This window comes from Nitrospira moscoviensis (genome assembly GCF_001273775.1).
Classification (GTDB): domain Bacteria; phylum Nitrospirota; class Nitrospiria; order Nitrospirales; family Nitrospiraceae; genus Nitrospira_D; species Nitrospira_D moscoviensis.
The window spans coordinates 2,114,967-2,170,149 of the sequence record NZ_CP011801.1; the positions used below are offsets into that span (position 1 = coordinate 2,114,967).

At 62.2% G+C, this 55,183-nt stretch carries 59 protein-coding genes and 1 rRNA gene (2 of these 60 only partly in view); 21 read left to right on the plus strand and 39 right to left on the minus strand.

Features of this window, described 5'->3' with window-relative positions:
• From NITMOv2_RS10455 to NITMOv2_RS10520, 17 genes are all read right to left on the minus strand, one after another.
• Positions 1 to 142 carry the 5' portion of a PD-(D/E)XK nuclease family protein gene (locus tag NITMOv2_RS10455; RefSeq protein ID WP_053379816.1) on the minus strand. Its footprint begins 3,038 nt before the window's first position, so 142 of the gene's 3,180 nt are visible here — the first part of the coding sequence; its start codon is at positions 140 to 142; its stop codon lies off the left edge, out of view.
• Positions 143 to 161: 19 nt separating this feature from the next.
• Positions 162 to 323 carry a hypothetical protein gene (locus NITMOv2_RS23875; RefSeq protein ID WP_187299428.1) on the minus strand — a complete coding sequence of 54 codons (162 nt, stop codon included), beginning with the start codon at positions 321 to 323 and terminating at the stop codon, positions 162 to 164.
• 11 nt (positions 324 to 334) lie between these two features.
• A complete protein-coding gene (locus NITMOv2_RS10460) occupies positions 335 to 598 on the minus strand; it encodes a glutaredoxin family protein (RefSeq protein WP_053379817.1) in 264 nt (87 codons plus the stop codon).
• Positions 599 to 703: 105 nt separating this feature from the next.
• Positions 704 to 1,090, minus strand: coding sequence for a hypothetical protein (locus tag NITMOv2_RS23445; RefSeq protein WP_145976269.1), 387 nt, complete (start codon positions 1,088 to 1,090; stop codon positions 704 to 706).
• 16 nt (positions 1,091 to 1,106) lie between these two features.
• Positions 1,107 to 1,673, minus strand: coding sequence for a peroxiredoxin (locus NITMOv2_RS10465; protein ID WP_053379818.1), 567 nt, complete (start codon positions 1,671 to 1,673; stop codon positions 1,107 to 1,109).
• Positions 1,674 to 1,701: 28 nt separating this feature from the next.
• On the minus strand, positions 1,702 to 2,040 hold the full coding sequence (locus tag NITMOv2_RS23450; RefSeq protein ID WP_145976270.1) for a hypothetical protein: 339 nt from the start codon (positions 2,038 to 2,040) through the stop codon (positions 1,702 to 1,704).
• A 77-nt stretch (positions 2,041 to 2,117) separates the two neighbouring features.
• Positions 2,118 to 3,725, minus strand: coding sequence for a DEAD/DEAH box helicase (locus NITMOv2_RS10470; RefSeq protein WP_053379819.1), 1,608 nt, complete (start codon positions 3,723 to 3,725; stop codon positions 2,118 to 2,120).
• Between the two features lie 156 nt (positions 3,726 to 3,881).
• A complete protein-coding gene (locus tag NITMOv2_RS10475) occupies positions 3,882 to 4,808 on the minus strand; it encodes an aldo/keto reductase (protein ID WP_053379820.1) in 927 nt (308 codons plus the stop codon).
• 205 nt (positions 4,809 to 5,013) lie between these two features.
• Positions 5,014 to 6,117 (minus strand): DNA topoisomerase IV subunit A, encoded by a 1,104-nt coding sequence (locus tag NITMOv2_RS10480; RefSeq protein WP_053379821.1) that lies wholly within the window; start codon positions 6,115 to 6,117, stop codon positions 5,014 to 5,016.
• Positions 6,118 to 6,122: 5 nt separating this feature from the next.
• The gene (locus NITMOv2_RS10485; protein ID WP_238590507.1) at positions 6,123 to 8,168 is read right to left on the minus strand and encodes a DNA topoisomerase VI subunit B; all 2,046 of its coding nucleotides are present in this window, start codon (positions 8,166 to 8,168) and stop codon (positions 6,123 to 6,125) included.
• Between the two features lie 925 nt (positions 8,169 to 9,093).
• Positions 9,094 to 10,062: an aldo/keto reductase gene (locus NITMOv2_RS10490; protein WP_053379822.1), complete on the minus strand. Its 969-nt coding sequence runs from the start codon at positions 10,060 to 10,062 to the stop codon at positions 9,094 to 9,096.
• 7 nt (positions 10,063 to 10,069) lie between these two features.
• Positions 10,070 to 10,474, minus strand: coding sequence for a hypothetical protein (locus tag NITMOv2_RS10495; RefSeq protein ID WP_053379823.1), 405 nt, complete (start codon positions 10,472 to 10,474; stop codon positions 10,070 to 10,072).
• Positions 10,475 to 10,546: 72 nt separating this feature from the next.
• The gene (locus NITMOv2_RS10500) at positions 10,547 to 10,876 is read right to left on the minus strand and encodes a hypothetical protein (RefSeq protein WP_053379824.1); all 330 of its coding nucleotides are present in this window, start codon (positions 10,874 to 10,876) and stop codon (positions 10,547 to 10,549) included.
• 301 nt (positions 10,877 to 11,177) lie between these two features.
• Positions 11,178 to 11,693 (minus strand): general stress protein, encoded by a 516-nt coding sequence (locus tag NITMOv2_RS10505; RefSeq protein WP_053379825.1) that lies wholly within the window; start codon positions 11,691 to 11,693, stop codon positions 11,178 to 11,180.
• A 49-nt stretch (positions 11,694 to 11,742) separates the two neighbouring features.
• Positions 11,743 to 12,357: a BON domain-containing protein gene (locus NITMOv2_RS10510; protein ID WP_053379826.1), complete on the minus strand. Its 615-nt coding sequence runs from the start codon at positions 12,355 to 12,357 to the stop codon at positions 11,743 to 11,745.
• 103 nt (positions 12,358 to 12,460) lie between these two features.
• On the minus strand, positions 12,461 to 12,673 hold the full coding sequence (locus tag NITMOv2_RS10515) for a hypothetical protein (RefSeq protein ID WP_053379827.1): 213 nt from the start codon (positions 12,671 to 12,673) through the stop codon (positions 12,461 to 12,463).
• Complete coding sequence (locus NITMOv2_RS10520) at positions 12,670 to 13,074, minus strand: PilZ domain-containing protein (RefSeq protein WP_145976271.1); 405 nt, start codon at positions 13,072 to 13,074, stop codon at positions 12,670 to 12,672. The genes NITMOv2_RS10515 and NITMOv2_RS10520 overlap by 4 nt, the downstream gene beginning before the upstream one ends.
• Positions 13,075 to 13,106: 32 nt before the next feature.
• Between NITMOv2_RS10520 and lnt the strand changes: the two genes are divergently transcribed.
• From lnt to NITMOv2_RS10555, 7 genes are all read left to right on the plus strand, one after another.
• Positions 13,107 to 14,720, plus strand: a complete 1,614-nt coding sequence (gene lnt, locus NITMOv2_RS10525; RefSeq protein ID WP_053379829.1) for an apolipoprotein N-acyltransferase — start codon at positions 13,107 to 13,109, stop codon at positions 14,718 to 14,720.
• Between the two features lie 25 nt (positions 14,721 to 14,745).
• A protein-coding gene (prfB, locus tag NITMOv2_RS10530) for a peptide chain release factor 2 (protein WP_202967348.1) occupies positions 14,746 to 15,898 on the plus strand; the annotation gives its coding sequence in 2 pieces (ribosomal slippage) (positions 14,746 to 14,814 and positions 14,816 to 15,898; 1,152 coding nt in all).
• 80 nt (positions 15,899 to 15,978) lie between these two features.
• Positions 15,979 to 17,463: a lysine--tRNA ligase gene (gene lysS, locus NITMOv2_RS10535; RefSeq protein WP_053379830.1), complete on the plus strand. Its 1,485-nt coding sequence runs from the start codon at positions 15,979 to 15,981 to the stop codon at positions 17,461 to 17,463.
• Entirely contained in the window at positions 17,463 to 18,740 is a 1,278-nt protein-coding gene (locus NITMOv2_RS10540; protein WP_145976272.1) for a lipoprotein-releasing ABC transporter permease subunit, read from the plus strand. Before lysS ends, NITMOv2_RS10540 begins: the two co-directional genes overlap by 1 nt.
• Before the next feature lie 85 nt (positions 18,741 to 18,825).
• A complete protein-coding gene (locus NITMOv2_RS10545) occupies positions 18,826 to 19,488 on the plus strand; it encodes an ABC transporter ATP-binding protein (protein ID WP_053379831.1) in 663 nt (220 codons plus the stop codon).
• Positions 19,489 to 19,607: 119 nt separating this feature from the next.
• The gene (gene traF / locus NITMOv2_RS10550) at positions 19,608 to 20,651 is read left to right on the plus strand and encodes a conjugal transfer protein TraF (protein ID WP_145976273.1); all 1,044 of its coding nucleotides are present in this window, start codon (positions 19,608 to 19,610) and stop codon (positions 20,649 to 20,651) included.
• Positions 20,652 to 20,781: 130 nt separating this feature from the next.
• Positions 20,782 to 21,360 (plus strand): hypothetical protein, encoded by a 579-nt coding sequence (locus NITMOv2_RS10555; RefSeq protein ID WP_053379833.1) that lies wholly within the window; start codon positions 20,782 to 20,784, stop codon positions 21,358 to 21,360.
• A gap of 105 nt (positions 21,361 to 21,465) precedes the next feature.
• Here NITMOv2_RS10555 and trpA read toward each other — a convergent pair whose 3' ends face one another.
• The 9 genes from trpA to NITMOv2_RS23455 form a co-directional block, all read right to left on the minus strand.
• The gene (gene trpA, locus NITMOv2_RS10560) at positions 21,466 to 22,290 is read right to left on the minus strand and encodes a tryptophan synthase subunit alpha (protein WP_053382055.1); all 825 of its coding nucleotides are present in this window, start codon (positions 22,288 to 22,290) and stop codon (positions 21,466 to 21,468) included.
• 107 nt (positions 22,291 to 22,397) lie between these two features.
• Positions 22,398 to 23,591 (minus strand): tryptophan synthase subunit beta, encoded by a 1,194-nt coding sequence (gene trpB / locus NITMOv2_RS10565; RefSeq protein WP_053379834.1) that lies wholly within the window; start codon positions 23,589 to 23,591, stop codon positions 22,398 to 22,400.
• A 47-nt stretch (positions 23,592 to 23,638) separates the two neighbouring features.
• The gene (locus NITMOv2_RS10570) at positions 23,639 to 24,274 is read right to left on the minus strand and encodes a phosphoribosylanthranilate isomerase (protein WP_053379835.1); all 636 of its coding nucleotides are present in this window, start codon (positions 24,272 to 24,274) and stop codon (positions 23,639 to 23,641) included.
• Between the two features lie 9 nt (positions 24,275 to 24,283).
• The gene (locus NITMOv2_RS10575) at positions 24,284 to 24,598 is read right to left on the minus strand and encodes a hypothetical protein (RefSeq protein ID WP_053379836.1); all 315 of its coding nucleotides are present in this window, start codon (positions 24,596 to 24,598) and stop codon (positions 24,284 to 24,286) included.
• Positions 24,599 to 24,600: 2 nt separating this feature from the next.
• The gene (gene trpC, locus NITMOv2_RS10580) at positions 24,601 to 25,434 is read right to left on the minus strand and encodes an indole-3-glycerol phosphate synthase TrpC (RefSeq protein ID WP_053379837.1); all 834 of its coding nucleotides are present in this window, start codon (positions 25,432 to 25,434) and stop codon (positions 24,601 to 24,603) included.
• Positions 25,431 to 26,450 (minus strand): anthranilate phosphoribosyltransferase, encoded by a 1,020-nt coding sequence (trpD, locus tag NITMOv2_RS10585; RefSeq protein WP_053382056.1) that lies wholly within the window; start codon positions 26,448 to 26,450, stop codon positions 25,431 to 25,433. The genes trpC and trpD overlap by 4 nt, the downstream gene beginning before the upstream one ends.
• A 24-nt stretch (positions 26,451 to 26,474) precedes the next feature.
• The gene (locus NITMOv2_RS10590; protein ID WP_053379838.1) at positions 26,475 to 27,038 is read right to left on the minus strand and encodes an anthranilate synthase component II; all 564 of its coding nucleotides are present in this window, start codon (positions 27,036 to 27,038) and stop codon (positions 26,475 to 26,477) included.
• 99 nt (positions 27,039 to 27,137) lie between these two features.
• Positions 27,138 to 28,634 carry an anthranilate synthase component I gene (gene trpE, locus NITMOv2_RS10595; RefSeq protein WP_053379839.1) on the minus strand — a complete coding sequence of 499 codons (1,497 nt, stop codon included), beginning with the start codon at positions 28,632 to 28,634 and terminating at the stop codon, positions 27,138 to 27,140.
• A gap of 14 nt (positions 28,635 to 28,648) precedes the next feature.
• A complete protein-coding gene (locus tag NITMOv2_RS23455; RefSeq protein ID WP_053379840.1) occupies positions 28,649 to 29,305 on the minus strand; it encodes a LysM peptidoglycan-binding domain-containing protein in 657 nt (218 codons plus the stop codon).
• Positions 29,306 to 29,590: 285 nt separating this feature from the next.
• Between NITMOv2_RS23455 and ligA the strand changes: the two genes are divergently transcribed.
• The gene (ligA, locus tag NITMOv2_RS10605; protein WP_053382057.1) at positions 29,591 to 31,588 is read left to right on the plus strand and encodes an NAD-dependent DNA ligase LigA; all 1,998 of its coding nucleotides are present in this window, start codon (positions 29,591 to 29,593) and stop codon (positions 31,586 to 31,588) included.
• Here the strand turns inward: ligA and NITMOv2_RS10610 are convergent.
• From NITMOv2_RS10610 to NITMOv2_RS10635, 6 genes are all read right to left on the minus strand, one after another.
• Entirely contained in the window at positions 31,575 to 32,849 is a 1,275-nt protein-coding gene (locus tag NITMOv2_RS10610) for a hemolysin family protein (protein ID WP_053379841.1), read from the minus strand. The two genes, ligA and NITMOv2_RS10610, sit on opposite strands and share 14 nt — an antisense overlap.
• A 227-nt stretch (positions 32,850 to 33,076) precedes the next feature.
• The gene (locus tag NITMOv2_RS10615) at positions 33,077 to 33,751 is read right to left on the minus strand and encodes a septal ring lytic transglycosylase RlpA family protein (RefSeq protein ID WP_053379842.1); all 675 of its coding nucleotides are present in this window, start codon (positions 33,749 to 33,751) and stop codon (positions 33,077 to 33,079) included.
• Positions 33,752 to 33,754: 3 nt separating this feature from the next.
• A complete protein-coding gene (locus NITMOv2_RS10620) occupies positions 33,755 to 34,165 on the minus strand; it encodes an ACT domain-containing protein (RefSeq protein ID WP_053379843.1) in 411 nt (136 codons plus the stop codon).
• A gap of 143 nt (positions 34,166 to 34,308) precedes the next feature.
• Positions 34,309 to 34,671, minus strand: coding sequence for a hypothetical protein (locus NITMOv2_RS10625; protein ID WP_053379844.1), 363 nt, complete (start codon positions 34,669 to 34,671; stop codon positions 34,309 to 34,311).
• Positions 34,672 to 34,705: 34 nt separating this feature from the next.
• Entirely contained in the window at positions 34,706 to 38,236 is a 3,531-nt protein-coding gene (locus tag NITMOv2_RS10630; protein ID WP_053379845.1) for a vitamin B12-dependent ribonucleotide reductase, read from the minus strand.
• Between the two features lie 286 nt (positions 38,237 to 38,522).
• On the minus strand, positions 38,523 to 38,894 hold the full coding sequence (locus NITMOv2_RS10635) for a DUF4359 domain-containing protein (protein WP_053379846.1): 372 nt from the start codon (positions 38,892 to 38,894) through the stop codon (positions 38,523 to 38,525).
• Between the two features lie 130 nt (positions 38,895 to 39,024).
• Here NITMOv2_RS10635 and NITMOv2_RS10640 point away from each other — a divergent pair, with 130 nt between their 5' ends.
• Positions 39,025 to 39,315, plus strand: coding sequence for a hypothetical protein (locus tag NITMOv2_RS10640; RefSeq protein ID WP_053379847.1), 291 nt, complete (start codon positions 39,025 to 39,027; stop codon positions 39,313 to 39,315).
• Between the two features lie 17 nt (positions 39,316 to 39,332).
• On the opposite strand, the gene NITMOv2_RS10645 is transcribed toward NITMOv2_RS10640, so the two are convergent.
• The gene (locus tag NITMOv2_RS10645; RefSeq protein ID WP_053379848.1) at positions 39,333 to 40,595 is read right to left on the minus strand and encodes an AmpG family muropeptide MFS transporter; all 1,263 of its coding nucleotides are present in this window, start codon (positions 40,593 to 40,595) and stop codon (positions 39,333 to 39,335) included.
• A gap of 114 nt (positions 40,596 to 40,709) precedes the next feature.
• Positions 40,710 to 41,114 carry a hypothetical protein gene (locus NITMOv2_RS10650; RefSeq protein WP_238590510.1) on the minus strand — a complete coding sequence of 135 codons (405 nt, stop codon included), beginning with the start codon at positions 41,112 to 41,114 and terminating at the stop codon, positions 40,710 to 40,712.
• Positions 41,115 to 41,251: 137 nt separating this feature from the next.
• Between NITMOv2_RS10650 and mtaB the strand changes: the two genes are divergently transcribed.
• The 4 genes from mtaB to NITMOv2_RS10665 all read left to right on the plus strand — a co-directional run bounded on the left by mtaB (position 41,252) and on the right by NITMOv2_RS10665 (position 45,440).
• Complete coding sequence (mtaB, locus tag NITMOv2_RS10655; RefSeq protein WP_053379850.1) at positions 41,252 to 42,577, plus strand: tRNA (N(6)-L-threonylcarbamoyladenosine(37)-C(2))-methylthiotransferase MtaB; 1,326 nt, start codon at positions 41,252 to 41,254, stop codon at positions 42,575 to 42,577.
• A gap of 7 nt (positions 42,578 to 42,584) precedes the next feature.
• Positions 42,585 to 43,916, plus strand: a complete 1,332-nt coding sequence (miaB, locus tag NITMOv2_RS10660) for a tRNA (N6-isopentenyl adenosine(37)-C2)-methylthiotransferase MiaB (protein ID WP_053379851.1) — start codon at positions 42,585 to 42,587, stop codon at positions 43,914 to 43,916.
• A 373-nt stretch (positions 43,917 to 44,289) separates the two neighbouring features.
• Positions 44,290 to 44,421 carry a hypothetical protein gene (locus tag NITMOv2_RS24670; protein ID WP_274519517.1) on the plus strand — a complete coding sequence of 44 codons (132 nt, stop codon included), beginning with the start codon at positions 44,290 to 44,292 and terminating at the stop codon, positions 44,419 to 44,421.
• 50 nt (positions 44,422 to 44,471) lie between these two features.
• On the plus strand, positions 44,472 to 45,440 hold the full coding sequence (locus tag NITMOv2_RS10665) for a hypothetical protein (protein WP_053379852.1): 969 nt from the start codon (positions 44,472 to 44,474) through the stop codon (positions 45,438 to 45,440).
• 37 nt (positions 45,441 to 45,477) lie between these two features.
• On the opposite strand, the gene NITMOv2_RS10670 is transcribed toward NITMOv2_RS10665, so the two are convergent.
• Genes NITMOv2_RS10670 through NITMOv2_RS10680 form a run of 3 tightly spaced genes read right to left on the minus strand, consistent with a single transcriptional unit; the run spans position 45,478 to position 47,316 of the window.
• Positions 45,478 to 46,191, minus strand: a complete 714-nt coding sequence (locus tag NITMOv2_RS10670; protein WP_053379853.1) for a 3'-5' exonuclease — start codon at positions 46,189 to 46,191, stop codon at positions 45,478 to 45,480.
• On the minus strand, positions 46,188 to 46,583 hold the full coding sequence (locus tag NITMOv2_RS10675) for a (deoxy)nucleoside triphosphate pyrophosphohydrolase (protein ID WP_053379854.1): 396 nt from the start codon (positions 46,581 to 46,583) through the stop codon (positions 46,188 to 46,190). Before NITMOv2_RS10675 ends, NITMOv2_RS10670 begins: the two co-directional genes overlap by 4 nt.
• A gap of 10 nt (positions 46,584 to 46,593) precedes the next feature.
• Positions 46,594 to 47,316, minus strand: a complete 723-nt coding sequence (locus tag NITMOv2_RS10680) for an A/G-specific adenine glycosylase (RefSeq protein WP_053382058.1) — start codon at positions 47,314 to 47,316, stop codon at positions 46,594 to 46,596.
• Positions 47,317 to 47,496: 180 nt separating this feature from the next.
• Here NITMOv2_RS10680 and NITMOv2_RS10685 point away from each other — a divergent pair, with 180 nt between their 5' ends.
• The 3 genes from NITMOv2_RS10685 to NITMOv2_RS10695 are packed head-to-tail and all read left to right on the plus strand — an operon-like array spanning position 47,497 to position 48,346.
• A complete protein-coding gene (locus NITMOv2_RS10685) occupies positions 47,497 to 47,823 on the plus strand; it encodes a PilZ domain-containing protein (RefSeq protein WP_053379855.1) in 327 nt (108 codons plus the stop codon).
• A 54-nt stretch (positions 47,824 to 47,877) separates the two neighbouring features.
• Complete coding sequence (locus NITMOv2_RS10690) at positions 47,878 to 48,081, plus strand: hypothetical protein (RefSeq protein ID WP_053379856.1); 204 nt, start codon at positions 47,878 to 47,880, stop codon at positions 48,079 to 48,081.
• Between the two features lie 4 nt (positions 48,082 to 48,085).
• Positions 48,086 to 48,346, plus strand: a complete 261-nt coding sequence (locus NITMOv2_RS10695) for a type II toxin-antitoxin system RelE family toxin (RefSeq protein WP_053379857.1) — start codon at positions 48,086 to 48,088, stop codon at positions 48,344 to 48,346.
• 16 nt (positions 48,347 to 48,362) lie between these two features.
• Here NITMOv2_RS10695 and NITMOv2_RS10700 read toward each other — a convergent pair whose 3' ends face one another.
• Entirely contained in the window at positions 48,363 to 48,899 is a 537-nt protein-coding gene (locus NITMOv2_RS10700) for an NUDIX hydrolase (protein ID WP_053379858.1), read from the minus strand.
• Between the two features lie 27 nt (positions 48,900 to 48,926).
• Between NITMOv2_RS10700 and NITMOv2_RS10705 the strand changes: the two genes are divergently transcribed.
• The 5 genes from NITMOv2_RS10705 (at position 48,927) to rrf (ending at position 54,378) form a co-directional block, all read left to right on the plus strand.
• Positions 48,927 to 50,099 (plus strand): THUMP domain-containing class I SAM-dependent RNA methyltransferase, encoded by a 1,173-nt coding sequence (locus NITMOv2_RS10705; protein ID WP_053379859.1) that lies wholly within the window; start codon positions 48,927 to 48,929, stop codon positions 50,097 to 50,099.
• An 80-nt stretch (positions 50,100 to 50,179) separates the two neighbouring features.
• A complete protein-coding gene (gene lon / locus NITMOv2_RS10710; RefSeq protein ID WP_053379860.1) occupies positions 50,180 to 52,564 on the plus strand; it encodes an endopeptidase La in 2,385 nt (794 codons plus the stop codon).
• Positions 52,565 to 52,681: 117 nt separating this feature from the next.
• On the plus strand, positions 52,682 to 53,101 hold the full coding sequence (gene msrB, locus NITMOv2_RS10715) for a peptide-methionine (R)-S-oxide reductase MsrB (protein ID WP_053379861.1): 420 nt from the start codon (positions 52,682 to 52,684) through the stop codon (positions 53,099 to 53,101).
• A gap of 234 nt (positions 53,102 to 53,335) precedes the next feature.
• Positions 53,336 to 53,713, plus strand: a complete 378-nt coding sequence (locus NITMOv2_RS22720) for a cupin domain-containing protein (protein ID WP_083447932.1) — start codon at positions 53,336 to 53,338, stop codon at positions 53,711 to 53,713.
• 549 nt (positions 53,714 to 54,262) lie between these two features.
• Positions 54,263 to 54,378: ribosomal RNA gene (gene rrf, locus NITMOv2_RS10720) — 5S ribosomal RNA — on the plus strand.
• 111 nt (positions 54,379 to 54,489) lie between these two features.
• Here the strand turns inward: rrf and NITMOv2_RS10725 are convergent.
• Positions 54,490 to 55,183, minus strand: the 3' portion of a protein-coding gene (locus NITMOv2_RS10725) for a tetratricopeptide repeat protein (protein ID WP_053379862.1). Its footprint extends 428 nt past the window's final position; 694 of the gene's 1,122 nt are visible here — the last part of the coding sequence; its start codon lies off the right edge, out of view; the stop codon is at positions 54,490 to 54,492.

Below are 55,183 nucleotides of genomic sequence, written 5' to 3' on the forward strand. Positions count from 1 at the left end.
GCGCCAGCCGCTCGACGAGCGGCTGGGAAGGTACCAAGACGGCCAACGCCGCGAAGGGATCGGCGGCTTTGGCCCGGCTGATGTGGTCGACCAGTGCGGCTTCGAGGTGCGGGTGGAATCGGCCGGTGACGACGTGGAGCATTAGAAGACGTGATGCATCACTATCCGGTTTCCGGTCCCAGCAACTCTCCGTTGCAATCGACGCAGGCCCAGTCGCCGTCGATGAAGGACATGGGATCACCGCAAATCGGACAGTCCGGCGGCGGGCCCTTGTCGAGGACGGGCAGCGGCGGCAATTCGAAATCGTCGTCGTCGGGAACCATCGGTGTGCCCCTCACTCTCTGGGCTTCATTTTCAACTGCAGCGCCTTTTCCGCGCTCTCGCGGCTCGGCACGCCGACGAACGTCAGGCGCCCGTCGATGATCGTCGCGGGCACCGCCCGGACGGAATGGCGGTTGGCCAACTCCTGCCCGTCCTGCGTGGTGATGTCCACTTCGCGGTAGGAAAAGCTGTATTTCACCCGCAATTGTTTCCACAGGCTTTTCGCCGACGGACAGGCTCCGCAGGTTGGCGACACGAGTAACGTGATGTTGGGCATCTGAAATCCCGCTGGCCTGAGGGCTAAGGATGCAGTTAAGGTCACGGCCGGGCTCAATCCTTAACCTGAGCCGTAACCTAGATCTTCTTCACGGGGCGGGGAATTCTAACACCAGCCGAAAAGCCGGCGCAAGGAGAGGCGCCAGCCTTCGACTTCATCGCACCGGATGTCTCGTTTCACCGGGTAGAGCTGGCGCGCCGTGGGCCACCCGCTGGTCTGATTCATTGTGCCGCCCACGATCGGGGGAGCGAGGGCTGGGTTGCCGGCGGGATAGCCCGGCGGACCGACGATGTTGCCGGCGGAGTTAGGGTAATACGGCGGTCGGGACCGTGGGATGGTACTGCCGGCTTCACCCAAGTGCTGGTGGAGGGAGTTTTGCGGCGCTGGTTTCGTTTCGGCACAGCTTATACAGGTCATCAGCAGCATCGCGCCGGCACAGGCCGCCGACGCTCTTAGTCCGGGGAACATCGGCATGCCGGATCGGACTGACATCGCGTCCACCATTACGTCAAATCTTCCCGACTAGATCGAGCCCCGGCTTGAGCGTTCGCTCTCCCGGCTTCCACCCGGCCGGGCAAACTTCGACGCCGCCGTTCTCGCGGACGAAGGCGGCCGCTTGCAGCTTGCGCAACAGCTCTTCCATGTTCCGGCCGATCGAATTGTTGTGCACTTCGTAGGCGCAGAGCTTCCCGTCTGGATCGAAGATGAAGCTGCCGCGCAACGCGACCCCCTCTTGGGCGAGATACACGCCGAGCTTTTGCGCGAGCCGGCCGCCTGAATCGGCGACGAGCGGAAACGGCAGGCCCTTCACCGCCGGGGACGTATCGTGCCAGGCCTTGTGGACGTACACCGAATCGGTGCTCACGCCGAGCACCTCGGCGTCCAATTTCTGAAACTCGCCGTAGAGCGAACCCAGCTCTTCCAGTTCCGTGGGACAGATGAACGTGAAATCGCCGGGATAGAACACGAGCACCAGCCAGCGCCCCCGATAACTTTGCAAGGTCACCGGCTGGATGTCTTGCCGGTGATACGTTTGATATGTGCCCTCGGGAATCGTTTGACCGATCATCGGCATGGGCCCAGCCTCCTTCGTGGTTGTCTTGCTATTCCTGTTGTGGCGGTTGAGGGACGTCGGCCGGCGGCCGCGCGTCCCGCTTACGGGAGTCGGAGCCGCCTTCCTGTGCACGTTCTTCGGGATTCACCGCGATCTGCGGGTCGACGACCGGTGGCGTGACCACGGCGCCGGGCGGTCCCGTCACTTCCGGTTCCTTGACCATGCCGGGATCCCGCGGGCTCGGCGCCGGGTTCGATGGCTCTCCGGACGGAGGTGCGGAACTCTCCGGCTGCGATGGAGCGGGCGCCGATTCCATGGTCGCAGCGGAGACCCAGGCCGCCGGTGCGAGTGCCGCTGCCAGAATCAGGATCGGGATTCGCACAGGCATGCAGAAAGCCTATCCCCCGACGGGCTTTCCGAGTACTAGGTGATCCCCAAGACGCCGTCTCACGGCCGGGCCGGCACTCACCGCTTGCCGTCGTAGCCGCGGTCGCGCCAGCGCTCCAAAAGTTGAATGCGCTTCCGCAGTTGTTCGACGGTGGCTTGATCGACCCGGCTGCCCGTGCGGGCGATCAGCTCGGCGTTCAACCGCCGGTGGTCGACGCCGCTGGCGCGCGCCACCGATCCGACGAGCAAGCGGTGCAGATCCCGGAGCTCACGCTTCCGATCGTGAAGCGAGATCGGCATATCCGCCGCCACGACTTGCCCTTCGGGCGGCGCTTCATCTTCTCCAATGAGCGTATCGACGCGGGCGACGGCATGCAGGGGCGCATATTCCTTCGCCGACACGGTCACCCGCCCGAACAGATCGCGCTGACCGGCCGGCATGACCTCTTCCAGGACGTGATCTCGCTCGGCCTTGATCTGCCTGGCGTAGTGCACCAGGATCGGATCTTTCGGCAGATAGAGCCAGGCCCGCTGCGGCTTGGGCACATGCTCCTGCATCCGCACGAATCGACCGACGACCTGCCGGAAATACATTTCGGTCAGGACGTTCGTGCCGTAGACGCCGACGCGCAGCCGCGGGATGTCCACGCCTTCGCTGACCATGTTGACCGCCACGAGCCATTGTTGCCGGGTCTGTTGCGCAAAAGCCTCGATGGTCCGGGACGCCGCCGGATCGTCCGACACGGCCACGGCCGCCTGTGTGCCGGTGAGGCGGCCCACCAGATCGGCCACCCAGCGCGCATGCTCCTGATCCATACCGACGATCAGACCGCCGGCGTCCGGTTGTTCCTGTTTGCGGAGGCGGGTGAGCTGGGCATGCGCATCGGCGATCACCGGTCCCAGCCAGCTTTCCTGGAGGAGCGCCGTCTTGAGCCGCTCCCGCTGCCGATCGAAGGTGAGGCCGTCTTCGAACGTCGCGGTATGCTCGCGGCCTTCAGACAGCCAGGTCAGCTCCCCTTCATAACTGGGAAACACGATGGGGCGGCAGACGCTGTCCCTGAGGGCCTCGGTGTAGCCGTAGGCGAAATCCGCCCGGCTTTCGCCCTGCTCGTAGCGGATGAACGGGATCGGATTGTTGTCGGACCGAAAGGGCGTGCCGGAGAGGATCAAGCGAAAGACGGCCGGTTCGAACGCGCGGCGGAGCGCGGTGCCCCAATGCTTCCCGTCGCCCGCATGGTGCAGCTCGTCCAGGATCAGCAGCGTGCTCTTTCCTGCGCAGCCCCGTTGAAACAAGGCCGGCGCCAGGCATACCTGTTGGTACGTCACGACTGCGCCGTGGTAGTCGCGAGCCTCGACGCCCTGCTCGTTGGTGAGCGCGGGATCGAGGTGCACGCCGGCTTTTCCCGCCGCTTCGGACCATTGCCGTCGAAGGTGATTGGTCGGACAAACGACCAGCACCCGCGCGGCCGCCCCGCCGGTCAGGTAGTCGTGCGCCACGCGGAGCGCGAAGCGCGTTTTGCCCGCCGCCGGCGTCGCCATGGCGAGGAAGTCACGCGACGGATGGGCGAGGACGGCCGACAAGGCGCGCCGTTGCCACTCCCGCAGCGGCGCGCTCCACGGCGGCAGGCCCGCGGCGGCCGCACGCGGCCGTTCCCGGCGGGAGAGCCCATACCCGTCAGTTGCCAACGAAGGTCCTCGTCACAGATCGTTGTCTTCAGATATCGCGCCAGGCAGGTGATCCGGCCCGTGGTCCATGCGGTTCAATCATGACCGAGCGGGTCATTGTAGCGATTCGGGAAAAAGGCGCAAGGGCCAAAATCTCCGCGGGGCGGAGCGGGCGGATCAGACGATAGGACCCAGGTGATCCGACCATTCCTCAGCGAGAGAGCTCCCCACGTCGCGGAGGCGCCGGGCTTCGGCGAACGACAAGGGGACGAAGGAACGCGCCCGCCGGAGATTGTCGGCCAGCTCACGTGGCGTCGCCATCCCGATGACGGCGCAGGCGACTCCCGGCTGGCTCAAGGCGTAGCGGAAGGCGATGTCGAGATACGCCGCAGGCATGCGGCAGTGGCTCAATGACGCGGGCGCGGGATGTTGCGCGCCGCCGTAGACCTTCATGGCGATCAGCCCGATATCGGCCCGCGCGGCGGCCGGCCAGACCTGCTCTTCGAAATTGTAGGTGTGGCGGTCGGCGAAGTTCACGGCGTTCAGCAGGACGTCGATCTCCAAGTGGCGCATCGCCTCGACAAATCGAGCCGGCCTGCTGTGGCCGGAGAGTCCGACGAGGCGCGTCAGGCCGAGGGATTTGGCTTTCATCAGACCCGCATAGGTGCCCGATTTTCCGAAGACGACGCGCGGATCCATCTTGTCGTCCCCGACGCTGTGTACGAAGACGAGATCGGCGTAGTCGGTGCGGAGCTCCCGCAGACTGCGTTCCAACAGCCGCAGCGCCCGCTCGCCGTCCGGCTCGAAACACTTCGTCACCAAAAAAATCTGCGACCGCACGTGCGGCAGGAAATGCCCCAACTGCTCCTGCGCCTTGCCGTATCCCGCAAACTCCGGAGCCGTGTCGAAATAGGTGATGCCCTGCTGAAACGCCGTTTCGTAGAGACGTACGGCCTCCTGGAGCGCGAGCCGCTGGCCGGACGCGCCGGTTCCGAATCCCAGAATCGGCAGATCGATCCCGGTCTTGCCCAGGCGCCGGCCCGGGAGACCAGGCGCCCTGTCGTGGACGAAGCGACGCAGGCTGTGCCGCAGGATGCGGGACATGGGACCACCATAGAGAGGGCCTAGACACCTGAGATACTGGGAAAGGTCCTAGAACGCGCCGGCTCTTTTCGGCTGCTCGACGGCGAACATGGAAAACCGAGCTTTTTCCCCGACGGCTCCGTCTTGTGGCCGTCCGACCACCGCGGCGTCTTCGCAGAGCTCGATGTCGTGTCCAATCGAAGCCCGGGCGCACGAGTGGCCGGTCTCAATCCAGCCAGTCCCGCTCGTTGAGCTTTCTCGGCAGGTATTTCTTCGTCAAATACTGGAAGTCTTTGTTGGCCAGGGCGTCCAGCTCGTACTTGAGCCCGCTCGTGAGCATGCGCTTGATCTCCGCCTGCCAGGCCGGCTTTTGGAACCACTGGTAGTTCATCAGCTCTTTGGCGCGCGCAATGTCTTTCTCGTTCAATTTGATGCCGACGTTGCGCGGCAATTCGTAGCGCTCCGGGTCGGCGCTCGACAGACCCATGAACTTCGCCTTGGGGATCGCCATACGCTGGCTCTCGAAGGCCAGATTGATCGAGCCCTGTTTGACGACGGAATAGATGTAGTAGCCCCAGGGATCGTTGTCGACGAGCACATACACGGGCAGGCGGTATTCTTCGTGCAGGCGCCGCGCCAGGCGCCGGACGCCGCGTGGCGGCTGGCCGTTGCCGGTCAACAGCACGCAGTTGTAGCGCCGCCAGAATTTGTCTTCCGACAGGCGGTTCCATTGGGTGCCCTTCTCGACCAGCAGTACGAAGTCGGCCGTGCAGCGGCGGATCTCCAGATATTCCGGCTCGACGATCGACGGCACGGAGTAGCCGCCTTTTCCGAGCCGCGAGCAGTCCACCCGATCGCCGTCGTCGCCGAAGACGACCGGCCCGACGATGCTGCCGCTGTTCTCCGCGCGCACGTGCAGCTCTTCCCGCAGCGCCGCGAGCGACACTTCCAGGTCCTCGATCACCGGATCGGATTCGTCCTGTGTATCGAACGTGTTCTCGTGGGAATTCTTGATCGTATGTTTGGTGCGGTAATAGATTTCTCGAAGCGACGTGGTGAGCCCGGCCCGCTGCAGTTCCGACAGCGCGTCGGCCACCAGCACGGTTTGCATGAATTTCTTCGCCATGCCGACGTTGAAGAACGACCGGGCCTGCTTCTTGTGGCCCATTTCGATCAGGCCCTTCCGCTCGTTGAACGACACGTTCGACAGCGCGCGGATCGGGATGGAAAACGTCGGGTCCTTCGCCCGCTCGGCGGCCGCGATGACGACGTCGGCCAAGCCGACCAGTTTCTTCTCGACCGCCGTGGGCTTGTGGGTTTTCGTAGCCATGGGATTTATTTCTTTCCTCGGGGTCTGTGCGGTTTGTCTGGTTTATGTGGTTTGTTTCGTTTGTTTGGTTGGCCGAACAGCGCCATCTGGGCGGCCTTTTTCTGCAGCTGCTTGGCGCCCCTCTTTTCGGCCTTCCTCATCGGCTCTTCCTGGACCGGCTCGTCTTCCGGGGCAACGGCCGTGTTCGTCTCGGGTTCCACCTGTGACGCGACCGCCGCGTCCCCTTCGATGCCTTCCGCCGTCACGATGATCGAGTGCGGCAGGCCTTCGGGGCCGCCGCCCGCCCTGCCCAACGCTTCGTCGGTCTTCATTCCGCCGGTGCGCGAGGTGGCGATCTTTTGGAGCTGCTGTTTCAACTTCTCTTTCGGCAGCTTGCCGCCTTTGAGACGGCTGCAGGCTTCCACGACTTCTTCGATGTACAGCTCGAAAATATTGCGCCGCCGGTATTCGCCCGCCGCCCGTTCGCGCCGCCGCAAAAACAGCCCTAGGCGCCGGCCGCATTCGCGGAGCGCCAAGGTGATTTCTTTTTGGATCTCGTCGTAATCCGCGATCGCCTCTTTGGATTCGCTGGTGAACGGCACCCAGACCGACGCCATGTGGACGAAGATCACCATCGGGCCGGCCGGCAAGGCGCCCCGCGACTGGGCCACGCCGTAATTCTTCCACGTCGTGCTGAGGACGGCTTTGAACGTCGCGCAAGCCGACTGCTGGTAGAGCAGCGGCACCCGGTTTGCGTAGCGGATCACCCGCGCCAGCTCGGTGTGTTCGTCCTCGCCTTCTCCTTCGGCCTTCGGCACGGCCGGCTGTTGGGACTTGGCCTGATCTTCCGGCCGATTTCCGTAGGCCAATCCGGCTTCGATGACGAAGGGATTGCCGCGATAGACGGCCGGCGGCCGGCTCACGGCCGTGTAGAACTCCCCTTTGATCTGCTTGTACAGGCCGGACAAAATCGCCTTCTCGCCGATCGGCGACAGACAGTTCGTCGGCGGCGCCATGATCTTGGTCTGCTGGATCGTTTGGTACAAGGTTTCGGCGGCGGAGCCCTTGATGTCGCGCGGCTTCATCGCAGGAGAGACCTTCGCCGCCCTGCAGATCTCCTCGGCCAATTGGGACGACACGCGGCAAAAGTCCGACGCGAGGAAGCCCGCCGCCGTCTGGCTCTTCGTGTCCTGCAGCATCTTGAGGAACATGCCGAACTCGATCCCGTACGGATGCGGCTTGATCTCGCGCGGGGCGGGCGGCAGCTCGTGATACGTCCGCGGATACTCTTTCGTCTCCCCTTCCGGGGTGTGATAGATCAGTTTGACGTGGGGATTGGCGATGGAGGTCTGCTCCAGCCAGTCGTCCACCGACGCCCGGCCCTTCTGATACTTCCCTTCGACCTCCAGCGTCACCTGCGTGCCCTGAGGCTGGTCCCACTCGATCTGCTTGTTCTCATGGACGAGCGGCTCGTTCTTTTTCGTGTCGATCTGTACTTCGAAGAAATGCGCCGCGGCGCGCGGCCCCGTGCGCGAGATGATCTTCACCGGCTTGCCGGTCGTGAGCTGGCCGTACATGCCGGCGGCCGAGATGCCGATGCCCTGCTGGCCGCGGCTCATCCGGAGGCGGTGAAACTTCGAGCCGTAGAGCAGCTTGGCGAAAATGCGCGGAATATGCTGGCGCACGATGCCCGGTCCGTTGTCGGTCACGGTGATGCGGAAGCGCGTCGCCTGGCTGGCCGGCGGCGGCGGGCCGTTCGTGGGCACGACTTCGAGGCGCACCGTCACGTCGGGAAGAATGCCCGCTTCTTCACTGGCGTCCAGCGCGTTGTCCACCGCTTCCTTCACACAGGTGAGCAGCGCTTTGCGCGGATTGTCGAAGCCGAGCAGATGGCGGTTCTTCGTGAAGAACTCGGAGACGGAAATTTCGCGCTGCCGCGCGCCCATCTCCACGGCCGTCACCAGCTGCGCCGGCTTGGCGGGCTTCTTCGATGCGGCGTCTGTGGCTGGTGCGGCGGATGTCGGGGCAGCGGCGGACTTGGATGGCGGTGCGGCGGACGTCTTCTTACTCATTCAACCTCTCAGTATGGTCCAGTGGACGGAACGGTCCTCGATAATGCGGCGGCATTCTACAGCGGTTGCAGGCCGGAAAAAACCCTTTTTCACGGAGAGCCGGATGAAGGGGATTCGGCGGAATGGATAGGCTGTAGAGAGACCGCAACCGTCGGCCTATTTCATCAGCCTGATTTAAGTGGGAGGAGCACGCACCTACCGAGGATCAGCAGGTACGGCGGAAATCTCGGGAGGACTTTAGGCTTCCCAGTCCAAGCTGGGCTTGCACACCATCCTGCGCACTCGATTCCCTATTGAACCATATTCCCTCGGGGCGTTAACTCCCCCCACAGCGACACCTTATGCCCGCTGATGGCCTCAGTCAAGAGAACGACACGCGGATTTTTAGAATTTAATTTTCCGCGCATTGAATGTTGAAGTTCGAACGTTCGAGGTTCGAAGTTGTATCCCAGAGAGATCCGTGCCTTCAACTGCGAACGCCGAACTTCGAACTTCTTACGTCTCCGGCATGGAATCGCTCAGTCCCCATCTTCTGTGGATAAGTCTGTGCACAAGATCCTGGGCGCGTGCGGGAGACGCCGATGTGCGCGGCGCAAAGAACAAAGTGCCTATTTTTTAGGCATTGGTAGAGTCACGAGCGGCCCCCCATATGTTGCGGTGTCCATCAGGGACGATGCCTTTTTTGTACATTAGCGGGGGCCCGTGCCTTGACATGTGTGAAACGCCGCTGCTGACGCGTGACTCCGCGGCCCGACTGCGTGAACTATCCACAGCCGCAAGGAGTTTTGGAGGATGCGCGCCGAAAAACCAGGCCTGGACAGGAGTTCGTCGGGGACACCGGCGCAGTGAAAACCTGTCAACGGCCGAAGGAGGAAATGAGCGGAAAGAAAATGGCTCCGGCCGCTTCACCACCCGGACCTATCCGCTACCACGCGTAGGCTTCCGGTGCCGGACCGCCCGGGCCGGGAAAGATCTTGTCGAGCTGCGCCAGGGTGTCGCGGCCCAGCGTAAGACCCAGCGCGTGGATCGCGCCGTTCAATTGCGCCATGGTGCGGGGCCCGATGATCGGCGAGGTCACCGTCTCTTGATGCAGCAACCAAGACAGGGCGACATCGGCCGGCTGCTCGCCGAGGTCCTTGCACAGCCGTTCGTACGCCTCCAACTGCGGACGCAGTTTGGCGAGATCGGCTTTTACGTCTTCGCTCGCACGCCGGCCGGATGTCGCCGGCTCCAGCGCGCCCGCCAACAGCCCGCGCGCCAGCGGACTCCAGGGAATCACGCCGATCCCGTAGGCCTCGCAGGCCGGCAGGACCTCCAACTCGACCATACGTTCGGTCAGGTTGTACAGGCTTTGCTCGGACACCAGACCGAGGAAATGCCGGCTCTGGGCCGTTTCCTGCGCCTGCGCCAGGTGCCAGCCGGCAAAATTGCTGCTGCCCACGTAGAGGATCTTGCCCTCGCGGACCAGTTGCTCCATCGCCTGCCAGATTTCATCCCATGGCGAGTCTCGGTCGACGTGGTGCATCTGATAGAGATCGATGCAGTCGGTCTGCAGGCGCCGCAGGCTCGCTTCGCAGGCGCGCTTGATGTGCAGGGCCGACAGGCGCGACTGGTTCGGCCAGTCCCCCATGCGGCCGAACACTTTCGTCGCGAGCACCACTTTCTCCCGCCGCCCGCCTTGGGCGAACCAGCGGCCGATGATCTGCTCGGTCCACCCTTCCCCCAGCTTCCAGCCGTAGACGTTCGCCGTGTCGAAAAAATTGATGCCCAGTTCCAATGCCCGATCCATGATGGTGAAGCTGTCCGCTTCGCTCGTCTGCGGCCCGAAGTTCATCGTGCCGAGACAGAGCCGGCTGACCTTCACACCCGAGCGGCCAAGATGGACGTACTGCACGGCCGGCTTAATACCCGCGGCCCGTGCTGCCCCCTCGCCCCATCCGATCGAGCGGAAGGGCCTCATACCGCTGTTTGAGATCCGGATGCTCGTTGAGATAGCGCTTGACGGCTGCCTCATCGGCGAAGACCTCGGGGCTGCGCTTGCGATAGTCCTCGACCGTAAGATCGTACTTGGACAAGACTGTGGAGAGCTTCGCGTTGATATCTTTGCCCATTTCCCGCATCTGCTCTGGCGAGGGTCGCTGGCCTTCGCCGAAGCGCTCGCCGCCTTTGAAGTAATTCGTCATCATCTCGCCAATGTCAATGCGCGCCTTGACGAACTTCTCGACATCGGCCGGATCGGCGGCAGAGGCGCCGGCGGCGAGCAACAAGGCGGCGAGCAACACTGCGAATCGACATGCGTGCTTCATGGCGTTCCTTTCCTCTTGGCGCGAATACAACCTGTCCGCATCATAGCATTCGTCGTCGAACCGTGTCAGGCGTCATCGCCGGCCGGCGAGATTGATCCACCGGTATGTCCGGCGGGCGCGTTTGCGCAACACGGCCAGCAGCACCGTAGACCAGATCGCGGTGACGACGATCACGCGATCGCCGATCGGAATGGGGGTGAGGCTGCCGATGGAGACGAATCCGCGCAGCATGGCGAGCACACTCACGATGACGGCGAGCGCCGTCACGGGCACGACGTCCTCTTCCGCCGACCAGAGGGCGATCCAGACCACGGGGATGACGTAGAGCCCGTACCACGGAAGAGTTCGGGCCGGCATGAGAAAGTCCAGCAGCGTGACGCCGAGCGCGCAAGCGAATGTCACGACACCGATCCATATGCTCGTCTTGGGCTCCTTCACGTGCCGTGTCTCTGCTAAGGGTAAGTTCCAGCTTATCCGGTGGGAGGACACAGTACAACACTCCGGTATCTCTGACAGGTCAGGAACCATTGTGCGCAGCGCCCTTCGGGTCGTTCCGACAAATGGTTCCTGACCTCTGTGCGACCGGGGAACGTCGTCAACGGGGGGATGAATCATGAAACCGGTGGGCGACCGCAAACCGGCGTACCATCACGCATGGAGAGGAGATGGTGAGCGGCGCGCCGTCCGCGCCGAATGAAAGACCTCAGGCGGCCGCTTCCCGCGCCACGGCGAGGTCGGTCGCCCCCGCCGCCTCCAGGATGTCCTTGGCACGTTCGATGTCCGTCTCGTCCTTGCAATGGACGGACACCAGGATGCCGCCCTGTTCCAAATGACCCTCGTACCGCTTGGCCTCGTATTCCGGAATCCCCAAGCCGATCAAACCGCCAGCCAGCCCGCCGACGCTGGCGCCGATGCCGATGCCGCTCAACGTGGCCAGCAGCGGACCCGCCGCGACCAGAATGCCGAGCCCCGGCACGGCCAGGGTACCGATGCCCGCCAACAGCCCCACGAGGCCGCCGAGCACGCCGCCGGCGCTCGCGCCCGTCGCGGTCCCTTCCAGCGCCTTCGTCTGTTTGTCGATCGAGAGCCCCTCGCCGCCCTGGTTTTGCGGAGCCAGAATCGACACGTCGCTGCTGTGAAAGCCGGCGGCGTGCAACCGTTCGATGATGGCGGCCGCCTCCGCCTGGGTCCGCGCGATGCCGAACAGGGCCTTGGCCATGGGACGTTCTCCTTCCGTTCCTTGCCGGTCCATTTGCCGCTCTTCGCCGCTACTCGGCGGGGACCAATCGGTCTTCGATCGGTTTGGTCGTCAGCCGCGCGGCGATGTTGCGGATGCGCTCGGCTTCCGAGCGGTTGGCCACGCGGCCCCGCAGCACGACTTGGTCGCCATCCGTGACGATCATCACGTTCTTGGCGCGGAACGACAATTGATCGTCGCCCACGAGCGCCTGCCTGATGCGGGCGGTGGTGTTCACATCGTCCGTCGATTCCGATTGATGCAAGGCCGTGACGCGGTCCGGCGGCGGCTCGGCGGCCGTAGGCTTCTCCGCAGCCGGCTCGTCCCGGCTCGAGCGATCTTCAGCCGGCGGCTTCTCCTCCTGAGGCGCAGCCTGTTCTTGTGCGGATGGAACGGCCTGCGCCTTCGCTTGGCCGGTTTCACGCCGATCCGGGTCGATTCGTTTCTTCGGCGAGGGCGATCGTTCCGGTTCTCGATCGGGCGGCGGCTGAGGAGGGAGCGGTGCTGTCTGCGCGGGTTGTGGAGGCTCCTGCTGTCTCTCCATCGTATGCCGATCTGCGGACGCCGTCTCCTGGGCTTGCCGGCCGGCACAGCTCTCCACCGATAGGAGGAGACCGAAGAAAAAGAGCGTGACGATGACTCTCATGCGCCCCATGGTGCCTTGCGGCACGATGTCCGTCTACTATCGGATTCCCTGGGACGGCAATCTGCTGGAACTGAAGGAGAGGAAAACGGAAGGCAAGATCCTGTCAGCCGCGCCGCTGGGACAACCGGCAGAGCGCTCCGGCCATGGTAAAGCCTCCGACGAAGGCAAGGCCCAGGATCACGGCGGCCAGGCCGCGGATATGTTTCTCTTGCGAGCGGACATGGCGCTCGGCCTGTGCGCCGAGGGCCGCTTCTCCGCCGATCCAGCCCTGAGACTCGTCGTGAATCGGCATGTGTGGGGTGGTTCCGGTCGTCATGATTCTCCTGCTTCGTCAAGGGCGATACATTCGTCGATCAGCTGCTCCAATTCGTCCAACTGCTGCTGGCGGATCTCCAAGAATCGGACGCCGAACGTCTGGTCGTGAATCCACTGCACCTGCGCCTGTTCGATCAAGATGGGCTCCTGCAGATCGGGCACGATCAGCTTGACGATGATGTACTTGCCCGGCTGCACGACGAGATCGCTCTCGATCCGCGCCCCGCCCAACGACAGATCGACCGTCTCCCCTTCCACCTCATGCGCATTGGCGCGCAGCAGACTTTTCACTTGCGCCGGAACCCGCCGATGCTGCCGTCGCTCCATCGGGTCTAGAATACCTCGTTCGGCCGTGAAAAGCACGCGCGCCGGCCGCATCTCCGCCAGGCTCGTCGCTTGCAAGCCATCTGCCTTTTCGTTATGGTTACTGCGCGATGGATCGAGCTCGTGCGCGCCAGATACTGTTCGCCTGCGCGAGCGGCCTGCTTCTGCCCTTCTGCTTTCCCAAGTTCGATTTCGGCGCGCTGGCCTGGGTGGCGCTGGTTCCGCTCCATCTGACTCTGGACCACATCCCGAAACGCCGGGCCTTTTGGCTCGGCTGGCTGACCGGCACGATCGGCTTTACCGGCATCATGGCCTGGGTGGTCACCGCCATGACGACCTATGGGAAAGTCCCGCTGCCGATCAGCTACGCGATCCTGCTGCTGCTCACGGCTTATTTGGGCGTGTACGTCGGGCTCTACAGTCTGAGCGTGGTCTGGCTCCGTGACTTGATCCCCCGCTACGGCATCTTGCTGGCGCCCTGCTTTTGGGTCAGCCTGGAGCTGCTGCGGACCTATTTCCTGTCGGGCCTCCCCTGGTGCCTCCTCGGATATTCACAGTATCGCCGGATCGAGATCATCCAAATCGCGGACCATTTCGGCGTGTACGGCGTATCGTTTCTCATCGTGCTGGTGAACCTGGCGCTGGCGGAGCTGATTTCATGGATGATGCCGTTTTTCCGCGGCTTCCGCCCGGCCCGGCTGCCCTGGGAATTGGCGACGACGGCGGTTCTCTTGGTGACGCTCTCCTGGCACTACGGCTCCTGGGTGACGTCCGAAGCGCCGTTTTCGGACATCCCCCGCTCGACGATCACGGTGGGCGTGGTCCAGCCCAATATCGATCAGGCGGTGAAGTGGGATCTGGCCTTTCGCGACGAAACGATGGCGCGCTTCGATCGCCTGACCGATCAACTGGGAAGCGGGATGGATCTCGTCGTCTGGCCGGAGGCGGCCACGCCCTTCGTGCTCGAACGGGAGAGGGACTATCAGCTCCAGCTCGCGGCCTGGGCGGCTCGGGCCCAGGCGCCGATTCTGCTCGGCAGCCCGGCACTGCGCTTTTATTCGGACCGCCGGCCCTATCTGCTGAACAGCGCCTATCTCCTGACGCCGGAGGGGCAGGTGCTGGGACGCTATGACAAGCATCATCTCGTGCCCTTCGGCGAATACATTCCGCTCAAGTCTTCCGTGCTCTTTTTTTTGGACAAGCTTGTCGAGGGCATCGGCGATTTCGAGGCGGGCCCCGGCTCGACGGTGCTCTCGTTCGCGCCAAAGTCGGCCGACGGCCCTGCCCGCCCGGTCAAATTCGGCGTGGCGATCTGTTACGAGGTGATCTTTCCGGATTTGGTGCGCCGGTTCGCGACCAACGGCGCGGAATTTCTCGTCACGATCACGAACGACGGCTGGTTCGGCAACTCGTCGGCACCGGCGCAGCATTTCGCCATGGTGGTCCTGCGTTCGGTCGAAAACCACCTGGCCTTCGCCCGATCGGCGAACACCGGCATTTCCGGCTTCATCGATCCCTTCGGTCGCATTCTGGACTCCTCCGCGCTCTTTACCGAAGCGGCGCTCCAGGCCCGTCTCACCGCCTGGCAGCCGCACACCTTTTATACCCGCCACGGGGATGTGTTTGCCTATGGCTGTGTGTTAATCTGCGCGCTGTTGTGCCTGTTTGGATTGTTCCGCACCAAGGAACCGGCCCACGGGACAACCGCCATTACCCCCGCGTAAGCGAGACGAGAGGAAGGATTGCCGTATGCTCGATGAAGTCCAGGCCCGCGTGCGAACCGTCGGAGAACAAGTCGCCGAGTTACGGGGGCATCTTTGACTTCGCCCGCATGACCTCCGATCTGCACGAACTCGAAGCCCAGATGAGCCAGCCCCATTTTTGGAACGACGCCCGCGCCGCGGCCGTCGTCAGCCGCAAGAAGGCGACGCTGGAGCGCGACCTCCGGCAATGGCGCGAGATCGAAGGCAAGCTGGGCGATCTGGAGGCACTGCTGGAGCTGGCGCAGGAAAGCGGCGACCCTGCCCTCGAGCAGGAGCTGGCGGCCGAGTTGAACCAATTGGAGCCGCGCCTCGCGAGCCTGCGCGTGGAGCTGCTGCTCTCGGGCGACTTGGACCCGAACAACGCGATCCTGGCCATCCATCCGGGCGCCGGCGGCACGGAGTCGCAAGATTGGGCGCAGATGCTGCTCCGCATGTACGTCCGGTGGGCGGAGAGCAAGACATTCAAGGTGGACACGCTCGACTTCCTCGCGGGGGACGAAGCGGGCGTGAAGAGCGCGACGATTTCGATTACGGGCCCCTACGCCTATGGGTATCTCAAGGCCGAGGCGGGCGTCCATCGTTTGGTCCGCATTTCCCCCTTCGATTCCAACAAGCGGCGCCACACCTCCTTTGCGTCGGTCTTCGTGTATCCGGAGCTCAGCGAGGAGGTCGACGTCGTGATCGAGGACAAAGACCTGAAGATCGACACGTTCCGCTCGGGCGGGGCCGGCGGCCAAAACGTGAACAAGGTGGAAACCGCGATCCGCATCACCCACCTGCCGACCGGCATCGTCGTCCAGTGCCAGAACGAGCGGTCGCAGCTCCAGAACCGCAACGGGGCGATGAAGATTCTCAAGGCCCGGCTGTTCGAGTTGGAGCAGAAAAAGAAAGAGGCCGAGTTCAACGCGATCGTCGGCGAAAAGAAAGACATCGCCTGGGGCAGTCAGATCCGCTCCTACGTGTTCCAGCCCTATCAACTGGTGAAGGACCACCGCACCGGCTACGAGACGAGTCAGGTCTCCGCCGTGATGGACGGCGATCTCGACGGATTCATCGAAGCCTATTTGAAGAAGAAGGCGGCCAAAGGCACCGATCAGCTTTCAGTGGTCAGCGATGACGAAAGCGGTCTATCTGGTTGATGGTCTGTCTGGTCTTTCTCGCGCGAGATGGACCATAAGACCAGATAGACGAGACAGACCAGATAGACCAGAAAGACGCCATGGACGAACTGAACGAACAGCGGCAACAACGGATCAAGAAGCTCGATGAGCTGCGCAAGGCCGGCGTGGCGCCCTACGGCACGCGCTTCGAAGTCAAGGATCGGGCCGGCCAGTTGATCAAGCTCCACGGTGAAAAGACCAAGGACGTGCTGGAGCAGGAGCAAATCTCCTGCACACTCGCCGGGCGCATCGTCGCCCTCCGCCGCTTCGGGAAGGCCGCGTTTGCCGTGCTCCAAGACGGGTCGGATCGCCTGCAGGTCTATCTGAAAAAAGATCTGCTCTCGGAGCAGGCCTATGCCGTCTGCGAGCAGCTCGATCTCGGCGATTGGATCGGCGTGACAGGCGTGTTGTTCCGAACCAAGACGAACGAATTTACCGTCGAAGTGCGGCAACTGACGTTTTTAAGCAAGGCCCTGCGCCCGTTGCCCGAGAAGTGGCACGGCTTGACCGATGTGGAGACACGCTATCGCCAGCGCTATGTCGATCTGATCGCGAATCCCGACGTCCATCAGATTTTCGCGACGCGCAGCCGGATCATCGCCGGGATCCGGGCGTTCCTGATCGAGCGCGGGTTTCTCGAAGTCGAGACGCCGATGATGCATCCGATTCCCGGCGGCGCGACGGCCAAACCCTTCGTGACGCACCATAACGCACTGGGGGTCGATCTTTATTTGCGGATCGCGCCGGAGCTCTACTTGAAGCGGCTGATCGTGGGCGGCTTTCCGCGCGTGTTCGAAATCAACCGGAACTTCCGGAACGAGGGCATCTCGACGATCCACAATCCCGAATTCACCATGCTGGAATTCTACGTCTCGTACGCCGATTATCACGACCTGATCGTGCTGACGGAAGAGATGCTGTCCACGCTGGCGCGGCAGATCCTCGGGAACACCGTGCTCGACTATCAGGGCAGGGAGATCGACCTCACGCCCCCCTGGCGGCGCCGGTCCTACCATCAGGCGATCCTTGAAGTGAACAAGCTCGATGCGGCCGTGCTGAAGGACCGCGCCAAGGCGCTCGCGGCCGCCAGGCAGCTCAACGTGCCGGTCGATCCGAACGCCTCGCTGTTCACCATCGTGAACGAAATTTTCGAGGAGACGGTCGAGCCCAATCTCCAGCAGCCGACGTTCATCACGGATTACCCCATCGAGATCTCGCCGCTCGCCAGACGCAAGGACTCCGACCCCACCCTCACCGACCGGTTCGAGCTCTACATCGCCGGCCGGGAGATCGCCAACGCCTTCTCCGAGTTGAACGATCCATTGGACCAGCGGCAACGGTTCGAGGAGCAAGCGGCGCAGCGGGAGGCGGGCGACGAAGAGGCGCACCTGGTGGACGAGGATTTTCTCCGCGCCCTGGAATACGGCATGCCCCCCACGGCCGGTGAAGGGATCGGCATCGACCGCCTCATCATGCTCTTCACCAACCAGGCCTCGATCCGCGACGTGGTCCTCTTCCCGCAATTGCGCCCGGAGAAACCATAGTGGCCCTGCCCTATGAGATTTTCGTCGGTCTTCGCTATCTGCGGGCCAAACGCCGCAACCGGACCATCTCGCTGAACACCTTCGTGTCCATCGCCGGCATCACCCTCGGGGTGGCGGCCTTGATCGGCACGGTCGGCATCATGACCGGCTTCAAGGAAGACATCCAAGGCAAGATTCTCGGCACGACCGCGCACATCATCGTCCAGGAGCGGATGAAGGAGAACATGACGGACTACGAGCCCGTCATCGAAAAGGTCAAGACGGTGCCGGCGGTCGCGGCCGCCACGCCGTTCGTCCTCCGCCAAGTGCTGCTCACGACCCAGTCCGGCGTGCAGGGCATCGTGCTGCGGGGCATCGATCCCCGGCGCGAAGCGCAGGTGACCGAGCTGGCGAAAAACATCTCCGCCGGCCAACTGACCGACCTGCTCACCCCCATGAAGGTCAAGCAGGTCCCCGTGGACGATCCGCAAGGCGAGCCCCAACCGGTCGAGAAGCCCGGCATCATCCTGGGCAAAGAATTGGCGTTGCGCCTCGGCGTCTTCGTCGGCGACACGGTCAACGTCGTCTCGCCGGTGGGGCCGATCAGCGCGATGGGTATGGTGCCGAAGATCCGCACCTTCGCCGTCGTGGCCCTGTTCCATTCCGGCATGTACGAATACGACTCCTCGCTCGGCTACATCGAATTGGGGGAAGCGCAGAAATTTTTCAACATGGACCGGAGCGTCACGGGCATCGAGGTCAAAGTGACGGACGTGTTCCGCGCCGGCGAGATCGCCCGCGACATCGAGCACGAGCTGGGCTTCAGCCACGGGGCGCGCGATTGGATGCAGATGAACCGCAATCTCTTTTCGGCGCTCAAGCTCGAGAAGACCATGATGTTCTTGCTGCTGGTGCTGATCACGATCGTCGCGTCGTTCAACATCGTGAGCACGCTGACGATGATCGTCACGGAGAAGCAGAAGGAAATCGCCATCCTGAAAGCGATGGGCGCCACGAAGCGCAGCATCCGCCGCATCTTCATGCTGAACGGATTGATCATCGGCTTCAGCGGCACCGCGATCGGCATTCCGCTGGGCTATGCGTTCCTCTGGCTGATCCAGACCTTTTGGACCTTCGATCCGACGGTCTATTACATCTCCAAGATTCCGGTCCATATCCTGGCCGAAGACGTGCTGCTCGTCGCCGGCTCGGCGATCCTGATCAGCTTCGCGGCCACCGTCTATCCGGCCAGCCAGGCGGCGAAGCTCGAACCGGTGGCGGCGCTGCGGTACGAATGAACCGGGAAAGTTGGATTTGGCGATTCCGCGATTTGGTGAAGTCTGAACATCACCGAATCGCCGAACCACCCGGTCACCACATGCAATGATCAAAATCACCGACCTCCACAAATCCTTTTCCATGGGCTCCTACGAGCTGCCCGTGCTCAAGGGGATCAACCTGGAAATCCAGCGCGGCGAATTGATCGCCATCGTCGGCGCTTCAGGGGCCGGGAAAAGCACGCTGCTGCACATCATCGGGACGCTGGATCGGCCCACCAGCGGGACGGTGACGTTCGACGGCCAGGATCTTTTCCAATTATCCGAGACCCAGCAGGCGGACTTTCGCAACCGCCGCGTCGGCTTCGTCTTCCAATTCCATCATCTGCTGCCGGAGTTCACCGCGCTGGAAAACGCCTCCATGCCTGCCTTGGTCCAACGCCGCGATCAGGCCTCGGTGGAAGCGGAAGCGACCGCGCTGTTGACGGAAGTGGGATTGGCAAACCGCCTGCACCACAAACCGGGAGAACTCTCCGGCGGCGAGCAGCAGCGGGTCGCTATGGCCCGGGCGCTGATGCAAAAGCCGGACGTGATTCTGGCCGACGAACCGACCGGCAATCTCGATACCCACACCGGCGAAAGTCTCTTCGCCCTGATGCGCGACCTGAACAAATCGCGCGGCACCACCTTCGTGATCGTCACCCACAACGACAAGCTCTCCGCGCAATGCGACCGGATCGTGCACATGCAGGACGGCTTGATCGTCTAATCCTTGACGGAAGCGACCGACATTACTAGACTGCGCTTCAAACCAAGGGGCATGCCATGACTCTTACCGGGAAACGCGCTCTTTTGCTCGCAGTGCTCTGTTCGCTGCCGGTGCCGGCCATGGCGGTGGAATTCGCCATTGTCGGCCCTCGCGCGGCCGGTATGGGCGGCGCAGGCGTCGCCGTCACGACCGACGCGCTGGCGACCTATTGGAATCCCGCCGGTCTCGCCATGACGCAGGCGGTGGATATCCGGGCGGTGGTGACCGGCCAGGCGATCGACCGAGGCGATGTCAGGGAGACGTTAAAGGACATTGAAAACTTCAGGACCCCCGATCCGACGAGAGCGCAAGAACTTGCAGATAGGATCAACAGAGGGACTGTGTCAGGCATTGCCGCCGGCGGACTCTATGCGAAAGGCCATTTTGGCGAGCATGCATTCGGGTTCAACGTCTCCGATGTAGCAACGGCTGGAGCATTCGTCGATCCGAGTAACCAGTTTCGGCAGACCGGTGGCAGCGTTCAAGGCGCCTTTCTCCTCAGGGGACTAGAGGCCCGGCAGGCCGCCTTCTCCTACGCTTATGCCTTCGCCGACAAGACATTTGCCATCGGCGTCACTGGAAAAATCATTCAAGGCGCCGCCTATGCGGGTTCCGTCGGAGTCAGCGGCGGTCAAGACGTGAACCTGACCGACAATTTCGGCAAAGCGAAAATCTCGACGACCTACGGTGTCGACGTGGGCGCTATCTACCAGCCGTCTTCCTGGCTGCGGGTGGCGGTGGTCGCCAAGGATCTGAACCAGCCGGAATTCGACGCGCCGGACGGAAGCCAGTACAAGTTGAATCCGCAAGTGCGCGGGGGCGTCGCCGTGAAGCCCTGGTCGACCCTGACGTTAGCCGCCGACGTGGACGTGACTTCCAACAAAACGTTTGTCCCGGGCGTAAAAAGCCAGGTGATCGGCCTGGGGGCCGAGCAGACCATTCTGTCCGAATTTCTCTCTTTCCGCGTCGGCGCTTTCAAGAATATGCAGGATGCGGCATCACCCTTCACTCCCACTGCAGGGTTTGGCATACGGATATTCGCCCTGCGCGTCGATGTGGGCGGCGGCTACGATTTCCGAGAGCGAGGCGCCCTCGCATCCGGCTCCGTGTCACTGACCTTCTAATATCCCGGGTCTCGCCCTGAGCCCTGCGATTCACTCGGGCGCCTGTCGAAGGGCCATCGTTTTTTTCCGTTCTAATGGTATACTGACCGGCATGGCGACGGATCGGCTTAGGACATATTCGTTAGGCGCAATGCTGCTGCTCGTCACCCTGGCGGGCTGCGGGGGGCTGCAGGAGATGTGGGAAGGTCCGGGAGCGCGGGTCTTCCGTCCTCAATCCATCGCCGTGCTGCCGCCGATGGCGAGCCAGTACGACAGCGCGCGGGAGGACATCCAGGAAGTCATCGCCAACTCCCTCGCCAAGGCGGGGCGGATCGAACGCGTCGTACCGGCCGAACAGGTGACGGACATTTTTCAGGGCTCGAAGGAAGCCTTCGACTCGCTCGTGTTCTACTTTTCGCGATTGGAAATGACGGGCCAATCGGACAAGGACTCCGCAATCAAACTCGGCAAGGCGTTGAACGTCGAATCGTTTTTGATCATCCGCATCAATGCCTGGGAATATGCGAGGAAAGAGGGCGACAATGTGGGCCGCGTCGGACTCACGATGCGCCTCGTGGACGCCACGACGGGCGCCACGATCTGGAAGGCCCGCCACGAAAAGGCCAGCAGCTATATGTTCTTCAAGCCCAACCTGAAAGACGTCGCCGCCGAGTTGACGGACGAGATGATCAAATACATGCCCCCCACCCCGAACTCCGGCAAGCGGTAGTTCTTCCCACAACGCTCAATTCGATTAATTCCGGCCTGCTCGCCCTGCGGCCTTCGATTCACTCAGGACAGGCTCGTCGAAGGGGAGCGCAGGCCGTTCGGGCCGCTAGGCGGACGCATGTTGCTGAGAAGAGGCCTGTCTGATGGCGCCCTTCAGGGAGCCGACGAAGGCCGCGACGGATGAGACCATGTCCGATTGCTGCTGGTGAGCGGCGATCTGCTTGACGATGGCGCTGCCGACGATGACGCCGTCCGCCATCGCGGCGACTTTACCCGCATCCTCGGGAGTCGACACACCGAATCCCACGGCGACGGGAGTGCTGGTCGCCTTTCTGATCTTCGCGACGTTCTTCCCGACCTCCGCCATGTTCTGAATCTTCGCGCCGGTGATGCCGGTGATCGATACGTAATAGAGAAAACCCTGGGACTCCTTCGCGACGTAGTTCCGCCTGGCTGCGGTGCTCGTGGGCGCCAAGAGAAAGATCAGATCCAACCCCCCTTCGGCTGCCGGGCCTTTCAGGAGGCCTGCTTCGTCGGGTGGCATGTCCGGTACAATCAAGCCGTCCACCCCCGCCGCCTGCGCTTCTTTGCAAAACGAGTCGAGCCCCATCGCATGGATGGAATTGTAGTAGACCATCAGCACGATCGGAATCTGCGTGCGCCGGCGCAACGAGGCGACCGACGCCAGAATCTGTCTCAGCGAGGTTCCGCTGCGCAAGGCTCGTTCGGCCGCCTGCTGAATGACCGGCCCGTCGGCGATGGGATCCGAAAAGGGCACGCCGAGCTCGATGATATCGGCCCCGGCCTGTTCCAATGCCACGACCAGTTGTTCGGTTTCGGCGAGACCGGGATCTCCGGCCATGATGTAAGCGATCAAGGCTTTCTCGCCTGCTTGTCGGAGCCGCGCGAACGTCGCGTCGAGACGATTCAGAAGTGATGAGTGATGAGTGATGGGTGATGAGTTGGGAGGAAGACGGCCATGCCGCTTCTGTTTCATCTTCTTCTCATCACTCATCACTGATCACCCTTCACTCATCACTAGAGCGTCACGCCGCGCATGCGGGCAACCTGCTGCACGTCCTTGTCTCCGCGGCCGGAGAGATTGGCAATGATGAGCTGAGACTTTTTCAGTGTGGGCGCCAGCTTGACGACGTGCGCGACGGCATGGGCGCTCTCCAGCGCCGGGACGATGCCTTCGTCTCGGGCCAGAAGATCGAAGGCAGCCAATGCTTCGTCGTCCGTGGCGTAGGTGTACTCGATGCGCCCTTCGTCGTGATAGAGGCTGTGCTCAGGGCCGACCGCCGCATAGTCCAGTCCCGCCGACACGGAGTGCGTCAGATTGATCTGACCGTCGTCGTTCTGGAGCAGATAGGTCATCGTGCCCTGCAGCACGCCGGGCTTGCCCCCCGAAAATCGCGCGGCATGCTTGCCGCTCGCGATGCCGAGCCCTCCTGCTTCCACGCCGACCATCTTGACCTTCTTGTCTTTCAGAAAGGCATGGAAGAGGCCGATGGAATTGCTGCCGCCTCCGACACAGGCGACAAGCCAGTCAGGCAAGCGGCCTTCCGCCGCCAAGATCTGACGACGGGCCTCCTGCCCGATCACCGCCTGGAAGTCCCGGATCAACATCGGATAGGGATGGGCGCCGAGGACCGACCCCAAAATGTAGTGTGTGGTCCGCACGTTCGTCGTCCAATCCCGCATCGCTTCGCTGATGGCGTCCTTCAACGTGCGGCTGCCCGCGTCCACGCCCGTGACCTTTGCGCCCAGAAGCCTCATGCGAAACACGTTCAGCGCCTGCCGCTGCATGTCTTCCGTGCCCATGTAGATTTCGCATTCGAGGCCGAACATCGCCGCGGCGGTTGCAGTGGCGACGCCGTGCTGGCCTGCGCCGGTCTCCGCGATGATGCGCGGCTTCTTCATCCGCATCGCGAGCAGCACTTGCCCGATGGCATTGTTGATCTTGTGCGCCCCGGTGTGGCACAGATCTTCACGCTTCAGATAGATCGTTGCGCCGCCCAACCGCTTGGTCAGTCGTTCCGCACGGTACAGACTGGTGGGACGTCCGACGTATTGCTTCAGGTAATAGGCCAGCTCTTTTTGAAATCGGCGGTCTCTCTTGGCCGCGGCATACTCCTGCTCCAATTCAAGCAGCGCCGGCATGAGCGTTTCCGGCACATAACGCCCTCCATAGGGGCCGAACCGGCCATGAGTGTCGGGAAGAGACGGCATAAATCTTCAGGCTTCCTCGCGGTGAGACGGCAGTATAATCGGCGGCTTTACGCCGACACAAGCCTCGCGGCTCTGATGAACGCCTTCACCTTGTCCAGATCTTTCTTGCCCGGGCGCGCTTCGACGCCGCTGCTCACATCGACGCCGTAGGGTTTCACGGCGCGTACGGCTTCCGCGACGTTGGCGGGCGTAAGCCCGCCGGCCAGCAGAATCGGCGCCGAATGCGCCGCTTCGGCCGCGAGCGTCCAATCGACAGTCCGTCCGGTGCCGCCGTAAGCATGCTCGGAATAGGCGTCGATCAGAAAGCCCCGCACGTTGGCTCGTCCGTGAAACTCCGCCAAAGCCAGAAACGTCCCCCGATCTTTCAGACGCAGGGCTTTGACGGCCGGCCGGCCCAGCGCCTCGCAATAGGACGCGGTTTCATCGCCATGGAGTTGAGCGAGCGCCAGCCCGCACTCATCCATCACCTTCCGCACCGTCCCCGCCTCTTCGTTCACGAAGACGCCCACGGTCAAGACGAACGGCGGCAGGCCGGCCACGATCGCCCGCACGGCGGCGGGGTCGACATAGCGGGGGCTCTGCCGGTAGAGTACGAAGCCGAGCGCGTCGGCGCCTGCACCCACGGCCGCCGCCGCATCCTCCACATTGGTGATTCCGCAGATTTTGACCTTCACGGATGCCATCGTCCTCACTCATGAACAGGTGTTGCGACTCCGGCGATCTTCATAGGGGTCTCGATAAGTCCAGTGGCAGGCTTGTCCCCGAGCATCGAACTGGACCGTCATCGTCCCCACCGCCTCCGAGTTCCAACGGATAGGCCACTCACAGGCTTCGCCGCCGGACCTGAACGTATGGCACCGTGTGGGAATGCCCAGATCCCTCACGCGGTCGTCCTTGCTGGTTCCGATCCACGCATCCCAGGTCTGCGCCGCCTTGTCGTACACCGTACCGGCGCACCCGGCTGCGTACAGACCGAGAAGCATGAGTGCGCACGCGCGTCCCACCATGGTTATCCCCTCCCTTGCGCCCGAACGCCGGCCGTCCGGCCGAGCAGATCCGCCGTCTTCACACCGATATCGCCGGCTTTGATCAACGCTTCTCCGACGAGCATCGCATGGATTCCCGCTTCGGCCAGTCGCTCGACATGCGCTCGGCTATGGATGCCGCTTTCGCTGACGATCAGTCTGTCCGATGGAATCCGCTTCGCCAAGCGAAACGTGACGTCGAGATCCGTGGTGAACGTGTGCAGGTCGCGGTTGTTGATGCCGATCAGCCGGGCATCCGGGATCCATTCGAGCACGGTGTCAAGCTCGCGCTCGTGATGCGTTTCAAAGAGCGTGTCCATGCCCAACTCCTTGGTCAGGGCATGGAAATCGATCAATTGCCGGCGCTCCAAGGCGGCCACGATCAGTAGGACCGCGTCGGCTCCATGGGCGCGCGCCTCATAAAATTGTATCTCGCCCACCATGAATTCCTTGTTCAACACCGGGATGGGCAGCGCCCGCTTGATGTCGGCCAGATAGGCGAGATCGCCCTGGAAAAACTCCTTGTCCGTCAAGACGGACACCGCCGACGCGCCATGCTCGTGATAGGCGCGCGCGATGGCCACATGATCGAATTTCGCCTCAAATTCCGGCCGCAAAAGACCCAAGCTGGGCGAGGCCTTCTTGACCTCGGCGATGAGGGCCGGGCTGGTCTCGTTCCTCGTCGCATCCAGCGTCACGGCAAAGCCCAGAGGGGGCGAGCCGTCGCGGATCGCCGCCTTGAGGTCGGCCAGATACGACCGGCTCTGCTTGTGACGAAGCTCGGCCTTTTTATGCTCCAGAATGCGGTCGAGGATCATGCCTGAGCCACTTTCCGGGTGTAGGCGATCAATCGGTCCAGCTTGTCGGCCGCCGCGCCGGAATCGATCGCCCGTTGCGCCAGCCGAAATCCTTCTTGCAGTGTCTTCGCCTTCTGCGCGGCCACCATGGCAGGGGCCGCGTTGAGACAGACGATGTCCCGCTTGGGACTTTTTCGTCCTTGGAGGATCTCCTGCATGATGCGGGCGTTCTCCTCCGGCAGGCCGCCGGCGTACTCCTTTCGCGCCATTTTGGGAAGACCGAATTCTTCCGGCGTGATGAAATAGCTGGAAACGACCCCGCCCTTGCCCTCCGAGACTTTCGTCCGATCGGACAGGGTCACCTCGTCCAGCCCGTCCATGCCATGCAGCACGAAGCAATGTTGCGAGCCGAGTTGCAGCAACACCTGCCCCAGGATGTCGGTGAGCCCGGCGTCATAGACGCCGATGACCTGATGGGTCGCGCCGGCCGGGTTGGTCAAGGGACCGAGGACGTTCAGCAAGGTCCTGATGCCCATCTCCTGTCGCGGCTCGGCGCAATGCTTCGTCGCGCCATGGTACAGCGGCGCGAAGAGGAACCCGATGCCGACTTCGTCGATACACTCCGCCACCCGGTCCGGCGGCAGGTCGATCCTGACGCCCAGGGCTTTGAGCACGTCCGCGCTGCCCGACTTGGATGAAATGGACCGGTTGCCGTGTTTGGCGACGGTGATGCCGGCTCCCGCCACGACGAAGGCCGCCGTCGTGGAGATATTGAAGGTGTGCGCGCCGTCACCGCCGGTTCCGCAGGTATCCACCACGACGTGCGCCCCCACCCGAATTTTTGTCGCCCGCGCCCGCATGGCCCTGGCCGACCCGGTGATTTCTTCCACCGTCTCGCCCTTCTGGCGAAGCCCCATGAGATAGGCGGCGATCTGCGCCGGCGTGGCCGCGCCGTCCATGATTTCGGCCATCACCTCCTCGGCTTCCTCCGCCGAGAGGTTGGCGCGATCCGCCAGTCTTGCAAGCGCTGCTCGTATCGTCACAGGTCATCCACGGGACGACTAGAGGGTCAGGAAATTCCGCAACAGGTCTTTGCCGACGGTCGTGAGGATCGACTCGGGATGGAACTGCACCCCCTCGACGCCGAGCGTCTTGTGGCGAAGTCCCATGATCTCGCCCTCGGCCGTCTCCGCGGAGATTTCCAAGCAGGCGGGCAGATTCGTCCGATTGACGATGAGCGAATGGTAGCGGGTCGCTTCGAAGGGATTCGGCAGCGAACGGTAGATCGTTTTTCCGTCGTGCTTGATCTGCGACGTTTTGCCGTGCATCAAACGCGGCGCGCGGATCACGTCGCCGCCGTAGGCTGCCGCCAGCGACTGATGTCCCAAACAGACGCCGAGCAGCGGGATCTTGCCCCCGAACCGCCGGATCGCCTCGACCGACACGCCGGCCTCCTTCGGCGTGCAGGGGCCCGGTGAAATCACGATGCGCGTCGGCTCCAACTTCTCGATCTCGTCGAGCGTGATCTTGTCGTTCCGATACACACGGACATCCTCACCCAACTCGCCCAAATACTGGACGAGGTTGTAGGTAAAGGAATCGTAGTTGTCGATGACGAGCAACATGACGTTACCGTGACGCGTGATGTGTGACGCGTGACGGGCAAGGCTTCCGACTGATACGGCTTCGCTTGTCACGCGTCACTTGTCACCTGTCACCGCTTTCTACTCCAGCCCCTGCTCCGCCAGCTCGATGGCTTTCATCATCGCGCGGGCCTTGTTGCAGGTCTCTTCGTACTCATGCTCGGGGTTCGAATCGGCGACGATGCCCGCGCCCGCCTGGATGAACGCCCGGTGCCGGGAGACCACGACCGTACGGATGTTGATGCACATGTCCATGTTGCCGGAAAAGCTGATGTACCCCACCGCGCCGGCGTACGGGCCGCGTTTGGTCGGCTCGAGTTCTTCGATGATTTCCATGGCGCGGATCTTCGGGGCGCCGGACACCGTACCCGCCGGAAAGCAGGCTTTCAAGACATCATAGACCGTCTTGGAGGGATCCAGCTTTCCGTTGACGTTCGACACGATATGCATGACATGGGAGTAACGCTCCACGTTCATGAGCGATTCCACCTGGACCGAGCCCCGTTGCGCCACCCGCCCGACGTCGTTGCGGCCCAGATCGACGAGCATGATGTGCTCCGCCCGTTCTTTTTCGTCGGCCAGCAGGCGGCGTTCCAGCTGCGCGTCCTCCTCCGCCGTGCTCCCCCGGCGCCTGGTGCCGGCGATCGGGCGGACCGAGACGAGACCGTCCTCGCAGCGGACGAGAATCTCCGGCGAAGAGCCGACGAGTTCCACCCCGGCCAGGCGCACATAGTACATGTAGGGCGAAGGATTGACGACCCGCAGCGCGCGATAGAGCTGGAACGGCGGCGAATGGAGATTCGTTTCCCATCGCTGGGACAGCACGCATTGAAAGATGTCGCCGGCCTTGATGTATTCCTGCGTGCGGGCCACCATCTTTTCGAAGTCGGCCTTGCTCATATTGGACATGAACCGGATCGGCGACCGCCGGCGTTTCACCTTCGCCGGCCGCAACGGTTTCTTGAGGCGGGCGATCATCCGTTCGATGCGGGCGGCGGCATCCCGGTATGCGGCTCGGATTTCCCGGTCCGACGGCGAGGCGACATGCGCGTTGGCCACGACTTTGATCTTCTGCGCGACGTTGTCGAAAATGAGCAGCGTGTCCGTCAGGAGAAAGGCGAAGTCCGGAAGGCCGAGCGAATCCTTCCGCCGCGAGGGAAGCTCCTCGAACGTCTTCACCATGTCGTATCCCAGGTAGCCGACGGCGCCGCCGACGAAACGCGGCAGTCCCGGGACGGTCACGGGGCGATAGGTCTCCATAAATTCATGGAGTCGGTCGAGTGGGGCGCTCCGGCTCGGTATCCGCCTCGTGCGTGCGCCTTGCTTGATGACCAGATCGCCTTTGTCCTCCACCATGACGATGGGCGAGCCGCTGCCGAGAAACGAGTAGCGCGCCCACTTCTCCCCTCCCTCGACGCTTTCCAACAGATAAGCCGTGGGACCATGGTCGATCTTGGCGAAGGCCGATACGGGCGTCTCATGATCCGCCAGGATTTCCCGGTACAAAGGGATCAGATTCCCCTCCTTGGCGTAGGAGCGGAACTCGTTGAGGCTCAATGAATAGCGCGGGGTCGCCATCGGGGCAATGTCCCTTACTCGGTGCCCACCACGAGCTTCTGGCCCACTTCGATGATGTCGTCCGGAAGTTTGTTCATCTTCTTGAGCTTCTCGACGTCGATGCCGTACCGCCGGCTGATCCGGAACAACGTCTCGCCGGGCTTGACGACATGAATCGTCGCGCCGGCTTTGGCCGCGGGCGCGGGCTCAGGCATCGACGGCGTGTCCTTCGGCGTCAAATCCTTGGGCAGATCGGCTTGCAGGCCGCTGAGGTCTCCCAGCAGATCCGACGGTGGAGCCTGCTTCTTGGCCTTCGCCGCGCCCCCTCCTTTGCGCATGTCTTCCATGGCCTTGCGCTCAAGCAGCGCCGACTCTTTGATCGCCTCCGCTTCTTCCTGCAGGCGGGCCATCTGTTCGCGGGCGGATTGCACTTGCGCCGTCAGCTCGCGGTTGCGGGCTTCGAATTCGGCCAGCTCCTTCTTCGTGCGCTTCACCTCGCTGTCCAGTTCGGCGGTGCGCTTTTCTTCCTGCGCGAGCAGGCGCTGGAAATTGAGGCTGCGCGCTTTCTCCGCATTGTACTTTTCCTCCAGCACCACGCATCCGCTCAGCAACGGGCCAGCGCACAGCACGGCGAGCCCCCATGTCATCCGTTTCAAAGTCCGGTCCTTCACGTGCCGCTCCTCCATCTGCATAGTGACCTCCTTTACCACCACCTGACCGATCGTGGAATGGTTGGTGGCAAACTCCCTCCCATGCCCGGGCCGGGCCGGCGGGTCACTTAGAATAGAGGCCAACGTTGCGAAAGTCAAAGTGAAGTGGGCCGGACCGAGGTTTGACCGGTCCCGGCCCCTATGCTACGGTCACTCCACTTTCTTCAGATCGAACACCTCCGAGCAGACCGGACAGTGACGCCGCGAGACCTCTTCCATCCGCCCGAGCGATCGCCTCACGAAAGGCCCGGCGGAGTACGGGACCGGCTGGCGCAGCTCCGTGAGACCATCCGGCACCACGATTACCTCTACTATGTCAAAGATCGGCCGGAGATCTCGGACGGCGAATATGACCGCCTCTTCCAGGAGCTGGTGGAGCTGGAAGCGGCTCACCCCGACCTCGTCACGCCGGACTCGCCCACTCAACGCGTCGGCGCCGCGCCGCTGGCGGAGCTGGGAAAAATCCAACACGAGCGTCCGATGCTCAGCCTCGACTCCCTGGTCAATCCCGAGGACGTGCGCTCGTTCGATCTGCGCATGAAGCGGGAATTGGGCGTCCAGGCGGTCGAGTATACGGTCGAGCCGAAGTTCGACGGGTTGTCGGTGGAGCTCGTCTACGACCGCGGCCGCTTTGTCCGGGGATCGACCAGGGGCGACGGCAACACGGGCGAAGACGTCACGGCGAATTTGCGGACGATCCGCTCGCTGCCGCTCCACCTACAGGCGGGCGCCGATGCGCCGGCTCATCTCGCAGCCCGCGCGGAAGTCTACATGCGGCTGGACGATTTTCAACGGCTCAATCGCCGCATGGTGGAACGGAGCGAAGAACCCTTCGCCAATCCCCGGAACGCGGCGGCCGGCTCGCTCCGCCAGTTGGATCCACGCATCACCGCCGGCCGCCCGCTCGTCGTCACCTGTTACGAGATCGTGGTCATGGATAAACCGCAGCCTGAAACACACTGGGCCGAGCTCGACGCGCTGGCGAGGTGGGGGCTTCCTGTCCCCGCTCACCGCCGCCTGTGCGACGCCATCGACGATGTGATGGCATTCCACCGTGAAACCGAGGCGCAGCGGGATCAGCTGGCGTATGAGATCGACGGGATCGTGGTGAAGGTGAATCGCCGGGACTGGCAGGAGCGGCTCGGTGCAAAATCGCGGAGCCCGCGCTGGGCGGTGGCCTTCAAGTTTCCCCCGCGCAAGGAGATCACCGTCGTGCAGAATATCATCGTGTCGATCGGGCGCACCGGCACGCTCACGCCCCTCGCGCTGCTGCGGCCGGTGGAAGTGGGCGGCGTGACCATCAGCCGGGCGACCCTGCACAATGCCGACGAAGTGGCCCGCAAAGACATCCGCGTGGGAGACACGGTGAAGGTGGAGCGGGCGGGCGACGTGATTCCGGCGATCGCCGGGCGGGTGCCGGTGCCGAACGAAACCCGGTCGGAACCGTTCACGATGCCCGATCACTGTCCCATCTGCGGGTCCGCCGTGGCGCGCGAAGGGGCGTACTTCTACTGCACGGGTCTGGCGGTCTGTCCGGCGCAATTGAGAGGCACGATCGAGCACTTCGCCTCCAAGCAGGCCATGAACATCGAAGGCCTCGGCAAGAAGACCGTGGCGCAACTGGTGGATCGGGGACTGGTCAAAACGCTCGCGGATCTCTATCGCCTGACGAAAGAGCAGGTGCTGACGCTGGAAGGCTTTGCCGACCGCTCGGCAGACCTGTTGATGGCCTCCATCGAACGCAGCAAGCAGGTGCCGCTGGGACGCTTCCTGATGGGATTGGGCATCCGGCAGGTCGGCCGGCACATCGCCAACGTCCTGGCCAAAGAATTCGGCTCGCTCGACGCGATTATGGCGGCTGACAAGGAGCGCCTCGAGTCTGTCAAGGAGATCGGTCCGGAGATTTCATCGAGTCTCGTGTCGTTCTTCCAGGAAGCGTCGAATCGCCGGGTGATCGAGCAATTGCGCGAGTTGGGCCTGTCGATCGAGGAATCAGCCCCTCAGCGCGACCGGTCCCGGCTGCCGCTTTCCGGCCAGGTCTTCGTCTTTACCGGCGGGCTAGAGGCGTTCGGCCGCGAGGAGGCGAAGGCGCTCGTCGAACAACTGGGCGGAACGGTCTCCTCCAGCGTCGGCAAACACACAACCTATGTGGTGGCGGGGCACGAGGCCGGCTCGAAGCTCGACCGGGCGAGGGAATTGGGAGTCCGGATCCTGAATGAAGATGAGTTCAAGGAGTTGGTGAAGCCGGCGCTCAACTCAGGCTGACCGCCGCTTCGACCGCCGGCGCGACCTTCTCGTCCTTGAAGATCTGCACGCTGCGGATGGAGCGGGGGTCCGCTTCATGGACCACGAGCCGGCAGTTGCCGATGCGGATTTCTTCGCCGGCTTTCGGGATGCGACCGAGCTCTTCCTGAATCAGGCCGCCGATCGTCAAGGCTTCGTCGCCCAAATCGACCTTGAGGAAGTCGTTCACCTTCCGGACCTCGGTCCGTCCGTGCACGAGGATCTGGCTCTTCCCGATGCGCTTGATCAGCTCTTCGCTGATGTCCGTTTCGTCCACGATCTCGCCGACGACTTCCTCCAAGAGATCTTCCAGCGTGACCAGTCCCATCACTCCGCCGTATTCGTTGACCACGATGCCCATATGGCGCTTTTCCTGCTGGAACTGCTTCATGAGGTCGTCCGCGGTCTTCCCGGCCGGCACGAACAGCGGCGGATGGGCGATGTCCCGCAGCCGGACGTCCGTGCGCCCCTTGGCCAGCTCGGTGAGGGCCTTGGCCTTGTAAAGAATGCCGGTAATGTTGTCGAGCGTGCCGTCGTAGACCGGAATGCGGCTGTACTTCGAGTTGTACAGCAGCTCTTGCGCCTCCTTGAGCCGCAGGTTCCCGTCCAATGAAAAGACGTAGATGCGGGGCGTCATCGCATCTTCGGCGGTGATGTCTTTCAGCTGGAACACGTTCTTGATCATCTTCACTTCTTCCGATTCCAGGGCGCCGGCCTTGCCGCCTTCGTCCAGCATGATCTTCAGCTCTTCCTCGGTCACCAACGGGAGCGTCAAGCCCTTGCCGCCGGTCAGCTTATTGATGAGCGGGAGCATGAGCACCAGGATCGGTTTCAACAGCACTTGGACGCCGTAGACCGGGTAGGCCATGTTCAACGTGACCGGCACGGCGAACTTCGCCGCCAAGGTCTTGGGAATCACGTCGACGGAGACGAGCAGGACGAAGGTCAGGATGCCGACCATCACGGCGATCGCTTCATCGAAGAACGTCTGGCCCCCGTAGGTGTTCAGCGTAATGAAGGTGGCGAACATGGGGATCGCCGTCCCGACCAGGCGGTCCCCGACCAGGATCGTGGAAAGAAGCTTCTGGGGGTCGCTTCTGAGCTGAAGGGCCTTCGCTGCCCGTTTGTTGCCGTTCAGGGCGAGGGCTCGGAGCTTCGTTTCATTGACCGAGAAAAACCCGATCTCGGCGGTGGAAATAATGGCGGATAACCCTATCAATCCCAGAAGGATCAGGATGTCCATAGCCGTCGTATATTATGGACGAACCACCAGCAGGGCTGGCATCAGGGAGAGCGGGACGTCGAGGAGGAGCGGCCTCGGGGACGGCCCATCTGCAGCTGGTACAAATAGGATGATCCGGCCGTTTCTGAGTGTATCCATGGGGGATACATCTATCATAGTCAGGGAGCCTGGGCAAGCAATTCAAAAAAAGTCAAAGCGAAATCAACCACTTCCGTTCAGAGCCCACCTCACCCATTGTCATCGCGCACGATGAATGATTGAAGGTTGTATTTCCGTTCGAGCTGAGCGGCCGCCTGCTGCGCTTCAGCTTCAGTCAAAAATTGTCCGATTTGAACACGAAAGCGCCGGCCTTCCGCCAGGTCGATCTGCATCACACGTCCGCCCGGGTATTCCGCACGGACCAACTCGAAGAGACCTCTCGCGTTCTGAATGTCGGCGAAGGCGCCGACTTGAAGCCGTAGAAATCCCATACCCTCCGGCCTCGGCGTGTAACCCACCACCCGCAGCTCAATCTGATCGGTGCCGTTGCCCGTCATCCCAAGCGCCTGCGCGCCGGCCAGCGACAGGTCCAGGATGCGGCCTCGGACAAAGGGTCCCCGGTCGTTGATACGCACGGTGACCTCCCGGCCGGTACTCAACGATCGCACCAAGGCGACGGACCCGAGCGGCAGAGTCCGATGGGCGGCCGTCAGTCGGTGCATGTCGTAGCGTTCTCCGTTGGCCGTCTTGTTGCCATGAAAGCCTGGTCCGTACCACGAGGCGGTGCCCTGTTCCGTGTAGCCGATGGGATAGTTGGGATAACGGTCCCGGGGAACGGTCCCGGCGCAGCCCTGGATCAACGCCGAGACGGTCAGGATGGTCAGAACCAGACGAGCGGCCCGCGAGGACGGCTCCACCGGCATCGATCAGAACTCGTCGAGGGACTGCGTACGGAGAATGGCGAGCGCTTTGTCCGTATTCGACACGGTAAGCACGACGATGGCCCGCTTTCCTTCCCGCGAGGGTGTGCAGTAGCCGCATTTAATATTGATGCGGCTCTTCGTGAGCAGGTCGGCGACCTCTTTCAACGCCCCCGGTTTGTTTTCCAGGCTCAAAATCAGCGCGGTTTCTTCCGTAAACTTGATCTTGGCCGCCTTCAAGGCGGCGCGGGCTCCATCCAGATCCGCGACCAGCAAACGCAGCTTCCCGGTTCCCGTCACTTCCGGCGCGGAAAAGGCCTTGATGTTCACGCCCGATTCGCCGAGCACGGAGGCCACGTCGGCAAGGACGCCGGGCTTGCTCTGGCCGCTGATCACCAACTGCGTCGTCGTAGGCATCGTGGCTATTCTCCCATCTCGGTCGCCGGGTCACCGTGAGCGATGCCGTATAACATTCCACGTCCCGGCCTGAGAATCAAGCGCCGTTCAGACTGCCGGCGGCGTACCGGACACCAGCGGGAAGCCCGGCCGAGGATCCGACCTCAAAGCCCCTTAAAGACGACTATCTTGCGCGTCTGTCCTGACGGAACCTTTTCAACGGAAACCAGGATCTGCAGCGATGATTGATGGACCAGGAGGGCGCAGGCTTTCCCTGTGTCCTGCTCCCGCCCTTTGAGCGTGAAGAGAGCGGGACTCTCGTATCCCACCGCGTCCACAGCCACCGCTGTTCCCGACGGCAGAAAAGCCACGACTTCCAGTTGTTCGTCATCCTCCAGCTCCTTCTGCATCTCGGCCACACGACCCCTCAGGCGGTCGGCAAAACGCCGCGCCACGGTCGGATCGTCGACCCCCTTGGCCTCCATGGGGGGAATGCTGATTTGTGGCAACAAACGTATCAGGCTCATGGCAGTACCGTCTGATTCGCCCGGGGTCCTTCCGTTACGAGCAGCCGCTGGTGGCGCCGCAACTCACGCATTTCAGGCAGGTCCCGTTTCGGACCATGGTGAACTGCTTGCACTCGGGACAGGGATCGCCTTCGTAGCCCTTCACTTTGGCGCTTTGCACTTCGGTCAGCGTCAAGGTTTCCCGCATGATCTCGACCTGGCGGGCAGCCAAGCCGTGGCCGTTCCCATGCCCGTTCCCCTTCCCGCCGTTTCGGCGGATCGGCAGATGTTCGGTCAATACGGACGACTTGGCCAACGCATCGAGGTCCGCTTCTTCTTCGACGCACTCAGGATCCAACTCGTCCTTCTTCATCGAATCCATGCGGAGATCGTCTTCCTTCACCTGGGCCAAGTCGTACCGGTCGAGATAGGTCACCGCCAGCTCGCGGAAGATGTAATCGATGATCGAGGTGGACATCTTGATCCGGTCGTTCAACTTGACCGGGCCGTTCGGCTCGAACCGGGTGAAGACGAAGGCTTCGACGAATTCCTCCAGCGGCACGCCGTGCTGCAGACCCAACGAAATGGCGATCGCGAAGCAGTTCATCAGGCTGCGGAACGCGGCGCCTTCCTTGTGCATGTCGAGGAAGATCTCCCCGACCGTGCCGTCCTCGTACTCGCCGGTGCGAAGATAGAGCTTGTGGCCGCCGACGATGGCCTTCTGCGTATAGCCGTTGCGCCTGGTGGGCAGCGGACGCCGCTTGGCGAGATAGCGCACCAGCACCCGTTCGGTGACTTTTTCCGCCACCGCCATGACATCGGTCTGGACTTCCACCGCCTTGCCGCTGTCGGTGGAGGCGCTCAGCGGCTGGCTCAGCTTGGATCCGTCACGGTAGAGCGCCACCGCCTTCACCATGCTCTTCCAGGCCAACAGATAGGCCGCCTTCACGTCTTCCAACGTGGCGTCGGCCGGCATGTTGATCGTCTTGCTGATCGCGCCGCTGATGAACGGCTGCGCCGCCGCCATCATGCGGATGTGGGCGTCCACCGCGATGTAACGCTGGCCGATGCGCCCGCAGCGGTTGGCGCAGTCGAACACCGGGAGATGTTCGGCTTTCAGATGCGGCGCGCCCTCTACGGTCATCGTGCCGCAGCAGTAGTCGTTCGCCGCCGCGACTTCTTCCTGCGTGAAGCCCAAGACCTTCAGCATGTTGAACTGCGGGTCGTTCAACTGGCTTTCGGTCAGCTTGAGGTTTTCGAGACAGAAGGCCTCGCCGAGGGTGAACTTGTTGAAGGCGAACTGGATTTCGAAAGCCTGCGCCAGGCTGCTCTCCAGCCGTTCCAGCGCCGCGTCGTCGAAGCCCTTTTGCCGCAGGGTCTCATGGTTGATGAAGGGCGCTCCCTTGAGCGTCTGCGCGCCGACGCAGTAACGCACGATGTCCCGTATCTGTTCGTCGGTATAGCCCAGCGTCGCCAAGGCCGCCGGCAGACTTTGATTGATGATCTTGAAGTAGCCGCCGCCCGCCAGCTTTTTGAACTTCACCAAGGCGAAGTCCGGCTCGATGCCGGTCGTGTCGCAGTCCATCACCAGGCCGATGGTGCCGGTGGGGGCGATGACGGTGACCTGGGCGTTGCGGAATCCGTACGCCGTACCGAGCTCCAGCGCGCGATCCCAAGCGCGCCGCGCCGCGATGAGGAGATCCGGCGGGCAATATTCCGCCTGGATGCCCATCGGCAGGGTCGTGAGCCCTTCGAACTCCTCCGCCGCGGCGTTGTAGGCGGCGCGCCGATGGTTGCGGATGACGCGGAGCATGTGCTCGCGGTTTTTCGCGTAGCCGGGAAAGGGCCAAAGTTCCGCCGCCATTTCGGCGGAAGCGCTGTAGGACTCTCCCGTCATGATCGCCGTGATGGCGCCGCAAATCGCCAAGGCTCTGGGCGAGTCGTAAGGAATGCCCTGCCGCATGAGGACCGTCCCCAAATTCGCATAGCCCAGCCCGAGGGTGCGGAATTGATAGCTCTTCTCCGCGATCGACCGGCTGGGGAACGAGGCCATGAGCACGCTGATTTCGAGCGCGATCGTCCACAGCCGCACCGCGTGGCGGAAATCCTCCAATTGAAATTCGCCGTCGACGCTGTAGAAAGCGGCTAAATTCAACGAGGCCAGGTTGCAGGCCGTGTCGTCCAGGAACATGTATTCGGAACAGGGATTGGAGGCGTTGATCCGGCCGTCTTCCGGACAGGTATGCCATTCGTTGATCGTCGTATCGTACTGCGTGCCCGGGTCGGCGCAGATCCAGGCGGCCCAGGCGATGCGGTCCCACAGGTCGCGGGCCTTGACCGTCTTGCAGACTTTGCCGCTGGTCCGCCGTCTCAGCTGCCAATCCCCGTCCGCTTCCAGCGCCGCAAAGAATTCGTTCGGAATGCGGACGCTGTTGTTGGAATTCTGGCCGGACACGGTCTGGTAGGCTTTGCCGTCCCAGTTGGTGTCGTATTCGTGAAAGACGAAATGGGTGTAGCCCTGCCGGGCGTAGGAAAACATCCGTTGAATATACGGCTCCGGCACCATGTCGCGCCGCGCCAACGCCAGGGCTTCGCGCAGCACCGGATTGGTTTTTGCGTCCAGATCGACTTTCCTGCGGCCCTCGCCGTCCACGGCATGGCAGGCCTTCAAAACAGCGTTCAACCGCTGGGCGCAGATTTTCGAGCCGGTCACCATCGCGGCGACCTTCTGTTCCTCGATCACTTTCCAGTCGATGAACTCTTCGATGTCCGGATGGTCCAGATCGAGGCAGACCATCTTGGCCGCCCGCCTGGTCGTGCCGCCGGACTTGATCGCGCCGGCGGCCCGATCGCCGATTTTGAGGAACGACATGAGGCCGGAGGACCGTCCCCCGCCCGACAGCCCTTCGCCGTCGCCGCGCAGTCGTGAAAAATTGGTCCCGGTGCCCGAGCCGTACTTGAACAGCCGGGCTTCCCGCACCCAGAGATCCATGATGCCGTTCTCGTTCACGAGATCGTCATCGACCGATTGAATGAAGCAGGCGTGGGGTTGCGGATGCTCGAAGGCGTTGGTCGCCTTGACGACCTCGCGGGTTTTCGGATCGACGTAGTAATGACCCTGAGCCGGGCCGGACAAGCCGTAGGCGTAGTGCAGGCCGGTGTTGAACCACTGCGGAGAATTGGGAGCCGCCATCTGGCGGGCCAACATGCAGCACATCTCGTCGTGAAAGGCCTCCGCGTCCTCCGGAGTCTTGAAGTAGCCGTAGGATTTGCCCCAATGGGTCCAACAGCCGGCCATCCGCTCGAAGACCTGCCGGGCGTCACGTTCGCCTCCCAACAGCGGCTTGCCGTCGGGACCGGTGAGCGGCTGGCCGTTGGCGTCCTTTTGCGGCACGCCCGCCTTCCGGAAGTATTTCTGTGCCAAGATATCGACGGCCAATTGGGACCACTGCTCGGGAACGTCGATGTTCTCGAGTTTGAACACCGTCGATCCGTCCGGGTTGCGGATCTCGGACGAACGTTTGACGAACGTGAGACCATCGTAGGGGCCCTGGCCGCGACGGGTGAATCTCCGCTCAATTCTCACAGTGATCCTCCTTGGAGAGGCTGGTGGACGACGATTGCATTGGCTGAAATTGGCTCATCGGGGCTACCGGGCTTGGTGTCGAATGAATCCGGACCAGCTGCGGGGAGACTACATATAGCTATCCATGTTTTTTGTCAATACCAAATATTGTGGCTCCGCTGTGGAATGGCTGGAAAACCTGTGGATAGCTGCGGATAGAATCCAGCGGCGGAATCGCGTCGCCGGAAAGGCAGTTATCCACAGGAGGGAAGGGTCCGAGGGATGCCGGGCTGTCGATGATGGGGGGTTAAAACGCCAGCCGTCCGATCTTAAGCGTGGCCTCTTCAAGCCCATGGACAGGGATGAATCGGCCGGCGAGGCCGAGCACCACTACCTCCGTCTCGGCGATGCGCGTCTCGAAGCGGCTGAACAGCCCCCAATTTCCTCTGGTGGTCTGCGGCCGCACCACGGTCTCCAGCAACTGCTTGCTCTGTGCCCGGAAGACCTGCCGGATGAACTGCTGTTCTCTCGTCGGCGTCTGCCGGTCCATCTTGTCCAGGGCCTGAGCCAGCTCCCGGTCCAGAAAACGGAGGTAGTCGTCGGTGGTCGGATTCGTGAACGCCAACGCAATCGCGCCGAGGAGGGCTATCACGAGAAGCATGAGCCGGAGAAGCGTCATAGACATGCTCCACGCCATAGGACCTTGGGGGCCTGATCTCGTTTGACAATCACCGGGTGCCCGATTAGCCTAGCGCCCGCTACCCGACCGTGCCGTCGGTACCCATATTCCTTCAGCGAGGAGGCGCCGTATGTACGTCTGGAGTAAGAAACTGGTCGTTGTGTTGCTGGCCGCGTTTGTGCTGCTCCTCGGGGTCTTCCTCTTACAGGGAACGCCGGACAGTACCAGCGGCCTCAAGATCCACACCACCCGGTGGATGGCGCTGAACTACGCCGGCCTCCTGGTCTGGCTCTTCGTCTGGATGATCGATCAAGCACGGGTTCGCGGGAAAAATGTCTGGCTCTGGCTGCTGCCGTTTCTCTTCGCCCCGCTGCCGACCCTCATGCTCTTCGTGTTGTTTCTCCAGCGGCGCATCGGCTGATTGTCCGCTGCCCGCGCCTACGCCGTTTGGTGCAGCGCGAGGGCCTCGCCCTGGGCGGCAGGCAACCGCGCGCGGAGCCGCCAGACGACCCACAGTCCCGGCAGCGCGATGATGAAGGTCCAGAAGAAGAACTGCGCCCACCCCACCGCCTCCACCAGATCAGCCGACGGGCGGCCGGCGAAGACGCGCCCTAAGGCTTCCAACGAAGACAAGAGTGCAAACTGGGTCGCCGTGTAGCGCGGATCGCAGAGCGACATGACGAGGGCGACAAAGGCCGCCGTCCCCATCCCGCCCGTCAGATTTTCAATGACGACGGCGGCCAATAGCATCACGGTGCTCTTCCCGACCAGAGCCAACAGCACGAAGCCGAGATTCGACAGGGCCTGCAGCACGCCGAACGCCAGGAGCGAGTGCACCAAAGGTCGTTTGGTCATCATCAGGCCTCCTATGAGGGCGCCGAGCAGCGTCGCGGCGATTCCCATGCCCTTGACCGACCCGACCTCGGTCGCCGAGAACCCCATACCGCCGAGGAGAAAGGCGGTCTGCAACGAAGAGGCGAAGGCATCGCCCAATTTGTACAGGACGATCACGGCGAGAAACGCCAGGGCCTGCGGCCGCCCAAAAAATTCGCTCAAGGGAGCACCCACCGCTTCGGCCAGGCTGCGAGGAGGATCGGCCGTGACGGTCGGTTCCGGACTGACGATCACCGCCGACAGCCCGGCCGCCATGATCGCCGCCATCGTCAGGTAGGTCATGGACCAACCGATCCAGTCGGCCAGCAGGAACGAACCGGCGCCGGCCACCAGCAAGGCGAGACGGTACCCGTTCACCCATATCGCGGCGCCCAGGCCCCGCTCGCGCGGCTCCAGCGTCTCGGTTCGATAGGCATCGAACACGATGTCCAACGAAGCGGAGAGAAACGCCACGAGCAACGCGAGGGCCGCCAGCCGTTCCGGCTGCAGGCGTGGATTCGTCACGGCCATGAGCACCAACGCGATCGCCACGCAAAGCTGGGTCGCCACCATCCACCCGCGCCTGCGGCCGAGCCATGGAGGCACGATGCGATCGATCACGGGCGCCCAGAGGAACTTGAGGGTATAGGGGAGCCCGACCAGCGTGAACAGGCCGATCGTCTTGAGCTCGACGCCTTCGGCGGTCAGCCAGGCTTGCAGCGTGCCGGCGGTCAGCGCCAAGGGAAGGCCGGAGGCGAAGCCCAGCGGCAGCATGACGGCGAGTCGCTGTTGCAGCAAGAAACCGAGGCGGGAAGCCGGTGCGGTCAAGGAGACACCCTCTGGCGATAGGCGGTCATTACGCGCGACAGAATACCACCACCGAGAAAGGCTGTCTCACAGAAACTACTTATCTGCCGAAAAATGAGGATGACGACTGCGGTGTCAGCAGGGCTGGCCGTTGAAGAGACAGGGCTTGTAGCGGGAGATGTCGAACTCCACCCCCTCCTGATAGACGCGTTCGTTGCCGTTCACGCCGTCCTGCTCGGGATCGTTCCACATCGTGTGGTTCCACCAGTAAAAGAGCGGCTGCGCTTCCGTTTGGTAGACCGGATTGCCGTAATTGCTCCGGGCGTATTCCTGTACCAGACGCCCCGTCACATAATCGACCTTCCCATTGCCTTCCAGCGAGTAGAGGATCAAGAACAGCCGCGCCTCGTGGTCGTAGAGCTCGTCGACTCTTGTGCTCACATCCGGTTCGGCGGGCAACAAGTCCTTCGTCCATCCGGCCGGATGAGGACTCGCGAGGACGATCAGCACGGACAGGAGGATGGAGAGTCGAAGCGACAAGGTAGTCTCGCGCGAGAAGGAGATGCAAAATCCTACCATCTTGATGTGCGCCGATCAAAGGAGGCGCGCGGATTTTTTATGATTCTCCTACAACGAACCTTGCCTGGCTGCTCGGCACCTCCCTATAATGTTCGCCCATGGCGACGAAACGCGCTTCGCTGCATACCCTGGGGTGCCGGTTGAATCAGGCGGAAACGTCGATTCTGGGCGAGGGCTTGCGCAAGCAGGGATACCAACTGGTGGCGTTCGGCGAGCCGACCGACTTACTGGTGCTCAACACCTGCTCGGTGACGGAAGACGCCGAGCGGACCTCGCGCTACCTGATCCGCAAGACGCTCAAACATTCGCCGCAGGCCTTCGTCGCCGTGACCGGTTGCTACGCGCAAACCGGAGCCGACGCCTTGCGGCGCCAGGCCGGGGTGGATCTCATCGTGGGCCATCAATACAAAATGGACCTGCCGGCGTATCTGCCCCCGATCGACGAGATCGGAAAAAGAAACGTGCCCGATGTCCGCCATTCCCGAGCCATGTCGCGCGAGGATTTCGCGTTGCCCGAATATGGAGAATCCGACTCCACCAGGGCGTTGCTGAAGATCCAGGACGGCTGCAGCGCCATGTGCAGCTTCTGCATCATTCCCTTCGCGCGCGGTCATGAGCGCAGCCGCCTGCTCGACGACGTTATGCGCGAGGCGGAGACACTCACGGCTCGCGGGTTCAAAGAGATCGTCCTGACCGGCGTGAACATCGGGCAATATTCGCAAGGCGAACACGATTTCTGTTCCCTGCTGCGCCGCCTCGAACACGTGCCGGGGTTGGTTCGCATCCGAATTTCGTCCATCGAGCCGACCACGGTGGCCGATGAGCTCCTGGACATGATGGCCGCGTCCGACAAACTGTGCCCCTATTTACATCTCCCCTTGCAGAGCGGCGACGACGGCATGCTGACCGCCATGAACCGCAAACATGATGTAAAAGCCTATGTGTCGTTGGTCGAGCGGGCGATGCGGATGATCCCCGGGCTTGGTTTGGGCACCGACTTGATGGTCGGGTTTCCCGGCGAGACCGAGGCGGCCTTTGCCAACACGGCGGCCGTGGCGGCGGACCTGCCCTTCTCTTACCTGCACGTCTTTTCTTATTCTCCCCGGCCCGGCACCGCCGCGCTCCGTTTGAACGGCCGCGTGGCGGCGGCGGCGACAAAGAAGAGAGCGGACCTGCTCCGTGAGATCGGCGATCGCAAGCGGCTGGCCTTCCATAATAAACAGATCGGCATCACGGCTTCCGTGTTGTTCGAGCAAGGCCTGCACGACGGTTATCGGTGCGGCACGACCCCCAACTTTACACGAGTTGCCGTGGCTGAGACGGAAGATCTCCACAATCACATCAAGCCGGTGACGATCACCGCCGCCACCGATCGATGGGCGATCGGGCACATTCCGCGGCCAACCCAACCGGACGAGCGGTGACGGTCCTATGAGCGCACGATCGACGCCGATAGTTCATATCGAGACCTTCGGCTGCCAGATGAACGAATCGGACAGCGAGCTCGTCCGCGCGATGCTCAAACGTGAAGGGTTTGCGTTCACGGAGGACCGGGAGAGGGCCGACGTGGTCCTGGTGAATACCTGCGCGATTCGCGAGAACGCCCATAATAAGGTCTATGCTCACCTGTCGGAGATGCGCAGCCTGAAGAAGCACCGCCCCCTGGTCGTCGGGGTCCTGGGCTGCATGGCCCAAAATCTCAAGAGCGAATTGGCGCAGAAAGAGCCGCTCGTGGACGTGCTGGCCGGCCCCGACGCGTACCGGCAACTGCCCAAGCTGATCTCCACGGCGCTCGAGTCGCAGGAACAGGGCTTCTCGCAGAAGGCCTTCGCCCTCGATCTCTCGGAGTACGAAACTTACGAGGGCGTCCTGCCGGACCGGGAGAGCGGCGTCAACGCCTGGATCACCGTCATGCGCGGCTGCGACAACTTCTGCTCTTTCTGCGTCGTGCCCTACACGCGCGGCCGCGAACGCTCGCGGGACCCGCAGGGCATCCTGGCGGAGGCGCAGGATGCGGCGGCCCGCGGCTTTCCGCAAGTGACGCTGCTCGGCCAGAATGTGAACTCGTACCGGTTCGACGAATGGGACTTTGCCAAGCTGGTCGAAGCGGTGGCCGACCAGCCGGGCATCGAGCGGGTGCGGTTTACCTCACCCCATCCGAAGGACTTTCCGCAGGCGCTCATCGAGGTGATCGCCGCCCATCCGAACGTCTGCAAGCATGTGCACCTCCCGCTTCAGGCCGGCAGCGATCGTATTCTGGATCTCATGGGCCGCACGTACACGGGCGCGGAATATTTGGCGTTGGTGGACCGGATTCGCGCGTCGATCCCCGAAGTCGTGCTTACCACCGACATCATTTGCGGTTTCTGCTCCGAATCGGAAGAAGACTTTTTGGAAACCTATTGCATGATGGAACGGGTGCGGTTCGACTCGGCTTACATCTTCAAGTACTCCGAACGGAAGAATACCATCGCCGCCAGGAAGTATCCCGACGATGTGCCGGAAGAGGTCAAAGGCGCCCGGGTGGCGAGACTCGTGGATCTCCAGCGCCGCATCACGTTGGAACGCCATCGCGGCTTCATCGGCCGTGACATGGCCGTGTTGGTCGAAGGGGACGCTGCTCGCTCGGCCAATCAAGGCATGGGAAAGACCGACGGCAACATCACCGTCGTCTGGGATAAGGGACCGGAGCCTTTTGTGCCGGGCCGGCTCGTGACCAAGCGGATCGTCGCAGCCAATGCCGCGACCCTCTACGGGGCATAGCCGGACCTATCCACTTATTCTCCGATCAATATCCGCCTCTCACTGCCAGAACATTTGTGCACGTATTTTCCTCCATGCTGAACATTTTCTGACAGCGTGCTGTCAGGGATGACGATCCGCCCTCTTCTCCACTCCAACGTTGCCTGCGCTCCCAGTGCTGCGACATTCTTGATGCCTTATGTAACAAACCGGTTTCTAACCCTTTGAACTCATAGGCCGATTGCTTCTGCTCACATGGAGATGAGCGGCACCGGTCATCCGTCACCCCACCGGCTTTGCGTTATTCCATCGCCCCGGTATTGCTCCAATATCAAAGGCATACAGCTTGCTTGCACGCTTGGCTGAACGCAGAAAAAAGTAAGCCGCCCTTCACATGAGGCCAAGCGAACCACAGCAGAATTCCAATCCTTCGGAGACCGGCATGACACTCGAGACGATCATTTCGGTCGGCGTACTCGGATGGCTCTTCATGGGCATGGTGCTCATGGGGCTCGGCATCTGGTAGCCGGCGGCTTCTTCGCCCTCGCCATCCACGACTCTACAAAGGAGACATCTATGCGTCCGTCATTCCACAGTCGAGCACTTCGATTCAGCGGCGTGTTGGTGGCGATGGGTCTGGCGGCGGCGGGTTGCTCGATGTTTTCGGGCGGACAGAACCTCCATGCCAGTCCGAGAGGCATGGTTCAGTTGCAGGAAGTCGCCGACTGGGCTTTTGAGGCCAGTCACCCGGCTGTGATCGACCATATGACGATGATCAAAGTCATCAAGGGAGTCCTCGGAGAGGACTCGATGAGCGGATCAGCCAAATTGCCCGCCGGTGGCGCCAAGCCGATGAGAGTGTTCAGCGATGAGGACGCCGAGTTTCTCGCTCCCCTGCTGGCCCAAGGATTATCCCAGGCGAAACCGGAGCAGATTGTCGGTTTCACGGTGTCTTCATCGGCAGGGTCAGGCGCCGGCCCCACGGCGGGCACCATGTACGTTCAGGGCGGAACGATTTATCTGACGATCGCGCCGTCGGGGAACAAGAAGAGCTATTCCTTCATGCCCGGCCAGGCCGCTCGCATCGAGAAGGCTCCGATGTACGCAGCCGGGGCTGCCGGCGGGATGTCGATTGCCATCGATTATCAGGCGCTCGCCAGGAGCCAGATGCCGGCACCGGCCCCGATGGCCACCGCGCCGAAACCCGCCGCGCCGCACATGGCGCCCATAGCCAAGCCGTCCGCCGCGCAAGAGGCGCCGGCCCAGATGCGGCCGCTGCCGGTCACCGCGCAAGCGCACGCCGAGGCACCGACCGGTGAGATGTCGAACGACGACTTGCTGAATAAGAAGCTGGATGAGCTTCGCCAAGCCCGCGAGAGCGCCGCCTTGAAAGAATCCGAAGTTAAAATGCTGCGCAAGGAAGTCGAATGGATGAAGCGGGAGTTGCGGGAGCGGACCGATGAATTGAAAGCCATGCGGGCCAGCAAGGCGTCTACGCATCAAGCGCCCAAGAAGAAAACCGCGGAAGCTCGCCCGCTGCGCTGAAGCAACCCGTGCAGCTGTTCAGAAAGACCGCAACCTGCTATCCGACATCGATCAGCTCCGGCTGGAGCAATACGACTTCGCGGGACAGAGGCTGGCGGAAATTCATCCGGCAGTAGCAGGCATAGGTCACATAGGTGTCTTGCAAGCAATAGCGGGCCAGCTCGATCCCCTGGCCCAACTCCCACATCCCCGCCACCTGCTCCCCGCTGCCCGATTTCGTATCCACCTGTAACGCGCGTGCCAGGACGTCGAGCTTGACCCAGCCCCGCGTATCCCAGTTGCTCCAGATCGCCATCGTGTCATAGACCGGCTCGGTGCGGAACTTGGCCAAATTGATGTCGAGGCTGGGCTTGACTTGGTGAATGATGGACCGTTTCTTGATGAAGGGCAGATCGAAACCCAGGCCGTTATGAGTGATGAACAGGCTGGGGCGGTCTTGGGCCAGGCGGGTCCAAAATTGCCGCAGCAGCTCCCGCTCGTTGTTTCCATACCAGGCTACGGCGCTGCGCGCTTCCATCTGATCGGTGAATTCGAGCAGCCCAATGCAGACGATCCGGCTGAAGGTCCCGTCGAAGGCCGACTTGGCGTAGAGCTCATCCTCAGCCTGCCGCTGCTCTTCCGCCGCGCCGACCGTGAAGAGGTCCAAATCCCCTTCCGGGAGCAGGCGCTCGCCGCACGGCTGCTTGCCGAGCAGGCGCGCCCATTCCTCTCTCGGCGCCTGAACGGTTTCGATGTCGAGCACGACCCTCATGGCCGGCCGTCCTGTTGCAACGCTTCGATGATGATCCGGTCCGCCGGCGGAAACTTGTAGCGCGGCAATTCTTCCGGCAGCACCCACCGGATCTCGGCGCACTCGATCGGCGCCGCCTGTCCCGCTTCGATGGCACAGCGATAAAAATGCAGCTTCACCGTCTTCTCGGGATACTCATGCCGGATAATGCGGTACGGAACCGGCACGTCGATGCGGACGCTCAGTTCCTCGAACAGTTCCCGCCGCAGACAGTCTTCGAACGATTCGCCGGCCTCCCGTTTGCCTCCCGGAAACTCCCAGTATCCCGCCAGATGCACACCGGGTTTTCTCCGTGCGATCAGGTAGCGTCCGGCGTGATGGATCAATCCTGCGGCCACTTCGACGACTTTCATGGCGTCCGCTCTAACTTCCATTGGTTCCGGCGTCGAACGGATAGGTCTTGCAGATGGACTTCATCGGACACAGCAGACAGTAGGGATCGCGGGCGGTGCAGACCATGGCCCCGAAATCCATGATGCCCTGGTTGAAGTCGTAGCCCTTGCCGCGGGGGATCAAGGATTCGGAGAGCGCCCACAGCCGGGATTTTTGCGCTTTCGGATCTCCCTCGGCGATGAAGACCCGATGCAGCACGCGGATGACGTTGGTGTCCAGGATGGGCGCGTCTTCGTTGAAGGCAAAGGACCGAATCGCCCCGGCGGTGTAACGGCCGATGCCTTTGAACGACAGCAGTTCGTCGGCATCGTTGGGCAGCGATCCGCCGTAGCGCGCCACGGTTTCTCGGGCGATGCTGTGCAGCCGCTCAGGGCGGATATTGTAGCCCAGCGGATACCAGGTCTTCTTCACGTCGGACACGGGTGCGTCGGCCAGTTCGGCGAAGCTGGGATAGCGCTCGAGGAACTCATGATACTTGGGAATGACGCGGTCCACCTGCGTCTGCTGCAACATCACCTCGGAGACAAGGATGTGATAGGGATCGGAGGTCTTGCGCCAGGGAAGATCACGCCCATGCTCCCGGTACCAGGCCAGAAGCCGCCGCTGGAACGCCCGCTTCAGCGAAGGAGGAGGAAGCTGTGCATCGACGTTCTTCTTCCTGCGGGCGCGGGCGGGGCGGCTTTGTCGGGGCATATCAATGGGTCCTTGGCCGGCGGCATTGTAGGAGTCCCGCGGGGCAAAATCAAACGATCGGACGAATCCGTCCTCACGGTGGTTCGTCCAGCTGCCGGGATCAGCCTTTTCATTGACAAGAGCACCCTCGCCCACTAGCCTGCTTCAATAGTATCCGTCCATCCACCGCGAGAGGGATTCATGGTCGTTCGCAAGCATCCGCGGTTCCCGGTGACGTTCTCCGGCACATTGGTTCAACCCGACAAATTGCGCTATCCGGGTTCGTTGCGCGACCTGTCCGTGAAGGGCTGCCGGGTGGAAAGCATCATCAGACCTTTCACCGGCATGCAGTTGGAAATCCACCTGGAGCTTCCCGGAGAGGCCACGCCCCTTACCGTGACAAAAGCCGCCGTCCGCTGGACCGGCTCCGCCGGAATCGGCGTCGAATTCCTGACGGTCGCCCCCCCGCAGCAGGAACGACTCAATCGAATCGTCCAGCAGCTCTCCTCCCAAGCCGGCCACGCTTAGCCATCCTGCTCTTCAAGTTGCATTTCAGGCCGAGCCCTTCGTATTCTCCGCCTCATGGACCTGTCGCAACTGACCTTCGAACAACTCAAAGAATTGGTGCAGGGCATGGTCGATGACCGGCTGCGGGAGCTTCTCGGCGATCCGGATCTTGGCCGCGCACTCGGCGCCGACCTGCAAGCCCGCTTGAAAGAATCGTTGCTGAGCCGCGAGCGCCTATCGGGCGAGGAAGTGGCGGAGCGGCTCGGCCTGCGCTGGTAGTCCCATGGCGTGGTTTCGCATCGCCTATCGCCCGGCCGTAGTGGACGACTTGGCTCTGGTCGACCGCGGGATGGCGCAGCGATTGCTCGACAAGACGAAATGGATCGCCTCGAACGTCGACAATCTGCGCCACGAACCGATCTCGGCCGATTTGCCAGGCCTCAGCAAATATGCTGTCGGCGACTGGCGGATCTTCTATTCGATCGACCGGCCGGACCAGATCGTGGACATCCACCGAATCCTGCCCCGCAAAAGCCGTAACTGAACCGCCGATCAACGGATTAGATACGGTCGGAGAGGCTTGCCAAATGGAGTTGGAACTGCCCCCGTCGAACGTCGGCGGCATAGCGGGCGAGTGCGTCTTTGACTACGGGGAACGCCATGTCGTCCCACGGGATGGCGGAGAGCGGGAAGAGCTTCACTTCGAGGCTTTCTGAACCGGCTTTATAAATCGGCGCTGTCATCTGTCCGCGGAACACCAGATACACCTGGCCGATGTGGGGCAAGCTGAGCACCGCGTACAAGGATGTGATGGCGACGTCCGCCTCGGCTTCCTCCTTCGTCTCCCTCGCCGCGGCCTGCTCGGTGCTTTCGCCGATCTCCATGAAGCCGGCCGGAAACGTCCAGAGTCCCAGCCGAGGTTCGATCGCGCGCCGGCACAATAAGATCTGGCCTTCCCATTCCGCAATACAGCCGGCGACGATCTTGGGATTGTGGTAATGAATCAGGTCGCACTGCTCGCAGACGTGGCGCGGCAGGTTGTCGCCGGCGGGAATTTTTTGCGTGACCGGGGCGCCGCAGTGGCTGCAAAACTTCATGGGCTTCGGTGACCTGGAATGACTAGGATGGATAGCACAAACTATCGGTGCTTTGCACCCTGCCCCAGGGGTCTGGAGGCCGTGCTGAGCCGGGAGTTGGAAGACCTGGGCATCGCGGCAACGAGCCGCACAGAAGGAGGCCTGTCGTTTACCGGACCGCTGGAAACGGTCTATCGGGCCAATCTGGAAAGCCGCCTCGCCAGCCGCGTGTTGGTCGAGGTCGGACGGGCTCCATATCGCTCAGAGCAGGACGTCTATAAGGCCGCCTATGACTTGCCCTGGCCAGACTGGTTTGCCGCCTCCCGCACCATCAAGGTCAAGGTCAGCGCCCGCCGTTGCCCGCTCAAAAGCCTGGACTTTCTGGCCTTGCGCATCAAGGATGCCGTCTGTGATCGGTTCGTGAAGACGACCGGAATGCGGCCGAGCGTCGATACCCGCCGGCCGGACATTCGCATCGACGCCTTTCTCGATCAGACCACCGCCACGCTCTATCTCGACACGTCGGGTGAGCCTCTATTCAAGCGCGGGTATCGCCGCGCCTCCGTCGAAGCTCCGCTGCGGGAAAACCTGGCAGCCGGCCTCTTGCGATTGGCGGGCTGGAGCGGCACCGAGCCATTGCTCGATCCCCTGTGCGGCAGCGGAACGATCGCGATCGAGGCGGCCCTGCTGGCGAGGCGGACCGCCCCGGGCCTCGGCCGGTCCTTCGCCTTTGAGAAGCTGAACGATTTTCGATCGGACCTCTGGAAACGTATCCGCGAAGAATCATCGGCCAAGCAATTACCCCGCAGTCCCACCCTCATCGCTGCCTCAGATCGGGATGCCAAGGCGATCGAGGCGGCGCGCGAGCATATGAGCCAGGCCGGCGTCCAAGAGGACATCGTCCTCTCCCACCGTGACCTCTTCGACGTCGAGCCACCCGCACCGCACGGGATCATCCTTACCAACCCGCCCTATGGGGTACGCATGGGCCACCAGCAGGACTTCAACGAATTCTACTCTCGGTTGGGGCGCTGGATGAAGCATCGCTGTGCCGGCTGGACTGTTTGTCTGTTCACCGGAGACCTCCGCTTGCCCAAGCTCATTGGTCTGGCCCCCGCGCGCCGGATTCCGCTCTTCAATGGCGGGCTTGAATGCCGGCTCTACATCTTCCCTATGGTCGAAGGCGGCATGCGCCGACGAAAGACCTCCGCTCCGGCTTGACTTGCTCACCGGCGGGCCTATCTCTGTTGTCATGCCGCCATCTAAAGGCGGCTTTCACCGCCCACAGAAGGGATTTTTCGATGGAGAACGAACCGAGGGTGTTGACGCTTCCCATATTGCCGATAAAGCGAACAGTGTTGTTTCCCGGTGTCATGATGCCGCTGACGATCGGCCGGCCCCGCTCTATGGCCGCCGTGAATGCGGCGATGAAGACCGAGGAAAAAATGATCGTGGTGGTGGCCCAGCGCGATCCCCAGACGGAAGAACCGGGGACGGCCGACCTCTATACAATCGGCACGAAAGCCATCATCAAGCAGATCGGCCAAGGATCGGAAGGAACCATTCACGCGCTCACGCAGGGGTTGGAGCGGGTTGTGCTGATCAAGGAAGAGCAGACTGATCCTTACCTAAGTGCCCGTGTTCGCCTGCTCGACCGGCCCACTGGAAGCGGCACGGAGCTCCAGGCGCTGCACCGCGCGATTCAGGAGCTGGCGGCGGAGCTGCCCCGGCTCATCCAAGCGCCCGGCATCCAGGAGGCGAGCGTGGCCTTCGCGAACGAGACGGACCCGGTGGCCTTGGCCTACCGTATCGCGTCGATGGTCAATCTCACCGTGGCGGAAGAGCAGAAACTGCTCGAAAGCTCCTCGACGGTCGATTTGCTCCGCGATTTGTATGCCGCACTGTCGAAGGAAATCCAAATCCTACAGCTGCGGGACAAGATCGCCAGCGATACACAGGCCAAGATCGGGAAGAATCAGCGCGAGTACATCCTGCGCGAACAGCTCAAGGCCATCCAACAGGAATTGGGCGAGGGTGAGGGCGAGGAAAACGAAATCGCGCACCTCAAGAAACAGATCGAGGAAGCCGACCTCCCGGACCATATCCGGAAGGAAGTCGAGCGCGAGGTGACGCGTCTCGGGAAGGTTCCGCCGTCATCGCCGGACCATCAGGTCTTGCGGACCTATCTGGAATTGGTCCTCGAACTGCCGTGGAAGAAAGCGTCCGAAGAACACCTCAACCTGTCCAGGGTTCGGCAGGTATTGGAGGAAGATCACTACGGCATCAAGGAAGTCAAAGAGCGGATCGTCGAGCACCTGGCCGTGCTCAAGCTCAATCCGACGGCGAAGGCGCCGATTCTCTGCTTGGTCGGTCCTCCCGGCGTCGGCAAGACGAGCCTGGGCCAATCGATTGCCCGGGCCATGGGACGGACGTTCGAGCGGTTCAGCCTGGGCGGTGTGCACGATGAAGCGGAGCTGCGCGGCCATCGCCGCACGTACGTCGGCGCGTTGCCGGGCCGCATCATCCAAGCGATGCGCCGGGCGGGCGTGAACAACCCGGTGTTGATGTTGGACGAGGTCGATAAGATGGGGCGCGACTTCCGAGGAGACCCGGCCGCCGCCCTGCTCGAAATCCTCGACCCGGCGCAGAACCACACATTCCGCGACCACTATCTGGATTTGCCGTTCGATCTGTCGAAGGTGTTCTTCATCACGACGGCGAACACGCTGGATACGATCAGCCAACCGCTGTTGGACCGGATGGAAATCATCCGGCTCCAGGGCTACAGCGAGCGGGAGAAGGCCGAGATCGCCCGGCGCTACCTATGGCCGAGGCGGCTCAAGGAAGCGGGCCTCGATGCGACGCAAGCCGTGCTGCCGGACGAGGTGCTCGATCTCGTCATCAGCCGGTACACGCGGGAAGCCGGCGTGCGCCAGTTGGAACAGATGTTGGGCCGCTTGACGAGAAAAGTCGCGCTGGCCTTTGCGGACCTGCCGGAAGGCCAGGAGCGGGCGCCGGTGACCATCACGCCCGAGATGCTGGCGGAGTGGCTCGGGTCCGAGCGGTTCATGCCGGAAGAGGCCAGAAAAGAATTGCCGCCCGGCGTGGCGACCGGGTTGGCCTGGACGCCGACCGGCGGCGACGTGCTCTACATCGAAACCACGCTCCTGCCCGGCAGCCATGACTTGACCCTCACCGGTCAGCTCGGCGACGTGATGCAGGAGTCGGCGCGCGCCGCGCGGAGCTATCTCTGGTCGCATGCCGAAAGCATGGGCCTCGATATCTCGCGGTTCAAGCGGAACGGCGTCCACATCCACGTGCCGTCCGGCGCGATTCCGAAAGACGGCCCGTCCGCCGGCATCACCATGGCGACGGCGCTGGCCTCGGCCTACGTCGGCAAAATCGTGCGGAGCGACACGGCCATGACGGGCGAGATCAGCTTGAGCGGGCTCGTCCTGCCGGTCGGGGGCATCAAGGAAAAGGTGCTGGCCGCGCATCGGGCGGGCATCAAGCGGATCATTCTGCCCAAGGCCAATGTGAAGGATCTCAAGGATGTGCCGATCGAAGTGCGGGAAGACCTGACCTTCATCCCGGTGGAACGGATCGAAGAAGTTCTTCCGGCCGCCTTCAATCACGACGCCGATTCGGATCGACCGGAGCCGGTGGCTGCGTCCGCTGAGCGCTAATCAAAGGACCCCGGAGATACGCGCCGGGGTCCCTCACCTTGCCCCTCTGTCTTTTCCTGTGTAAGGATAGCGCGAGGTCCGCGACTGATCGAAGTATCATCTTGCCCGGAGGATACCATGGCGGCAAAAATCGACATCGGCCCGATCGTGAAAGTGGTGAAGAGCGACGAGGAATGGAAAAAGCTGCTGGCGCCGGCGGCCTATCGCGTCCTCCGGCACGAAGACACAGAGCGCGCCTTCACGAATCCGCTCCATGAGAATCACCAGCCCGGCATCTACCATTGCGCCGGCTGCGACCTGCCCCTCTTCTCCTCCGAACACAAGTTCGACAGCGGCACCGGCTGGCCCAGCTTCTGGCAGCCGATCGACCCCAAAGTGATCGAGACGCGCACCGACTCCAAATTTTTCATGACCCGCATCGAAGTCCACTGCGCCCGCTGCGAAGGACACCAAGGCCACGTCTTCAACGACGGCCCCAAACCGACCGGCCTCCGCTACTGTATCAACGGCGCTGCACTGAAGTTCGTGCCGGCGTGATGCCCCCTTTTTTCTATCAGTCCACCTGGTCCATCTACCCCACAAACGCAAGCTCACGTGGTTGGGCCGGTTGCTTGTGGCCAGGTGGCAATCTCCATGGGGAAGGAGCGGGCTAACAGTCAAATGGATGCGTCCAGCCCAACAATCCGTGCGATCATGTCACCTCGGCGCGGGGCCCATTTGACGCCTTAGACGGCATGGGCGCAATAGAGAAGAGCGACGCTGGAGGAACACGTGGGTAAATCAACCGCCACTTACTGGAATCCGCTAAATCCTGAAAACCAGGAACGGTGGGCTCCAATCAAAGGATTGGAAGGAGTTGCGGAGGAATTGACGCTGAGTGCCGATCCAGTTACCGGAGAGTACACCAGACTGACACGATTTCTTCCCGGGGCGGATACATCTTCTTTCGGAGGAAAGAGTCATTCTTATCCAGAGGAGGTGTTCATTGTCAGTGGTCGTCTTTACGACCGTGCGTTTGACATGTGGCTGGAAGCAGGCCACTACGCAAGCCGGCCTCCAGGTGAGGTTCATGGGCCGTTTAAAACCGACGTCGGATGTGTGGTGCTAGAAGTATCGTTTCCCAATCGTGTTAGCAGCGACATCGGCTAATTCTGACCCCGGCTTTCGGTTGCGGCCGGCATCTGATCTATCCTCTTCTCCTCCGAACCGAGAATGGCAACGTGTACGATGTCGATCTTATTGACTACCATTAGGAGCTGACCATGCGTATGAAGAATCCCCCTCACCCTGGGTTGTCCGTCGGCCATGACTGCCTCGAGCCGCTGGGGCTTTCCGTCGCAGAAGGAGCCAAAATACTGAGCGTAACTAGGCAGCAATGAACAATATTGTCAGCGGCAAGACTGCGATTCACCTGGCCGTGGAGTCTCTCGAACCTGGCCGCGTTGTTCCGCTTTAACCTGCTGACGTACCGGAATCTGTGGGCATGGCTCGATGCGCCGTTTGAACATCCGTTGCGCGCGTCGGCACCCACGCAAGGAACGCTCTTCGCGACGTAATCTTGGACAGCAGCATGGGAACCTCATCCGAGAACCGGAACCCAAGCCGTCTAACAAGTACAATTTTCGTGGGGAGGACACTGAGGGGCAGATTATTTTGGACTGTAGTGAGTCTGACCCCTTCATGTCAATTGTGATTGTTCCCGGTGGCTTTTCCGGAGGGGCCACACCCGTTCTAGAACACGGAAGTTAAGCCCTCCAAGGCCGATGATACTGCTGGCGAGAGGCAGTGGGAAAGAAAGTAGGACGCTGTCGGGTTATAAGAGGCCGATCAAGTTGCAAAACCTGGCCGGCTTTTTCTTTTATAACCCGGTACAACGTCGGCGAAGAAAGGCGAAGGGGTTTATCAACCACCTGACGAGAGTCTATTCACCTTGTGCGCTCTTGAATAGCCGGCTTCCGAAATTTGGCTAGAGCGTCTCGCTGCGCGATGCCTTCCCGGTGTTTGGCAATCATCGCGCGGGCATCGAGCATGTACGGTTGTCGTTTCAGGGTTTCTTCAAAATATCTAATCGCTTCCTCCAATTGGCCCATATCACCGTACACATAGCCCAAATGGTAATAGGCTTCCCAATTATCCGGATCGAGAGGAATTGATTTCTTCAACACCGCAGCGGCCTCGGCTGACTGGCCGGCCCAGTTCAACGCAGTCCCGTAAGCCTGCATGGTGCTATAGGACGGATATTGCTGGACTGCGTGTTGGAAGAAAGGCAGCGAATCTTGATAGCGGAGTCCCTGAAATAATAGCCATCCGATATCCACCGCTGTTTTCCAATCTTCCGGTTTCAGCCGCAGGTACCTCCAACCGCTTTCGATTCCCTCGGCCCAGCGGTCATGCTTCAATTCGAATTCGACCTTGGCTCGCCAGACAAGTGTGGCTGTCGGGGACCGCTTAAGAATCTCGGTTCCATACCAGCCCCAGTCTTGCTCGATCGCTGTGACGGTTGGAATGTCAAACATGCCTCGCTTGATTTTCACGCTGACCGGCTGGGCTCCCCAGAGTCGGGCCTTCTCTCGTTCAGTGATCAAGACCCGCATCGGATGATCGGGGTCGTCTCGATAC

Excerpts from the sequence above, each read along its gene's own strand:
- NITMOv2_RS23875 (WP_187299428.1), bottom strand. The coding sequence starts at position 323 with ATGGTTCCCGACGACGACGATTTCGAATTGCCGCCGCTGCCCGTCCTC.
- NITMOv2_RS10460 (WP_053379817.1), bottom strand. The coding sequence starts at position 598 with ATGCCCAACATCACGTTACTCGTGTCGCCAACCTGCGGAGCCTGTCCG.
- NITMOv2_RS23445 (WP_145976269.1), bottom strand. The coding sequence starts at position 1,090 with ATGTCAGTCCGATCCGGCATGCCGATGTTCCCCGGACTAAGAGCGTCG.
- NITMOv2_RS10465 (WP_053379818.1), bottom strand. The coding sequence starts at position 1,673 with ATGCCGATGATCGGTCAAACGATTCCCGAGGGCACATATCAAACGTAT.
- NITMOv2_RS23450 (WP_145976270.1), bottom strand. The coding sequence starts at position 2,040 with ATGCCTGTGCGAATCCCGATCCTGATTCTGGCAGCGGCACTCGCACCG.
- NITMOv2_RS10475 (WP_053379820.1), bottom strand. The coding sequence starts at position 4,808 with ATGTCCCGCATCCTGCGGCACAGCCTGCGTCGCTTCGTCCACGACAGG.
- NITMOv2_RS10480 (WP_053379821.1), bottom strand. The coding sequence starts at position 6,117 with ATGGCTACGAAAACCCACAAGCCCACGGCGGTCGAGAAGAAACTGGTC.
- NITMOv2_RS10485 (WP_238590507.1), bottom strand. The coding sequence starts at position 8,168 with ATGAGTAAGAAGACGTCCGCCGCACCGCCATCCAAGTCCGCCGCTGCC.
- NITMOv2_RS10495 (WP_053379823.1), bottom strand. The coding sequence starts at position 10,474 with ATGAAGCACGCATGTCGATTCGCAGTGTTGCTCGCCGCCTTGTTGCTC.
- NITMOv2_RS10505 (WP_053379825.1), bottom strand. The coding sequence starts at position 11,693 with ATGGCCAAGGCCCTGTTCGGCATCGCGCGGACCCAGGCGGAGGCGGCC.
- NITMOv2_RS10510 (WP_053379826.1), bottom strand. The coding sequence starts at position 12,357 with ATGAGAGTCATCGTCACGCTCTTTTTCTTCGGTCTCCTCCTATCGGTG.
- NITMOv2_RS10515 (WP_053379827.1), bottom strand. The coding sequence starts at position 12,673 with ATGACGACCGGAACCACCCCACACATGCCGATTCACGACGAGTCTCAG.
- lnt (WP_053379829.1), top strand. The coding sequence starts at position 13,107 with ATGGATCGAGCTCGTGCGCGCCAGATACTGTTCGCCTGCGCGAGCGGC.
- lysS (WP_053379830.1), top strand. The coding sequence starts at position 15,979 with ATGGACGAACTGAACGAACAGCGGCAACAACGGATCAAGAAGCTCGAT.
- NITMOv2_RS10545 (WP_053379831.1), top strand. The coding sequence starts at position 18,826 with ATGATCAAAATCACCGACCTCCACAAATCCTTTTCCATGGGCTCCTAC.
- traF (WP_145976273.1), top strand. The coding sequence starts at position 19,608 with ATGGCGGTGGAATTCGCCATTGTCGGCCCTCGCGCGGCCGGTATGGGC.
- NITMOv2_RS10555 (WP_053379833.1), top strand. The coding sequence starts at position 20,782 with ATGCTGCTGCTCGTCACCCTGGCGGGCTGCGGGGGGCTGCAGGAGATG.
- trpB (WP_053379834.1), bottom strand. The coding sequence starts at position 23,591 with ATGCCGTCTCTTCCCGACACTCATGGCCGGTTCGGCCCCTATGGAGGG.
- NITMOv2_RS10570 (WP_053379835.1), bottom strand. The coding sequence starts at position 24,274 with ATGGCATCCGTGAAGGTCAAAATCTGCGGAATCACCAATGTGGAGGAT.
- NITMOv2_RS10575 (WP_053379836.1), bottom strand. The coding sequence starts at position 24,598 with ATGGTGGGACGCGCGTGCGCACTCATGCTTCTCGGTCTGTACGCAGCC.
- trpC (WP_053379837.1), bottom strand. The coding sequence starts at position 25,434 with ATGATCCTCGACCGCATTCTGGAGCATAAAAAGGCCGAGCTTCGTCAC.
- NITMOv2_RS10590 (WP_053379838.1), bottom strand. The coding sequence starts at position 27,038 with ATGTTGCTCGTCATCGACAACTACGATTCCTTTACCTACAACCTCGTC.
- trpE (WP_053379839.1), bottom strand. The coding sequence starts at position 28,634 with ATGGCGACCCCGCGCTATTCATTGAGCCTCAACGAGTTCCGCTCCTAC.
- NITMOv2_RS23455 (WP_053379840.1), bottom strand. The coding sequence starts at position 29,305 with ATGCAGATGGAGGAGCGGCACGTGAAGGACCGGACTTTGAAACGGATG.
- NITMOv2_RS10610 (WP_053379841.1), bottom strand. The coding sequence starts at position 32,849 with ATGGACATCCTGATCCTTCTGGGATTGATAGGGTTATCCGCCATTATT.
- NITMOv2_RS10615 (WP_053379842.1), bottom strand. The coding sequence starts at position 33,751 with ATGCCGGTGGAGCCGTCCTCGCGGGCCGCTCGTCTGGTTCTGACCATC.
- NITMOv2_RS10620 (WP_053379843.1), bottom strand. The coding sequence starts at position 34,165 with ATGCCTACGACGACGCAGTTGGTGATCAGCGGCCAGAGCAAGCCCGGC.
- NITMOv2_RS10625 (WP_053379844.1), bottom strand. The coding sequence starts at position 34,671 with ATGAGCCTGATACGTTTGTTGCCACAAATCAGCATTCCCCCCATGGAG.
- NITMOv2_RS10635 (WP_053379846.1), bottom strand. The coding sequence starts at position 38,894 with ATGACGCTTCTCCGGCTCATGCTTCTCGTGATAGCCCTCCTCGGCGCG.
- NITMOv2_RS10640 (WP_053379847.1), top strand. The coding sequence starts at position 39,025 with ATGTACGTCTGGAGTAAGAAACTGGTCGTTGTGTTGCTGGCCGCGTTT.
- mtaB (WP_053379850.1), top strand. The coding sequence starts at position 41,252 with ATGGCGACGAAACGCGCTTCGCTGCATACCCTGGGGTGCCGGTTGAAT.
- miaB (WP_053379851.1), top strand. The coding sequence starts at position 42,585 with ATGAGCGCACGATCGACGCCGATAGTTCATATCGAGACCTTCGGCTGC.
- NITMOv2_RS24670 (WP_274519517.1), top strand. The coding sequence starts at position 44,290 with ATGAGGCCAAGCGAACCACAGCAGAATTCCAATCCTTCGGAGACCGGC.
- NITMOv2_RS10665 (WP_053379852.1), top strand. The coding sequence starts at position 44,472 with ATGCGTCCGTCATTCCACAGTCGAGCACTTCGATTCAGCGGCGTGTTG.
- NITMOv2_RS10670 (WP_053379853.1), bottom strand. The coding sequence starts at position 46,191 with ATGAGGGTCGTGCTCGACATCGAAACCGTTCAGGCGCCGAGAGAGGAA.
- NITMOv2_RS10675 (WP_053379854.1), bottom strand. The coding sequence starts at position 46,583 with ATGAAAGTCGTCGAAGTGGCCGCAGGATTGATCCATCACGCCGGACGC.
- NITMOv2_RS10680 (WP_053382058.1), bottom strand. The coding sequence starts at position 47,316 with ATGCCCCGACAAAGCCGCCCCGCCCGCGCCCGCAGGAAGAAGAACGTC.
- NITMOv2_RS10685 (WP_053379855.1), top strand. The coding sequence starts at position 47,497 with ATGGTCGTTCGCAAGCATCCGCGGTTCCCGGTGACGTTCTCCGGCACA.
- NITMOv2_RS10690 (WP_053379856.1), top strand. The coding sequence starts at position 47,878 with ATGGACCTGTCGCAACTGACCTTCGAACAACTCAAAGAATTGGTGCAG.
- NITMOv2_RS10695 (WP_053379857.1), top strand. The coding sequence starts at position 48,086 with ATGGCGTGGTTTCGCATCGCCTATCGCCCGGCCGTAGTGGACGACTTG.
- NITMOv2_RS10700 (WP_053379858.1), bottom strand. The coding sequence starts at position 48,899 with ATGAAGTTTTGCAGCCACTGCGGCGCCCCGGTCACGCAAAAAATTCCC.
- NITMOv2_RS10705 (WP_053379859.1), top strand. The coding sequence starts at position 48,927 with ATGGATAGCACAAACTATCGGTGCTTTGCACCCTGCCCCAGGGGTCTG.
- lon (WP_053379860.1), top strand. The coding sequence starts at position 50,180 with ATGGAGAACGAACCGAGGGTGTTGACGCTTCCCATATTGCCGATAAAG.
- msrB (WP_053379861.1), top strand. The coding sequence starts at position 52,682 with ATGGCGGCAAAAATCGACATCGGCCCGATCGTGAAAGTGGTGAAGAGC.